45 protein-coding genes (1 of these 45 running past the window's edge) are annotated in these 57671 nt (G+C 63.1%); 14 read left to right on the top strand and 31 right to left on the bottom strand.

Annotation, left to right across the window (positions count from 1 at the left end; all coding sequences use genetic code 11):
* The 4 genes from rnc to pdxJ form a co-directional block, all read left to right on the top strand.
* Positions 1-40 carry the 3' portion of a ribonuclease III gene (gene rnc, locus RR51_RS12830; RefSeq protein WP_003258487.1) on the top strand. It extends 650 nt beyond the left edge of the window, so 40 of the gene's 690 nt are visible here — the last part of the coding sequence; its start codon lies off the left edge, out of view; the stop codon is at positions 38-40.
* Positions 33-935 (top strand): GTPase Era, encoded by a 903-nt coding sequence (era, locus tag RR51_RS12825; RefSeq protein ID WP_015271595.1) that lies wholly within the window; start codon positions 33-35, stop codon positions 933-935. The genes rnc and era overlap by 8 nt, the downstream gene beginning before the upstream one ends.
* A 124-nt stretch (positions 936-1059) precedes the next feature.
* Positions 1060-1743 carry a DNA repair protein RecO gene (gene recO / locus RR51_RS12820; RefSeq protein WP_039613732.1) on the top strand — a complete coding sequence of 228 codons (684 nt, stop codon included), beginning with the start codon at positions 1060-1062 and terminating at the stop codon, positions 1741-1743.
* A 61-nt stretch (positions 1744-1804) separates the two neighbouring features.
* Positions 1805-2527 carry a pyridoxine 5'-phosphate synthase gene (gene pdxJ / locus RR51_RS12815; protein WP_153670549.1) on the top strand — a complete coding sequence of 241 codons (723 nt, stop codon included), beginning with the start codon at positions 1805-1807 and terminating at the stop codon, positions 2525-2527.
* 127 nt (positions 2528-2654) lie between these two features.
* Here the strand turns inward: pdxJ and RR51_RS12810 are convergent, their stop codons facing one another.
* A complete protein-coding gene (locus RR51_RS12810; RefSeq protein WP_039613731.1) occupies positions 2655-4037 on the bottom strand; it encodes a heavy metal sensor histidine kinase in 1383 nt (460 codons plus the stop codon).
* On the bottom strand, positions 4034-4708 hold the full coding sequence (locus RR51_RS12805) for a heavy metal response regulator transcription factor (protein WP_039613730.1): 675 nt from the start codon (positions 4706-4708) through the stop codon (positions 4034-4036). The genes RR51_RS12810 and RR51_RS12805 overlap by 4 nt, the downstream gene beginning before the upstream one ends.
* Positions 4709-4968: 260 nt before the next feature.
* On the opposite strand from RR51_RS12805, the gene RR51_RS12800 reads away from it, so the two are divergent.
* Positions 4969-5172: a hypothetical protein gene (locus tag RR51_RS12800; RefSeq protein ID WP_039613729.1), complete on the top strand. Its 204-nt coding sequence runs from the start codon at positions 4969-4971 to the stop codon at positions 5170-5172.
* A gap of 69 nt (positions 5173-5241) precedes the next feature.
* Here the strand turns inward: RR51_RS12800 and cmoB are convergent, their stop codons facing one another.
* The 7 genes from cmoB to RR51_RS12765 all read right to left on the bottom strand — a co-directional run bounded on the left by cmoB (position 5242) and on the right by RR51_RS12765 (position 16404).
* On the bottom strand, positions 5242-6198 hold the full coding sequence (gene cmoB / locus RR51_RS12795) for a tRNA 5-methoxyuridine(34)/uridine 5-oxyacetic acid(34) synthase CmoB (protein WP_013973989.1): 957 nt from the start codon (positions 6196-6198) through the stop codon (positions 5242-5244).
* Positions 6195-6938 carry a carboxy-S-adenosyl-L-methionine synthase CmoA gene (gene cmoA, locus RR51_RS12790; RefSeq protein ID WP_015271589.1) on the bottom strand — a complete coding sequence of 248 codons (744 nt, stop codon included), beginning with the start codon at positions 6936-6938 and terminating at the stop codon, positions 6195-6197. The genes cmoB and cmoA overlap by 4 nt, the downstream gene beginning before the upstream one ends.
* Positions 6939-7085: 147 nt before the next feature.
* Positions 7086-7478, bottom strand: coding sequence for a protease inhibitor I42 family protein (locus RR51_RS12785; RefSeq protein ID WP_013973987.1), 393 nt, complete (start codon positions 7476-7478; stop codon positions 7086-7088).
* A gap of 170 nt (positions 7479-7648) precedes the next feature.
* Positions 7649-10069 (bottom strand): endopeptidase La, encoded by a 2421-nt coding sequence (lon, locus tag RR51_RS12780; protein ID WP_039613728.1) that lies wholly within the window; start codon positions 10067-10069, stop codon positions 7649-7651.
* A gap of 217 nt (positions 10070-10286) precedes the next feature.
* Positions 10287-12698, bottom strand: a complete 2412-nt coding sequence (locus tag RR51_RS12775; RefSeq protein WP_039613727.1) for a glucose/quinate/shikimate family membrane-bound PQQ-dependent dehydrogenase — start codon at positions 12696-12698, stop codon at positions 10287-10289.
* Positions 12699-12728: 30 nt separating this feature from the next.
* Positions 12729-14063 (bottom strand): carbohydrate porin, encoded by a 1335-nt coding sequence (locus RR51_RS12770; RefSeq protein WP_013973984.1) that lies wholly within the window; start codon positions 14061-14063, stop codon positions 12729-12731.
* 301 nt (positions 14064-14364) lie between these two features.
* A complete protein-coding gene (locus RR51_RS12765) occupies positions 14365-16404 on the bottom strand; it encodes a TonB-dependent receptor (protein WP_039613726.1) in 2040 nt (679 codons plus the stop codon).
* A gap of 165 nt (positions 16405-16569) precedes the next feature.
* Here RR51_RS12765 and RR51_RS12760 point away from each other — a divergent pair, with 165 nt between their 5' ends.
* The gene (locus RR51_RS12760) at positions 16570-16791 is read left to right on the top strand and encodes a VF530 family DNA-binding protein (RefSeq protein WP_003252112.1); all 222 of its coding nucleotides are present in this window, start codon (positions 16570-16572) and stop codon (positions 16789-16791) included.
* A gap of 1 nt (position 16792) precedes the next feature.
* Entirely contained in the window at positions 16793-17428 is a 636-nt protein-coding gene (locus RR51_RS12755; protein WP_039613725.1) for a Pr6Pr family membrane protein, read from the top strand.
* Positions 17429-17710: 282 nt separating this feature from the next.
* Here the strand turns inward: RR51_RS12755 and RR51_RS12750 are convergent, their stop codons facing one another.
* The 3 genes from RR51_RS12750 to RR51_RS12740 form a co-directional block, all read right to left on the bottom strand.
* On the bottom strand, positions 17711-18472 hold the full coding sequence (locus tag RR51_RS12750; protein WP_039613724.1) for a siderophore-interacting protein: 762 nt from the start codon (positions 18470-18472) through the stop codon (positions 17711-17713).
* Complete coding sequence (locus RR51_RS12745) at positions 18465-19010, bottom strand: PadR family transcriptional regulator (RefSeq protein ID WP_039613723.1); 546 nt, start codon at positions 19008-19010, stop codon at positions 18465-18467. The genes RR51_RS12750 and RR51_RS12745 overlap by 8 nt, the downstream gene beginning before the upstream one ends.
* A gap of 89 nt (positions 19011-19099) precedes the next feature.
* Positions 19100-22249, bottom strand: coding sequence for a transglycosylase domain-containing protein (locus RR51_RS12740; RefSeq protein ID WP_039613722.1), 3150 nt, complete (start codon positions 22247-22249; stop codon positions 19100-19102).
* Between the two features lie 476 nt (positions 22250-22725).
* On the opposite strand from RR51_RS12740, the gene RR51_RS12735 reads away from it, so the two are divergent.
* On the top strand, positions 22726-24144 hold the full coding sequence (locus tag RR51_RS12735; RefSeq protein WP_013973978.1) for an amino acid permease: 1419 nt from the start codon (positions 22726-22728) through the stop codon (positions 24142-24144).
* 142 nt (positions 24145-24286) lie between these two features.
* Here RR51_RS12735 and RR51_RS12730 read toward each other — a convergent pair whose 3' ends face one another.
* On the bottom strand, positions 24287-25906 hold the full coding sequence (locus tag RR51_RS12730) for an FMN-binding glutamate synthase family protein (protein ID WP_039613721.1): 1620 nt from the start codon (positions 25904-25906) through the stop codon (positions 24287-24289).
* A 278-nt stretch (positions 25907-26184) separates the two neighbouring features.
* Positions 26185-30453 carry a DEAD/DEAH box helicase gene (locus RR51_RS12725; RefSeq protein ID WP_039613720.1) on the bottom strand — a complete coding sequence of 1423 codons (4269 nt, stop codon included), beginning with the start codon at positions 30451-30453 and terminating at the stop codon, positions 26185-26187.
* A gap of 244 nt (positions 30454-30697) precedes the next feature.
* On the opposite strand from RR51_RS12725, the gene RR51_RS12720 reads away from it, so the two are divergent.
* Complete coding sequence (locus RR51_RS12720) at positions 30698-31111, top strand: NUDIX hydrolase (protein ID WP_039613719.1); 414 nt, start codon at positions 30698-30700, stop codon at positions 31109-31111.
* On the opposite strand, the gene metR is transcribed toward RR51_RS12720, so the two are convergent.
* On the bottom strand, positions 31095-32012 hold the full coding sequence (gene metR, locus RR51_RS12715) for a transcriptional regulator MetR (protein ID WP_003258025.1): 918 nt from the start codon (positions 32010-32012) through the stop codon (positions 31095-31097). The genes RR51_RS12720 and metR overlap by 17 nt on opposite strands.
* A 196-nt stretch (positions 32013-32208) precedes the next feature.
* Between metR and RR51_RS12710 the strand changes: the two genes are divergently transcribed.
* Positions 32209-33204 (top strand): alpha/beta fold hydrolase, encoded by a 996-nt coding sequence (locus RR51_RS12710; RefSeq protein WP_039613718.1) that lies wholly within the window; start codon positions 32209-32211, stop codon positions 33202-33204.
* Between the two features lie 117 nt (positions 33205-33321).
* On the opposite strand, the gene RR51_RS12705 is transcribed toward RR51_RS12710, so the two are convergent.
* The 12 genes from RR51_RS12705 to RR51_RS12650 all read right to left on the bottom strand — a co-directional run bounded on the left by RR51_RS12705 (position 33322) and on the right by RR51_RS12650 (position 50004).
* Positions 33322-33657 carry a GlpM family protein gene (locus RR51_RS12705; protein WP_039613717.1) on the bottom strand — a complete coding sequence of 112 codons (336 nt, stop codon included), beginning with the start codon at positions 33655-33657 and terminating at the stop codon, positions 33322-33324.
* 25 nt (positions 33658-33682) lie between these two features.
* Positions 33683-35011 carry a sigma-54-dependent transcriptional regulator gene (locus tag RR51_RS12700; protein ID WP_013973972.1) on the bottom strand — a complete coding sequence of 443 codons (1329 nt, stop codon included), beginning with the start codon at positions 35009-35011 and terminating at the stop codon, positions 33683-33685.
* Positions 35008-36912, bottom strand: coding sequence for a sensor histidine kinase (locus RR51_RS12695; RefSeq protein ID WP_039613716.1), 1905 nt, complete (start codon positions 36910-36912; stop codon positions 35008-35010). Before RR51_RS12695 ends, RR51_RS12700 begins: the two co-directional genes overlap by 4 nt.
* Positions 36913-36985: 73 nt before the next feature.
* Positions 36986-37720 (bottom strand): amino acid ABC transporter ATP-binding protein, encoded by a 735-nt coding sequence (locus RR51_RS12690; RefSeq protein WP_003258023.1) that lies wholly within the window; start codon positions 37718-37720, stop codon positions 36986-36988.
* A complete protein-coding gene (locus tag RR51_RS12685) occupies positions 37717-38388 on the bottom strand; it encodes an amino acid ABC transporter permease (RefSeq protein WP_013973970.1) in 672 nt (223 codons plus the stop codon). Before RR51_RS12685 ends, RR51_RS12690 begins: the two co-directional genes overlap by 4 nt.
* A complete protein-coding gene (locus RR51_RS12680) occupies positions 38389-39135 on the bottom strand; it encodes an amino acid ABC transporter permease (RefSeq protein WP_015271574.1) in 747 nt (248 codons plus the stop codon).
* Positions 39136-39276: 141 nt separating this feature from the next.
* On the bottom strand, positions 39277-40194 hold the full coding sequence (locus RR51_RS12675) for a glutamate/aspartate ABC transporter substrate-binding protein (protein ID WP_015271573.1): 918 nt from the start codon (positions 40192-40194) through the stop codon (positions 39277-39279).
* A 322-nt stretch (positions 40195-40516) separates the two neighbouring features.
* On the bottom strand, positions 40517-44665 hold the full coding sequence (locus RR51_RS12670; protein ID WP_039613715.1) for an NEL-type E3 ubiquitin ligase domain-containing protein: 4149 nt from the start codon (positions 44663-44665) through the stop codon (positions 40517-40519).
* A 119-nt stretch (positions 44666-44784) separates the two neighbouring features.
* Positions 44785-46317 carry a glycerol-3-phosphate dehydrogenase gene (gene glpD / locus RR51_RS12665; protein WP_024087667.1) on the bottom strand — a complete coding sequence of 511 codons (1533 nt, stop codon included), beginning with the start codon at positions 46315-46317 and terminating at the stop codon, positions 44785-44787.
* Between the two features lie 252 nt (positions 46318-46569).
* Positions 46570-47325 (bottom strand): DNA-binding transcriptional repressor GlpR, encoded by a 756-nt coding sequence (glpR, locus tag RR51_RS12660; RefSeq protein WP_013973965.1) that lies wholly within the window; start codon positions 47323-47325, stop codon positions 46570-46572.
* Between the two features lie 276 nt (positions 47326-47601).
* On the bottom strand, positions 47602-49101 hold the full coding sequence (glpK, locus tag RR51_RS12655; protein WP_015271569.1) for a glycerol kinase GlpK: 1500 nt from the start codon (positions 49099-49101) through the stop codon (positions 47602-47604).
* A 51-nt stretch (positions 49102-49152) separates the two neighbouring features.
* Positions 49153-50004, bottom strand: a complete 852-nt coding sequence (locus RR51_RS12650) for an MIP/aquaporin family protein (protein ID WP_039613714.1) — start codon at positions 50002-50004, stop codon at positions 49153-49155.
* 302 nt (positions 50005-50306) lie between these two features.
* Here RR51_RS12650 and ybaK point away from each other — a divergent pair, with 302 nt between their 5' ends.
* Positions 50307-50777 (top strand): Cys-tRNA(Pro) deacylase, encoded by a 471-nt coding sequence (gene ybaK, locus RR51_RS12645; RefSeq protein WP_013973962.1) that lies wholly within the window; start codon positions 50307-50309, stop codon positions 50775-50777.
* A 121-nt stretch (positions 50778-50898) separates the two neighbouring features.
* On the opposite strand, the gene RR51_RS12640 is transcribed toward ybaK, so the two are convergent.
* A complete protein-coding gene (locus tag RR51_RS12640; RefSeq protein ID WP_023661843.1) occupies positions 50899-52008 on the bottom strand; it encodes an ABC transporter ATP-binding protein in 1110 nt (369 codons plus the stop codon).
* Positions 52005-52925 (bottom strand): ornithine carbamoyltransferase, encoded by a 921-nt coding sequence (argF, locus tag RR51_RS12635; RefSeq protein ID WP_013973960.1) that lies wholly within the window; start codon positions 52923-52925, stop codon positions 52005-52007. Before argF ends, RR51_RS12640 begins: the two co-directional genes overlap by 4 nt.
* Before the next feature lie 397 nt (positions 52926-53322).
* On the opposite strand from argF, the gene RR51_RS12630 reads away from it, so the two are divergent.
* Entirely contained in the window at positions 53323-55431 is a 2109-nt protein-coding gene (locus RR51_RS12630; RefSeq protein WP_039613790.1) for a molybdopterin oxidoreductase family protein, read from the top strand.
* A 91-nt stretch (positions 55432-55522) separates the two neighbouring features.
* A complete protein-coding gene (gene grxD, locus RR51_RS12625) occupies positions 55523-55858 on the top strand; it encodes a Grx4 family monothiol glutaredoxin (protein ID WP_003254949.1) in 336 nt (111 codons plus the stop codon).
* A gap of 57 nt (positions 55859-55915) precedes the next feature.
* Here grxD and bfr read toward each other — a convergent pair whose 3' ends face one another.
* On the bottom strand, positions 55916-56389 hold the full coding sequence (gene bfr / locus RR51_RS12620; RefSeq protein WP_003258014.1) for a bacterioferritin: 474 nt from the start codon (positions 56387-56389) through the stop codon (positions 55916-55918).
* A 201-nt stretch (positions 56390-56590) separates the two neighbouring features.
* Positions 56591-56809 (bottom strand): bacterioferritin-associated ferredoxin, encoded by a 219-nt coding sequence (locus RR51_RS12615; RefSeq protein ID WP_003254947.1) that lies wholly within the window; start codon positions 56807-56809, stop codon positions 56591-56593.
* Between the two features lie 224 nt (positions 56810-57033).
* Here RR51_RS12615 and RR51_RS12610 point away from each other — a divergent pair, with 224 nt between their 5' ends.
* The gene (locus RR51_RS12610) at positions 57034-57636 is read left to right on the top strand and encodes a peroxiredoxin (protein ID WP_003254945.1); all 603 of its coding nucleotides are present in this window, start codon (positions 57034-57036) and stop codon (positions 57634-57636) included.
* Positions 57637-57671 lie beyond the last annotated feature (35 nt).

The following is a 57671-nucleotide window of genomic DNA, read 5'->3' as shown; positions in this document are numbered from 1 at the left end:
TGCACTGATCGCCCTGGGCGTGGAGAATGGCAATGACTGATAGCAACCCGACCCGCTGCGGCTATGTGGCCATTGTCGGCCGCCCGAACGTGGGCAAGTCGACCCTGCTCAACCACATCCTCGGCCAGAAGCTGGCGATCACCTCGCGCAAGCCGCAGACCACCCGTCACAACATGCTCGGCATCAAGACCGAGGGTGACGTGCAGGCGATCTACGTCGATACCCCCGGTATGCACAAGGCCAATGACAAGGCCTTGAACCGCTACATGAACCGCAATGCCTCGGCGGCCCTGAAGGACGTCGACGTGGTGATCTTCGTGGTCGACCGCACCAAATGGACCGACGAGGACCAACTGGTGCTGGAGCGCGTGCAGTACGTGACGGGCCCACTGATCATCGCGGTCAACAAGACCGACCGCATGGAAGAGAAGGCCGAACTGATCCCGCACCTGCAATGGCTCCAGGAGCAGTTGCCGAACGCCGAAGTGATGCCTATCTCCGCGCAGCAGGGGCACAACCTGCAGGCGCTGGAAGCACAGATCGCCAAGCACCTGCCCGAGAACGAGCACTTCTTCCCCGAAGATCAGATCACCGACCGCAGCAGCCGCTTCCTGGCCGCCGAACTGGTGCGCGAAAAGATCATGCGCCAGCTGGGTGCGGAATTGCCGTACCAGATCACCGTGGAAATTGAAGAATTCAAGCAGCAGGGCCACGTGCTGCACATCCACGCGCTGATCCTGGTCGAGCGCGATGGCCAGAAGAAGATCATCATTGGCGACAAGGGCGAGCGCATCAAGCGCATCGGCTCCGAGGCGCGCAAGGACATGGAGGTGCTGTTCGACTCCAAGGTCATGCTCAACCTGTGGGTCAAGGTGAAAGGCGGCTGGTCCGATGACGAGCGCGCCCTGCGTTCGCTGGGCTACGGCGACCTGTAAATTCGCCTGACGGCTCAGGTTACTCTGTGGGAGCGGGTTTACCCGCGAATGCGTCAGTGGGTTCACCATCGCATTCGCGGGTAAACCCGCTCCCACAGTTGTCTGGGGCATTTAGAGAACGTTTATGGAACAACCTGTCGGCCAGCCAGCCTACGTGCTGCACAGCCGCGCCTACAAGGAAACCAGCGCGCTGGTGGACTTCTTCACCCCGCAGGGCCGCATGCGTGCCGTGCTGCGCCGTGCGCGTGGCAAGGGTGGCAGCCTGGTGCGGCCGTTCGTGCCGTTGGAACTGGAGCTGCGCGGGCGTGGCGAGCTGAAGAATGTCGGGCGCATGGACAGTGCCGGCATCGCCGCCTGGCTGCATGGCGATGCCCTGTTCAGCGGGTTGTACCTCAACGAACTGCTCATGCGCCTGCTGCCCGCCGAAGCGCCTTTCCCGGCGCTGTTCGAGCACTACACGCTGACCTTGCAGGCTTTGGCCGCCGGTCGCCCGCTGGAGCCGCTGCTGCGCTCCTTCGAATGGCGGCTGCTGGACGAGCTCGGTTACGCGTTTTCGTTGCACCACGACGTCAATGACCAGCCGATCGCGGGTGAAGGCCTGTACCGCTTGCGTGTGGATGCCGGCCTGGAGCGGGTCGAGCTGGTGCAACCTGGGCTGTTCCGCGGCACCGAACTACAGGCCCTGGCTGAAGCCGACTGGGACGCCCCAGGTGCCTTGCTCGCCGCCAAGCGCCTGATGCGCCAGGCACTGGCGGTTCACCTGGGGGCAAAACCACTGGTCAGCCGGGAACTGTTTCGCAAGCGCTGATCACGACGTATGCTGTGGGGCTCAATCTTCAGGAGAGCCTTTCGTGACTCACAGCAACCGCATGCTTCTCGGCGTAAACATCGACCACGTGGCGACCCTGCGCCAGGCCCGGGGCACGCGTTACCCCGATCCGGTCAAGGCTGCCCTGGATGCCGAGGAAGCGGGCGCCGATGGCATCACCGTGCATCTGCGTGAAGACCGCCGGCACATCCAGGAGCGAGATGTGGTGCTGCTGAAGGACGTGCTGCAGACGCGCATGAACTTCGAGATGGGCGTCACCGAAGAGATGATGGCCTTTGCCGAGAAGATCCGCCCGGCGCACATCTGCCTGGTACCCGAAACCCGTCAGGAACTGACCACCGAAGGCGGCCTTGACGTGGCGGGCCAGGAGGCACGAATCAAGGCTGCGGTTGAGCGGCTGTCGCGTACCGGTGCCGAAGTGTCGCTGTTCATCGATGCCGACGAGCGGCAGATCGAGGCGTCGCGTCGCGTTGGTGCGCCTGCCATCGAACTGCACACCGGGCGTTACGCCGATGCCGAAACCCCGACCGAAGTGGCCGAGGAGCTCAAGCGTATCGTCGATGGCGTGGCGTTTGGCGTGGGGCAGGGGTTGATCGTCAATGCTGGCCACGGGCTGCACTACCACAACGTGGAGGCGGTGGCGGCGATCAAGGGCATCAATGAGCTGAACATCGGTCATGCGCTGGTGGCGCATGCGCTGTTCGTTGGCTTCAAGGCCGCTGTGGCCGAGATGAAGGCGCTGATCGTGGCGGCTTCGCGCTAATCGTTGGTCGCCTGTACCGGCCTCTTCGCGGGCTTGCCCGCTCCCACAGGTACCCCACAGGCCTCGAAGCTTGTGCAATCCCTGTGGGAGCAAGTTTACCCGCGAAGAGGCCGGCACAAGCGATGTATTACTCGGCAGGAAACACAAGGGTAAACCGGGTAGGCCCCAAGGGGCTGCTGCTGACCTCGACCCGCCCGCCATGCAACTGCATGATCGATTTCACGATCGCTAGCCCCAACCCGGTCCCTCCCTCCAGCCGTGAGCGCCCCGAGCCCACCCGGTAAAATCGCTCGAACAAGCGCGATTGGTGTTCTTCAGCAATACCAGGCCCCTGGTTTTCCACCGAAAGCCGAACTTCGCTGCCCACGCGCTCCATACGTAGTTCCACAGGCTTGTCATCGGGGCAGTGCCGAATGGCATTGCTCAACAGGTTCGACAGTGCCCGCTGAAACATCAGCCGATCACCCTGCGCCGTCCCCCAGCCTTGCACACGCAACTCAACCCCTTTCAGCTCGGCACTGAAGGCAAACAGCTCGACAACCCGCGCCGTCTCGTCGGCCAATGCCATGGGCTTGAGCGCGACCTGGGCCTGGGGTTGGCTGACCTGGGCGAGAAACAGCATGTCATTGATGATGCGGTTGAGCCGGGTCAGTTCTTCGATGCTGTCTTCCAGCACTCCGCGGTAATTCGCGTTGTCCCGTTCGCGGGCCAGCGTCACTTGCGCCTTGCCCATCAGGTTGCTCAACGGTGTGCGCAGTTCATGGGCCAGATCATCGGAAAACTGCGACAGCTGGCTGACGCCCTGATCGAGGCGGTCGAGCATCACGTTGATGCTGCTGGCCAGCTCTGCCAGTTCCAGCGGCAGGCCGGTAGCGGGAAGGCGATGTTGCAGGTCCTGGGCCGACACCCGCCCGGCGATGCGCCGGAAGTGCCGCAGTGGCCTCAGGCCGCGCTGCATCAGCCACCAGGCACCGGCCCCGATCAGCAACAGCAGCAACGGCAGCGCGAGCAAGGTGGAGTGCAGATAGGCCTGCAGCAGGGCGTTGTCGTCGGCGCGGTTGAGCGACATCATCACCTTGACCGGGGTGTCGTCGCGCAGGCGCATCAGCTGGGTCACGGTGAGTATCTGGTTGCCATTGCTGTCGCGCCACGCATGAAAGGCCAGACGGGCATCGGTGCGCAGATCGCCTACCTGTGATTCCAGCGCTGGCCCCAGGCTGAGCAGGTGCGGATGGCGGCCTTCGAGGGCCAGCACGCTGAGGCTGAGGTTGTCATGCCCCATCACCAGGTCGAGCAAGGGATGGGCGCGGCTGCCCAGGTCTTCGCTACGCAGGTCGACGCGCAGGTTGTGCTCGACCTGCAGCATCTTGCGCGCCAGGTCCTTGCGTGCGCGGCTGTCCAGTTCGTGATCGAGGGCGAACACGGCCAGGCAGGCCAGCAGCAGTACCAGTGCGGCGCCCATCAGCGTCACGCTCAGGCCCAGTCGCAGTGACAGGCTGGCGTTTTTCAAAAGCGTGCCTCGAGCACGTAGCCGACGCCACGCAGGGTATGGATCAGCTTGTTGTCGAACGGGTCGTCGATCTTGGCCCGCAGGCGCCGGATCGAAACCTCGACCACATTGGTGTCGCAGTCGAAATTCATGTCCCACACCAGCGAGATGATCTGGGTGCGCGACAGCACCTCGCCGGTATGACGCATCAGCAGGTGCAGCAGGGCGAATTCCTTGGCGGTCAGGTCGATACGCTGCCCGGCGCGGTAGGCGCGGTGGCGGCCGGGGTCCAGCTCCAGATCGGCAACGCGCAGGGTGCTGGGCTGCAGTTGCTGGTCGTTGCGGCGCAGCAGGCTGCGGATACGGGCGAGCAGTTCCGGAAACTCGAAGGGCTTGAGCAGGTAATCGTCGGCACCCAGGTCCAGGCCCTTGACCCGGTCGGCCAGGCGGCCATGGGCGGTCAGCATCATGATGCGCGTGGCCGATTCGGCGCGCAGCCGCTGCAGCACGGTCCAGCCATCGAGCTCGGGCAGGTTGACGTCGAGGATGACCAGGTCGTAGGGCTGCTGCCGGGCCAGGTGCAGGCCATCGGTGCCGGTGTGGGCGCAGTCGACCACGTAGCCGTTCTCGCGCAGGCCCTGCTGCAGGTAGTCGGCGGTGCGCAGTTCGTCCTCGATGATCAGTAGACGCATGGGTGGGCTCGGTGTGATGAAAGGGGGCGATTCTCGACCCTGTAGTGGCATCAGGGTCAAGGCGTTGGATGTTACGGCATGAGTAAGGGCGCGCGGCGCAGATAACGGATTTGTAATGCTGCTGTTATCTGGCTGTCTGTTCGGCCCTATCGCCGGCAAAACAAGGCCACATTGCAAGACTGTAATCCCCGCCTCACCTTGCCGTTAGCTAGCCCTCGCTAGGATGGCCGCATCTGATTGGTTATCACGAGGCAACCACGATGAACCTGACCAAATTCCTGCTGTTGGCCACCCTTGCCCTGGGCAGCGCCAGTGTTTACGCCGAGGGCGGTGCGGAACGTTCGAAACAATTCTGGCAAGCGTTCCGCGAAGACCAGCAGCGCCTGTACGGCGACAAGCAACAGGCCGTCGCAGAGCGTGAGCGCAAGGCAAAGGAGAAGGCCCGCGAGTTGGCCAAGGATTGAGGTAGCACCACCTGCGCCGCGACAGCTCCTCGGCGCAGGTATATTCAGGCGCCCAACCGGGCGCCTTTTTCATTTGCGTGCCAGCAGGGTGGCGCGGCGTGGAGCTGGCAGGCCTTCGATGGTCTTGCTGTGGTCGTTCGGGTCAAGGAAGTCGCCCAACGACTGGTAGCGCATCCACTCGGTGCTGCGCTGTTCCTCGACGCTGGTCACGCTCACGTCGACGCATCGCACATCGCTGAAACCGGCGCGGCGCAACCAGCGCTCCAAGGCCGGTACCGACGGCAGGTACCAGACGTTGCGCATCTGTGCATAGCGGTCCTCAGGTACCAGCACCTGGTTTTCGTCACCCTCGATCACCAGGGTTTCCAGCACCAGTTCCCCGCCTTTTACCAGGCAGTCCTTGAGCGCCAGCAGGTGCTCGATGGGCGAGCGGCGGTGATAGAACACCCCCATGGAAAACACCGTGTCGAAACCTTCGAGGTTGGCCGGCAGGTCTTCCAGGGCGAACGGCAGGTGCCAGGCGGGCAGCTCTGGCAGGTATTGCTGGACGGCCTGGAACTGGCAGAAGAACAGCCAGTTGGGATCGACGCCAATCACCATGTCGGCACCGGCACCGAGCATGCGCCACTGGTAGTAGCCGTTGCCGCAGCCCACGTCGAGCACGCGCTTGCCCTTGAGGTCCAGGTGCGGGCCAACCCGCGACCATTTCCAGTCCGAACGCCATTCGGTGTCCACATGCACGCCGAACAGGTCGAAGGGGCCTTTGCGCCAAGGCGACAGGCCCATCAGTGCCTGATGCATCTGCGCGCGGGTCGCGTCGTCGCAATCGCAGTCCAGGCGCAGCCCGTTGACCAGGTCGACTTCGCTCGGCTGCAGGGCGGGCAGGGCTTCCAGCGCACCGCGCCAGCGGTCGAGGTCACCGTGGCCCTTCTCCAGCTTGGCTTCCAGTTGCGCTTGCAGGCCTTGCGACCAGGAAGCCAGGGGCGTGCCCGCCAGGCGGCGGACGAGGGGGGACAGATCGATCATGGCAGGGCAATCAACGAGGCGAAGTTAAGGCATTGGAACCAGGGCACCACCTTCGAGAAACCGGCTGCGCGCAGGCGCGCCTGGTGGGCTTCGAGGGTGTCGGGCTTCATCACGTTCTCGATGGCGCTGCGCTTCTGGGCAATTTCCAGTTCGCTGTAGCCATTGGCACGTTTGAAGTCCAGGTGCAGTTCATTGAGCAGGTCTTGCTGTTCCGCATCGGCGAAGCGCAGTTTTTCCGAGAGGATCAGCGCACCACCGGGCAAAAGCGCCTGGCGGATGCGGCCAAGCAGTTCCAGACGCTGGTCGGGGGCGACGAATTGCAGGGTGAAGTTCATCGCCACCACCGAGGCGGGCTCGAATGGCAGGGCCAGGATGTCGGCTTCCAGCACCTGCACTGGCAGCAGTTCCTGGAACATCGAGTCCTGGGCAGTGAGGTATTGGCGGCAACGCTCGACCATCGCCGCGGAGTTGTCCACGGCAATCACCCGGCAGCCATCACTGCGCACATGGCGGCGCAGCGACTGGGTAACGGCACCCAACGAGGCACCGAGGTCGTACAACGCGGTGTGCGGCTGGGCGAAGCGCGCGGCCAGCACGCCGAGGTTCTCGACGATGGTCGGGTAGCCTGGCACCGAGCGCTTGATCATGTCCGGGAACACGCGCACCACATCCTCGTTGAAGGCGAAGTCGGGCACTTGCTCCAGGGGCTGGGCGAAAAGGCGGTCGGGTTGTTTGCTCACGGGAGGGCTCGATACAGGGTGAAACGGAGACGCATTTTAGCCAAAGGCCGCGATTCTTGCCATGGCAGCGCTTCAGGGGCGGGGCGCCGAGGGGCCTCTGCCCCTAACAAGTGGCCGTTCAGGTTGCCCGGGACGGAGCTGCGGCCTTTAGCGGACGATGATCTTGCAGTCGAAGGTTTGTACGGGCGCAATATCTGCGGCCCACGGCTGCTGGTACACAAGCACCAACTGGCCATCGCCGGTTCCACTGGCCTGGTAGCGCCAGGTGGAGACACCGGCATTGCCGACCAGGTCTTCCTCCTCGGGAGCGCTGTACACCTCCGGGCCAAGGCTGCGCAGTACATTGGCGGCGGGGTTTTCGACGCGCCAGCGATAGCCGGTGGATGGGTTGCTGGGCAGGGTCAGTGTCAGCACCTGGCCAACCTGCAGGCGTGTCGGACATTCGCTTTCTGCGTCCAGTTCGACGGGTTGCGTAGGCTGTTGAGCGCAGGCGGAAATCAGGGCGAAGCTCAGGGGAACGAGCAGACGAGGGGCGGTCATGTTGGCTCCGGAGGCTGGCGATGGCCTGAGGATAACCGATGATCGAGGAGATTTGTGTTGCCTGTGCCGGCCCTTTCGCGGGTAAACCCGCTCCCACAGTGATCTCACTGGGCTCAAGCCCAACGCTATCCCTGTGGGAGCGGGTTTACCCGCGAAGAGGCCAGTGCTGGCTAGAACAGCACTTTGGCTACATCGGCGAAGCGCTTGGCGAAATGCACGGTCAGGCCTTCGCGCAGGTAGTCCGGCAGTTCCTCATAGTCCCCACGGTTAGGCTCCGGCAAGATCAGCTCGAAGATCTTCTGCCGCCGTGCTGCAATCACCTTCTCGCGCACACCGCCAATCGGCAGTACCTGCCCGGTCAGGGTCAGCTCGCCAGTCATGGCCACCCCTTTCTTCGGCGCCTGGTCACGGGCCAGCGACAGCAGGGCGCTGGCCATGGTGATACCGGCACTCGGGCCGTCCTTGGGCGTGGCGCCTTCGGGCACGTGCAGGTGAATGAACGCTTCGTTGAAGAAACCAGGGTCACCACCAAACTGCTTGAGGTTGGAGCTGACGTAGCTATAGGCGATTTCGGCCGACTCTTTCATCACCTCACCCAGCTTGCCGGTCAGCTTGAAGCCGCGGTTGAGGCTGTGGATGCGGGTGGCTTCGATCGGCAGCGTGGCGCCGCCCATGCTGGTCCAGGCCAGGCCGGTGATCACGCCTTTGCCGGCCAGCACCTGCTCGCTGCGGAACACGGGCATGCCGAGCGCAGCTTCCAGGTCCTTGGTGCCGATCTTCAGCTTGGCTTCGGGGTTGTCCAGCAACTTGACCACTGCCTTGCGCACCAGCTTGCCCAGTTGTTTCTCCAATTGGCGTACCCCGGCTTCGCGGGCATAGCCTTCGATCACCGCGCGCAGGGCGCTGTCGCTGATGCCGAGGCTGGTCTTGGCCACGCCAGCCTTTTCCAGCTGCTTGGGCCACAGGTGGCGCTTGGCGATGGCCAGTTTCTCTTCGGTGATATAGCCGGACAGGCGGATCACTTCCATGCGGTCGAGCAACGGCCCGGGGATCGAGTCCAGGGTGTTGGCGGTGCACACGAACAGCACCTTGGACAGGTCCAGGCGCAGGTCGAGGTAGTGGTCGAGGAAGTCGACGTTCTGCTCCGGGTCCAGGGTTTCCAGCAGCGCTGAAGCCGGGTCGCCCTGATAGCTCTGGCCCATCTTGTCGATCTCGTCGAGCATGATCACCGGGTTCATTACTTCGACGTCCTTCAGGGCCTGCACCAGCTTGCCGGGCTGGGCGCCGATGTAGGTGCGGCGATGGCCCTTGATCTCGGCCTCGTCACGCATGCCGCCGACACTGAAGCGGTAGAACGGCCGGCCGAGCGATTCGGCGATGGATTTGCCGATGCTGGTCTTGCCTACCCCAGGCGGGCCCACCAGCAGCACGATCGAGCCGCTGATCTCGCCTTTCCAGGCGCCCACGGCAAGGAACTCGAGAATGCGCTCCTTGATGTCATCGAGGCCGGCGTGGTGCTGGTCGAGGACCTTGCGCGCGTGGTTGAGGTCGAGCTTGTCCTTGCCGTACATACCCCAGGGCAGGGCGGTTGCCCAGTCCAGGTAGTTGCGGGTGACGGCGTATTCGGGCGAGCCGGTTTCGAGGATGGCCAGCTTGCCCATCTCTTCGTCGATGCGCTTGCGCGCCTGGTCCGGCAAGGTCTTGCCCTCGAGGCGCTGCTCGAACTGCTCCAGGTCGGCGCTGCGGTCGTCCTTGGTCAGGCCCAGCTCCTGCTGGATGACCTTGAGCTGTTCCTTGAGGAAGAACTCGCGCTGGTGCTCGCCGATCTGCCGGTTGACTTCGGCCGAGATCTCGTTCTGCAGGCGCGCGACCTCGACCTCTTTGCGCAGCATCGGCAGGACCTTTTCCATGCGCTTGAGCATGGGGACGCAGTCGAGCACTTCCTGCAACTGGTTGCCGGTGGCCGAGGTGAGGGCGGCGGCGAAGTCGGTGAGCGGCGAGGGGTCGTTGGGGCTGAAGCGGTTGAGGTAGTTTTTCAGCTCTTCGCTGTACAGCGGGTTGAGTGGCAGCAGTTCCTTGATCGCGTTGATCAGCGCCATGCCATAGGCCTTGACCTCGTCGGTCGGCTCGGCGGGCTGGCGCGGGTATTCGACCTCTACAAGATACGGCGGGCGGTGGTGCTTGAGCCAGTTACGGATGCGTACCCGGGTCAGGCCCTGGGCGACGAACTGCAGCTTGCCGTTTTCGCGGCTGGCGTGGTGCACCTTTACCAGCGTGCCGTACTGCGGCAGCGCCGAGGTATCGAAGTGGCGGTGGTCTTCTGGCGGGGTATCCATGAAGAACAGGGCCAGGCTGTGGTCTGGCGACTTGGCTACCAAGTCCAGGGTTTCTGCCCAAGGGTCTTCATTGACGATGACCGGCAGCACCTGGGCCGGGAAGAACGGACGGTTGTGGATCGGGATCACGTAGACCTCGTCCGGCAGCTGCTGGCCGGGCAGGGCGAGGGCGTGGCCGGTTTCGGCCTGGGGTGTGGTGTGTTCGACTTCGCTGTGTTCGTCGGGATGTTCCGGGAAATCCTGCTGGTCGCTCATGGGGCACCTGCGTGAATGACTATGGTGCTTAGATGGGGCGCGGGGGGATGGGTTTCAATGGTAGTTGAAGGGTGCAGAGAGGAGTGATGCCTGTACCGGCCTTTTCGCGGGTAAACCCGCTCCCACAGGTACGGCGCCGAACTTGGGGGCAGCGCCGTACCTGTGGGAGCGGGTTTACCCGCGAATGCGGCAGCAGGTTCACTGCCGCATCTCTGGATTACTCAGCCAGTTTGTAAGCGATGATGTAGTCGCCCATTCTGGTGCCCAGCGAGCCATGCCCGCCGGCAGTCACCAGCACGTACTGCTTGCCATCCTTGCCGGTGTAGGTCATCGGCGTGGCCTGGCCACCCGCGGGCAGGCGGGCTTTCCACAGTTCCTTGCCGTTGTTCACGTCATAGGCGCGCAGGTACTGGTCCAGGGTACCGCTGAGGAAGCCGACGCCACCAGCGGTGACGATCGAACCGCCCATGCTCGGCACGCCAACCGGCAGGCCGATCGGCACCGGGGTGCTGTCGCGGGTGGTGCCGTTCTTGTGCTTCCACACCACCTTGTTGGTGAACAGGTCGATGGCGGCGACATAGCCCCAGGCCGGGGCCTGGCACGGTACGCCCAGGGGCGACATGAACGGGTGCATGGTCACTGCGTACGGTGCGCCGGTGTTCGGCTGCACGCCGCTGGTCTCGCTTTCGCGCTTGCTGCCCTCGGCCACCTGCTCACGCGGGATCATCTTCGACACGAAGGCCATGTAGTTGGGCGAGGTGAACAGCAGTTGGCGCACCGGGTCGACCGACACGCTACCCCAGTTGAACACACCGACGTTGCCCGGGTAGACCAGCGAGCCTTGCTCGGACGGTGGAGTGTATTGGCCTTCGTAACGCAGTTCGCGGAACTGGATGCGGCACAGCATCTGGTCGAACGGCGTGGCGCCCCACATGGCCTGTTCGGTCAGCTCAGGGCCGAGCAGGTTGAGGTCGGAGCGGGCCTGGGTTGGCGAGGTGTGGTCACCCTTCACCGCACCTTGAGGGGTGGGGATCTCGCGGATCGGCACGATCGGCGTACCGTCGCGGCGGTCGAGCACGTACAGGCTGCCTTGCTTGGTCGGCACGATGATTGCCGGCTTCACGCCATCGTCGGTCTTCAGGTGGACCAGGGTCGGCTGGCTGCCGACGTCCATGTCCCACAGGTCGTGGTGGGTGAACTGATAGTTCCAGCGAGCCTTGCCGGTGGCCAGGTCGAGTGCGACCACGCCGGCGCTGTACTTCTCGGCGCCCGGGGTGCGGTCGGCGCCCCACTGGTCCGGGGTCTGGTTGCCCAGTGGCAGGTAGATCATGCCGAGGTCTTCATCGACGCTGGCGATCGACCACATGTTGGCCGAGTTGCGGCTGTACATCTTGCCGGGGGCCAGTGGCTGGGTGTCGTCCGGGTTGTTGCTGTCCCAGTTCCACACCAGGTGACCATCGTGTACATCGTAGGCGCGGATCACGCCGGATGGCTCGTTGGTCGACTCGTTGTCGGTGACGTGGCCACCGATGATCACCAGGTCACGGGTGATTGCGGCTGGCGAGGTGGAGTAGTAGCCGCCAGCGGTGAACGGGCCGATGCCGGTGGTGAGGTCGATCACGCCCTGGTTGGCGAAGCCTTCGCAGACCTTGCCGTTGTCGGCATTGATGGCGATCAGGCGGGCGTCCGCAGTCGGCAGGTAGAGGCGGCGAGGGCAGGCCTGGGCCACGGCTTGGCCGGCGTCGGTAATTTTCGGTGCCGGGCTGCCGTCGCGGCTGACGTAACGGTTTTCGTCATAGTACGAAACGCCACGGCAGGTCATGTGGGCAAAGCCTTTGAAGGTGCCGACGGGGCTCTTGACCTGTGGATCAAAGCGCCAGATTTCCGCGCCGGTGTCCGGGTCCAGGGCCAGCAAGCGGCTATGCGCGGTGCAGGCATAGAGCATGCCGTTGACCTTCAGTGGGGTGTTCTGGTTGGTCAGCTCCACAGGGTCGTTTTCGGTCGGCAGGTCACCGGTGCGGATGCGCCAGGCCTCTTCCAGGCGGTAAGCGTTCTGCGGGGTGATCTGGCGCAGTGGCGAATAGCGGTCGCCGTGCTCGGTGCGGCCGTAGGCCTGCCATTCACCGTCGGGCATGGCCGGGGCGGCGCTGGCCATTTCGCTGCTGTCGCGGCCCAGTTCGCCGAACACTTCACCGGGGTGGGTGAACTGGCTGCCCAGGGCACAAGCGCCAGATGCTACCACTGCAACGCCGAGCAGCGCAGTGTTGGCCTTGCTGGCCGGGCCGACCAGCGGACGACGCGACCAAGGCAGCAGCAGGACCACGCCGATGGCAAACCAGATGGCCAGGCGTGGCACCAGTTGCCACCAGTCCAGGCCCACTTCGAACAGGGCCCATGCGGTGCTGCCCAGCAGTACCAGGCCGTACAGGCCCAGGGCGATGCGGCGTTGCGCCAGCAGCAGGATACCCGACAGGGCAAAGCCGATTCCGGCGATCAGGTAGTACAGCGATCCGCCCAGCTGGCTCAGCTTGATGCCGCCAGCCAGCAGGGCCAGGCCCATCAGCAACAGCAGCGCGCCGATCAGGCGCGGTAGCCAGCGGCTTCCATTGTTGGCACCTTCAGTGCTCATCGTAGGTTCTCCGTCAGGTCAAGAAAGGGGTTAGAAACTGCTCTGGATCTTCAGGCCGCCGATCAGGGCGCCATCGACTTGCGACACCCCGCCCGGGTGGCGGATGTACTGCAGGTTGGGGCGTACCGTGAGCCAGTCGGCCAAGTGGATGCCGTAATACAGCTCGGCGCTGTACTCGGTGTCCTGTACCGGCAGGAAACCGGGGTTGTCATAGTCGTCGATGCCGGCGGCCTGGTTGACCAGACGCGCGTTCTTGCGATAGGCAGGGTTGACGTGCACGCGGGCGAGGGCGAAACCGATGTCGTCCTTGGCGCGGGCGTCGAATGGCCCTTTGTATACCAGTCCTGCCTGAACATAGTTGTCGATGGCATTGGTCTTCTTGTCGTGCACCGTGGCGTTGGCGAACAGGCTCAGGCCACGCGACTGGTCGGACGCCAGCGAAGTCACCTGCTGCTGGGCGCCGAGCCACAAGCCGTGCTTGCTCGAACTGCTGCGGTAGGCGGCGCCGCTGAGGGCTGCCGGCTGGCCATTGCTGTCCTTGAGAACATCCTGTGCCTTGGCATTACTGTAGTAGTAGCCGGCGCGATATTCCCCTTTCAGGCCATTGACCTGTGGGCTCCATACCAGTTCGATCGGCATTACCGCGCCTTGGGTGCCGCTGCCGCTGAGCTTGAAGCCGTTGCCCGACTCCAGGTTGGAGGGGTTCTGCTCGTACACGCCGACCTGGGCGTAGAGCGCATCGCTGAGGTTGTAGCGGACGCGCAGGGCCCACTGGCTGACCGGCCAGTTGTACCAGATGCCACCTACCCAGTTGCCTACCTGCGAGCCGCAGAAGGCCAGGTTCTGGAAGTCGCAGGGGAAGCTGTTGAAGTCTTCGCCTTCGCCGAAACGGCCGAATTTCACATCCAGTGCGCCATCGAAGTACTTCTGCTTGATCCACATCTGCGTCAGCCGCCAGGTTTCGCCACGGCCCCAGACCTCCTGGGCCGAGGTGAAGCCGCCGACACGCGGGTCGTTGATACGGTCGTTGCTGATGTTGTCGCCGTGTCGCTCGGTAATGGTCAGCTGGAATTCGGTGTCGTTCCAGCCGAGGATCTTCTCCAGGTCCAGGTGGCTGCCGAAGGTGAACTGGTCGCTGTAGCGCGCGGTGCGGTCGTGATCGTAGCCACCGTGCAGGTTGCTGCCCATCTCGCCGGTGTAGCCGAGGGTGAAGTCGTAGCCTTTTTCCAGCAGTTCGCTGCGGGTGCCACCCCAGTCGCCGAGCATCCATGGCGAATCGCTGGCGAACATCTCGCTGGCGCTGCTGGGAGCCGCCAGGGCGCTGAGGGCAAGGCCGATGTAACAGGTTTTGGGCAGTTGGAGCATGAGATAGCGCTATCTTTTGATTATTGAATAAACGGCAGGCGCATCGAAGGGCGGGCCCCTCAATGAATATGGCGACAAGATGGTTTCGATGAAGCGATTCAGCTTGCGGCGGGGAGGATATAGGGGAAGTTGTAAGAAAAAAAGACAAATTGTCGCAGTGGATTGTTGCTGATATGGCAACAGTCCAGAGCTTGCGAGCTCTTTGTGGGAGCGGGCGCGCCCGCGAACACCGGCGGAGCCGGTCATCCACCGCGTCGGTTTCTTCGCGGGCATGCCCGCTCCCACAGATACTGATTTGCAATCAGAAGGTGGTACGCAGACCCACTTCCACACTACGCCCCGGCGCCGGGGCGATGTCGCGCAGGATCGAACTGGCATAGCGCACGGTCTGGTCCGTCAGGTTTTCGCCGCGCACAAACGCCATCCACTGGCTCTGGCCAACTTCGAAGCGGTAACCAACGCTGGCCCCTAGCGTGGTATAGCCATCAGTGCTGGTTTCGTTGGCCGGTTTGCGATGCTGAGACGCAGCGTGTTGCACGTCGACCCGCGCCTGCCAGCGGTCCAGCTCCCAGACCAGGCCGCTGTTCAGGCGCAGCGGGGCGATGCGGGGCAGCGGCTCGCCACTGTCCAGGTTCTTGGCCCGGGTGTAGTCACCAGACACTTCCAACGCGAAGCTGCCGTAACGGTTCTCGGCCAGCTGCCAGCGATCCTGGGCCTCGATGCCATAGAATCGCGCCCGCACGCCCTGATACTGGTACTCCGGGAAACCGCCGTGGTCATGATCGTGATCATCCTCATCATGATCGTGGTCATGCCCCTCGCGGATGGTGCCGGTGCTGATCAGGCCGATGTAGTTGCGGAAGTGGCTGTAGAACACCCCGACACTGCCCTTGTGGGTGCCGTTGTCGAAACGCAGGGCCAGGTCGGCGGAAACGGCTTTTTCCTTGTTCAGGCTGGCATCGCCGACTTCAAAGGCTCCGGTGGCCACGTGGGCACCATTGGCATACAGCTCGTAGAAGGTCGGGGCGCGCTCGGTGTAGCCGAGGTTGGCGGCCAGCGACCAGACCGGGTCGAGCTGGTACACCGCCCCGGAAGACAGACTGAAGGCGTTGAAACTGCTGGCGCTGTCGGCGTTGGCGAAGTTCTCGTTGCCTTTGGCATCCGGATCGACCCGGGTGTGCTCCATGCGTGCACCCAGGCTCAGGTTGAGGCGCTCGGTGGCTTGCCACTGCTCCAGCATGAACAGCGCCAGGCTGTCGGTGTCGGTGTGCGGGACGAAGGCTTCCTCGCCCAACGCGGAGAATTCGTTGCGGCTGACCTGGGCACCGATCACGCCTTCTACCGGCCCGAGCGGTTGGTGGCGAGCTTCGATACGTGCTTCATAGCCCTTGTTCCTGAAGGTGGTGTGGACCTCGCCTTCTTCGATTTCACGATGCTCGTAGTCGGTGTAGCCGGCATCGACCTTGATCGAAGTGAGCGGGCCGTCCAGGTCGCGCAGCTCGGAGGCGAAGGCGTAATGGTCCTGCTTCATGTCCAGGCGCACACCTGGCTCGGCCACCGAGCCATAGTTACTTTCGTAGCGGCTGTACGACAGGCCGGCGTAACCGTGGTCCCAATGGTAGGCGCCACCCAGGGCGCCACCGTCCTGGCGGCCATCGCTGTTTTCCAGGCGGTGCTTGCTGCCGGGTTCGTCGGCATCGCGCACCTTGGAACTGCGCGCGTAACCGGGGATGCGCAGGTCGTTGAACTGGCGGCTGTTGGCATCCAGGTGCAGGGCGAAGGCACCGTTGCCGGCCTCCAGCTTGCCAGCGCTGCTACGAGTGGTATCGGCGCCGCCGTAGCGCAGTTCACCGGCACCGTGGATGCCCTCGATGGGGGTATCCGGGATGCGGTTGTCGAAGGTATTGACCACGCCGCCGATGGCGTTGCCGCCGTAGAGCAGGGCGGCCGGGCCACGGACGATCTCGACACGGTCGACGGTCACCGGGTCCAGCGGCACGGCGTGGTCGTAGGACAGTGATGAAGCGTCGAGGGCGCCGACGCCATTGCGCAGGATGCGAATTCGGTCGCCATCCAGGCCACGAATTACCGGGCGACTGGCGCCAGGGCCGAACCAGGTGGAGGCGACTCCGGGCTGCTTGTTCAGGGTTTCACCGAGGCTGCCGTGCTGCTGTTGCAGCAGGTTGTCGCCTTCGAGCACGGTGCTGGGGGCGGCCAGCTGGCTGTTACCCAAAGGGTTGGCGGTGATGACCTGGGGTTCAAGCTCCACCGCTTGGCTGGGTGGTGCGGCAAGCCAGAGCGCGACGGCGAGGGGAGAGAGGCGAAGCGGTGTGTACAGCATGGGGATGGGGCGTTCCTTGGCAGATGCTTTTGTATTGTTACAATATAACATCTCTATTTCAGCACAGAGGTTTTGCGCCTGGCCAGCGGTTTTTCTGTTGACTCACCTGATCCCACCCACCACTACACTCGTGTAAGGTGCGCATCTTTCCTACGGAGCACTGGCATGAGCACGGCCCAACACAACGCGCTGCACGGCAAGACCCTCGAACAGATCCTCACCGAGCTGGTGGCGCACTACCAATGGCAGGGCCTGGCCGAGCGCATCGATGTGCGCTGCTTCAAAAGCAACCCGACCATCAAGTCGAGCCTGACCTTCCTGCGCAAGACGCCGTGGGCACGGGAAAAGGTCGAGCAGCTGTACGTGAAGCTGCAGCGTCAGGCCTGACATGCCGCGTCGCCCCTGGCTGACCGGCATGGCCGTGCTGGGCTGGTTCGGCCTGACCGTGCAGGTGTATCTGGTGCTGCTGGCGCGCTGGCAGGAACAGGCCAGTCTGGTGGGTGGCCTGATCAATGTGTTCGGGTATTTCACCGTGTTGACCAACACCCTGGTGGCAACGGTGCTCAGTTATGCGGCGTTTGGCCGGGAAGGCCGTGCCAAACGCTTTTTCCTGTCGCCTTCGGTGAGTTCCGCAGTGGCTGCCAGCATCGTGCTGGTGGCATTGGCCTACAGCGTGCTTTTGCGTCACTTGTGGCAACCGCAGGGCTGGCAATGGCTGGCGGACGAGTTGCTGCACGATGTGATGCCCGTGCTATATGCCTTGTACTGGTGGTGCAAGGTGCCCAAAGGTAGGTTGCGGCTATGGCATCTGCTGGTCTGGGCGGTTTATCCGGCGACGTATTTTGCCTACGCGCTTTGGCGTGGGAGCGAGATTGGCGTGTATGCCTACCCGTTCATCGACGTGGCGAGCCTGGGGTATGGGCAGGTAGTGCTCAATGCCCTGGGGGTGTTGGCGGGGTTCTGGGGGATTGGGCTGGTGTTGCTGGGGCTGGATCGGTGGCGGGGGCTGCACAGATTGGCTTGACCTGCACTGGCCCTATCGCCGGCAAGCCAGCTCTCATAGAACAACACATGACTCATTGGTTCGGCGAGGTTCTGTAGGAGCAGCCTTGTGCTGCGAAGAGGCCGGTGCTGACAAAGCCTGTCTATTGGCTGTACCGGCCTCTTCGCAGCACAAGGCTGCTCCTACAAAGGACGCGTCAGACGTGCGATATTGGTTCTCTGCACGACAGCGCAGCCCTTGAGCGCTGCGGGTACCTGTGGGAGCCGGCTTGCCGGCGATAGGGCCAGTGCAGGCGATAAACAATCATTCGTCGTCCGCAGTCCCGTCGGCACGCCAGTAGGCCACAGCCTTGAGCGCATCCTCAGGCAAGCCTTTCTCCAGCAACAGTGCCTTGGCCTGCCGGCTCAGGGCTTTTTCCAGTGCCACCCAGCCGTACAACCGGCCCTGCGGCAAGGTCAGGTTCTTCACCAGCGCCAGCAAGTCTTCCTGTTGGCGACGTACCCAGATCACTTCCACCTTTGCCTTGCTTGGCAGTGGCTGGCGTTCCTGCTCGTCTTCGATCTGGATAACCGCCAGTACCTGCCGGCCCGCTGGCAATTCCTCCAGGCGGCGGCCAATGGCCGGAATGGCGGTTTCGTCGCCGATCAGCAGGTAGCTGTCGAAGATGTCCGGCACCACCATCGAAGCTCGCGGCCCGGCGATGTCCAGGGTTTGCCCGGGTGCCGCCTGGGCGGCCCAGGTGGATGCGGGGCCATCGCCGTGCAGCACGAAGTCGATGTCCAGTTCATTGGCCACCAGGTCGATGCGCCGTGGCGTGTATTCACGCATGGTAGGCCGTGCGCCACCTTCTCGGCCCAGGTTGCGAGCCTCGATGGCTTGCTGTTGCTCCGGCGTTTCGGCGAACAGCAGCTTGATATGGTCGTCGCTGCCCACGCTGGTGAAACCTTGCAGCTCGGCACCCCCGAGAGTGATGCGGCGCATGCGCGGGGTCAGTTCGGTGACCCGCAGCACCTGCAGGTGGCGTTGGCGGATTTCGTGGTTGACGCGGTGAATGGTGTCACTCATGGGGTGTCTCCGGGACAGGTTCGGCCGGCCCGGAGGCGATGGCCTTGGCGGTGTGGTTGAGCAGGTCGCGGACCCGCTCGATTTCTTCCGGTGTCCAGCGGCCGCTGTGCATGTGTAGTGCGTGGCGCAGGTTGCCGACCGCTTCATGAATCTCTGGTGGGCGGTCGTGGCCGCGCAGGGCGCGCTTGCTGACTTCGATGCGCATGCGCACGCCGTCCAGTGCGACGGCCTGTTCGGCCAGGGCGGTGCGGCCGGCTTCGGTGATGACATAGAGGCGTTTGCTGCCCTGCACCTGGCCGCTGATCAGTTCGGCCTCCTCGAGGAAGTTGAGGGTGGGGTAGATCACTCCGGGGCTTGGGCTGTAGCTACCGTCGAACAGGTTTTCGATCTGGCGGATCAGGTCGTAGCCGTGGCCTGGCTGCTCGGCGAGCAGGGCCAGCATCAGCAGCTTGAGGTCGCCGGGAGCGAAGACGCGCGGGCCGCGTTCGCCACGACCTGGGCGCCGCTCGAAGGGATCATGGGGGGTATGTTCGCGCATGGGGGCAGGGCTCCGTCGTTTGCGATATATCGTAAGATATTACTCAAGATATATCTAAAGACAAGCCCTCAATTGCAGATGATTATCATCTATTTGTTCGATGTATCCCCTTGCGGTGTGGCTGTATGCACGGCAACCTGCGGCGGCTTGCACTCGTTCGGATTACCCGGTTGCAGGTAAGGCATGAGAATCGGAGCCATGCCCTTGAGCACCTGCACCGGCAGCGCCGAGGTGAACTTGAAGGCCTCTGCCGAGCGCCCCGGCACGAATGCGGTCAAGGTGCCGAAATGGTTGTCGCCCAGGAAGAACACGAAGGTAGCGGTACGGTTCAGTGAGCGCGAGCCGATCAGCCGGCCGCCAGCACCAAAGCTTTCGATGCGGTTGTCACCGGTACCGGTCTTGCCGCCCATCACCAATGGCGTGCCGTCCTGCAGCTTGAAACTGCCGGAAATACGCCGTGCGGTGCCCGCATCCACCACCTGCGACATGGCGCCTTTGAGGGCGCGCGCCACTTCGACCGGCAGAATACGGACACCTCGGTCCGGGTCGGTGACCAGCTTGGTCTCGTACGGCGTGTTGGCTGCGAAGTGCAGGGTGTCGATCCGCAAGGTCGGCAGGCGCACACCGTCGTTCTGAATGATGCCGACCAGCTCGGAAAGGGCGGCGGGGCGGTCGCCCGAGCTGCCAATGGCGGTGGCCAGTGAGGGTACCAGGTGGTCGAATGGATAGCCCACGCGCTTCCAGCGCTGGTGAATGTCGAGGAACGCTTCGATTTCGACCATGGTGCGAATGCGGCTGTCACGGGCGCCCTGATGGCGGCTCTTGAACAGCCAACCGTATACCTCCTGGCGCTCGAAGCGGCTGGCATTGACCATTTCGGTCAAGGTCGAACCGGGGTTCTTCAGCAGGTAACCCAGCAGCCACAAGTCCAGTGGGTGGACCTTGGCGATATAGCCCTGGTCGGGCAGGTCGTACTTGCCCGGGCCATAGGCGTCGTACATCTCCGACAGGCGGCCATCGGTCAGTTTGCCCAGGACGATCTTGTCACCCTTGAGGTGGGCGCGGACGAAGGCGTTGAAGGTTTCCTGGCCAGCCTCGGGGAACAGATAGCGGTGCACGGCCGCCAACCGTTGCGGGGTCACGCGCATGCTGTCGAGGAAGGTGTCCAGGCGCTGCTGCGAGGTCTTGCGCTGGTATTTCTTCCAGAAGCGCATCAGGTAGTTGGTGCCTTCCTTGTCGGCGAAACGGGCCAGGTATTCCTGGCGGCGCGGGTCGGAGTCGTCCTTGAGCAGCGGCACGCGGTTGTACGGCTGCTGGTAGGTCACGTAGCGCACCAGGTCGCGCATCAGGCGGATGAACGGCAGGTTGATCGATTCGCGCAATGCATCCTTGAGGGTTGGGTTGCGGCTGTTGTCTTCCTTGCGGAAGTTGTTGAACACATGCATGCCGCCGCCGGTGAAGAAGGCTTCGCCGGTGTTGGCCGAATACTTGCGTTCCAGCGCGGCATCGAGCATGGCGTCCAGGCTCTGGTTCTTGCTGTTCTGCGCCAGCCATTCCAGCGACCACTGGCTGATGCGGTCTAGCTCGGCGACTTCGACTTTCTTCAACTCGGCGGCTGGCTTGCCGGCGTATTTGTCGTGCAGTTCGGCGATGATCTCCAGATAGGTGGTGAGCACCCGCAACTTGGCGGTTGAACCCAGCTCCAGCTTGCTGCCTTCGTTGATGTCGAATGGCTGGTCGGTGCTGTCGGTCTGCACCCGCACCCGCGAGCCGTCGGCGGTGCGCTCGAACAAGGTGAAGCTGTAGCTCACCTGATCGGTGGTCTTGGCGGTGAGCAGGCGTTCGCCGATCAGCCCGATCTGCGCCGCGAATTCAGGGTCGGCAAGGTTTTTCAGGTACTGGCTGACCTGCAGCTGCAGGTCGGACTGCAGGGTGCTGGTGGCCGACACATCCAGCCGGTCGAGATCGTACAGCGGGCGGTTGAGCATGGCTGCCAGGCGGTTGCGTGCCAGGCTGATGCCCTTGTTGGTGACGATCGGCACGATGGTCGGTTGCGCCACCCAGTCGCGGTATACCGCCTTGCTGGCCAGTGCAGCGTCGGCCAGTGGCTGCTCGATGACCTTGTTGGCGGCCAGCACGCGGATGTGCGCGTCGGTCAGTTCGGCCAGTTCGAGCCGCCCCTTGGACAGGTAGTGCGACGGCCGGCGCTGGGCAATCATCAACGACAGCACCTGGCGCAGGGCCAGGCCGCGTGCGGCCATGCTCTCAGGGTCGCTGGCGGTGGAACTCAGGGCCTGGTTGACCTGGTCGAAATCGGCGCCGTACCACACCCGCAGGCCTTCGGCCATGCCATGCACTTCGCCATGCCCAGGTACTGCCGACAGCGGCACGCTGTTGAGGTAGTCCCGCACGATGCGCTGGCGCGCCTCGGTTGTATCAGGGCCGCCCTGATAGGCACGCACGCTGGCGGAAATCATCTGGCGGATCTTCTCGGCGCCGGAAACGGTCAGGCCGTCCGGTGAATGGCGGTACTTTTCAAGCTGCGTGGCCAGGGTGCTACCGCCAGCGGACTGGCCGGGCAGGGCCAGGTACTTGGCCACCTGGCTGTAGGCGGCCTTGGCGAAGCGCGGCCAGTCCACGGCCGGGTTGTTGCGCGGGTCCTTGGTGTCGAGCAGGTCGCGGTTCTCGATGAACAGCAGGCTGTTGACGATAACCGGCGGGATCGCCGCAAAGTCCGGGTACAAGTGTTGCGGGTAGTTGTACTGGTACAGCATGTCGCCACGGCAGTCGGTGATCGACAGGCCAGCCTGGATTTTCTCGATATAGGGGGCGAACAGCCCATGATCGACGTAGTTCATCAGCGCCGGCGAGAACTTCACCTGCTCGCTGATCAGGTAGTCGCGCTTGAGTAGCCGCGGCAGGAATTCGCCCAGGGCGCTGTAGCCCAGGCGTTTGTCGAACGGCCCTTCGCCGGGGTAGACGATGGCATCGCTGGGGCCTGGTTGCAGCGAATAGGTGAGGGTGCTCGCCAGCTTGCTGAATTCCCGCGACTGCAGGTTGGAGGTGCGGAATTCGTCATATGCAGCGAAGCCGATGGCAACCAGCGCCACCAGCAGGATGAGGATGATCAGCCGCCACCATAGCCGACGCTGACGGGGGGACTTTGGTTGTGGCGTCTCGGCCGGAGGTATCTCGGGTGCTTCCGTTCTGCTTGGTTCCGATTGCCACAGTGCGCCCATAGTCTTCTATCCGGCCAGGTATTTTCGTCTTGCTTGTCTGAAGCTTAGACGTTGAGCGGGTCAGGTGAAAAATTTGTAAGAGACAGAGAAGGGTGGCGTAGGGCTATGCGGCTTTGGTGTGGGTTTCTTCATACGGCGATGTTGCTATGGTGGCCGGGCGATTTTGGGCCGCTTCGCGCCCCATTCGCAGCACAAGGCTGCTCCTACAGGGGAATGCGTATCCATTGTAGGAGCAGCCTTGTGCTGCGAATGGGGTGCGAAGCGGCCCCAGAGATCTAGCTGAATATTCCTGTTTATACAGCGAAAAAACCTGCAAGGGTCTTCCTATACTGCTCGCCCCCTTCGCCTCGCCGGGCGCTCTATTCCGGCACTCGGGCCGGCCCACAAGGCCAGTTCGGCAAGCCAATGCCACGCCTATCGGCCTGGCTGGTGCTGCACGAAGGTCAAATCCAATAACAAAATGAGGTTGTATTGCTATGCCAGTCGGCAACCACTCTGCCCACGGCCAGGCCGCTGAAGGCGGCCCGCTCAAGCGTGAACTGGGCGAACGGCACATCCGCCTGATGGCGCTGGGCGCCTGTATCGGTGTCGGTCTTTTCCTCGGTTCGGCCAAGGCCATCGAAATGGCCGGCCCCGCCATCATGTTGTCCTATATCATCGGCGGCCTGGCCATCCTGGTGATCATGCGCGCCCTTGGCGAAATGGCCGTGCACAACCCTGTCGCCGGCTCGTTCAGCCGTTATGCCCAGGACTATCTAGGCCCGCTGGCGGGCTTCCTTACCGGCTGGAACTACTGGTTCCTGTGGCTGGTGACCTGCGTTGCCGAAATCACCGCGGTGGCCATCTACATGGGCATCTGGTTCCCCGACGTACCACGCTGGATCTGGGCCCTGGCGGCGCTGGGCAGCATGGGGGCGGTCAACCTGGTGGCCGTCAAGGCCTTTGGTGAATTCGAGTTCTGGTTCGCCCTGATCAAGATCGTCACCATCATCGCCATGGTCCTTGGCGGCATCGGCATCATTGCCTTTGGCTTCGGCAATGACGGCGTGGCAGTGGGTATTTCCAACCTTTGGAGCAACGGCGGCTTCATGCCCAATGGCGTGACCGGCGTGCTGATGTCGCTGCAAATGGTCATGTTCGCTTACCTGGGCGTGGAAATGATCGGCCTGACCGCCGGTGAAGCACGCAACCCGCAAAAGACCATCCCGCAGGCCATCGGCTCGGTGTTCTGGCGCATTCTGCTGTTCTATGTCGGTGCGCTGTTCGTGATCCTGTCGATCTACCCTTGGAGCGAAATCGGCAGTCAGGGCAGCCCGTTCGTCATGACCTTCGAGCGCCTGGGCATCAAGACCGCCGCCGGCATCATCAACTTCGTGGTGATCACTGCAGCGCTGTCGTCGTGCAACGGCGGCATCTTCAGCACCGGGCGCATGCTCTACAGCCTGGCGCAGAACGGCCAGGCCCCGGCGGCCTTCGCCCGTACGTCGAAGAACGGCGTGCCGCGCAACGCGCTGCTGCTGTCGATCGGTGCGCTGCTGCTGGGCGTGCTGGCCAACTACCTGGTGCCGGAGAAGGTCTTCGTCTGGGTGACTTCGATCGCCACCTTCGGCGCGATCTGGACCTGGGTGATGATCCTGCTGGCGCAACTGAAGTTCCGCGCCGGCCTGAGCTCCACTGAACGCAAGGCGCTGAAATACCGCATGTGGCTGTGGCCGTTGAGCTCGTATCTGGCGCTGGCCTTCCTGGTGCTGGTGGTCGGCCTGATGGCGTACTTCGAGGATACCCGCGTGGCGCTGTACATCGGCCCGGCGTTCCTGGTGCTGCTGACGGTGCTGTACTACGCATTCCGCCTGGCGCCGAAAGATGCGCAGGGTGTGGCCAGTACTGCCTCCTGATCTGAAATGGCTGGGGCCGCCTTGCGGCCCTTTCGCGACACAAGGCCGCTCCTACAGGCGACCGCGACCCATGCAGCTGGCGCGGTCGCCTGTAGGAGCGGCCTTGTGTCGCGATGGGCTGCGTAGCAGCCCCAGGGTTCTATCAGGCCGCCACTTCGCTGTTCGGTTCAAAGCTGTCCGCCCGCGCCAATTGCCACATGCGCGAATAGAACTGCCCGTTCACCTCGCCAGTCAGCAGTTCACCCGGCTTCAAGAACACATGCATCTGCGAGAACAGTTTGATCTCGGTGGCCGAGATGCGCCGTACCAGGTGCTTGGCTTCCAGTTGCGCCGGGTGCTCCAGGCCCGCTGCCGCAAGCATTTCGGCCAGGGCACGCAAGGTATTGTGGTGGAAGTTCAACACCCGCTGGGCTTTGTCCGGCACCACCAGCGCACGCTGGCGCAGAGGGTCTTGCGTGGCCACACCGGTCGGGCACTTGTTGGTGTGGCAGCTCTGCGACTGAATGCAGCCGATGGCGAACATGAAGCCGCGCGCCGAGTTGGCCCAATCAGCGCCAATGGCCAGCACGCTGGCAATGTCGAACGCGCTGACGATCTTGCCGCTGGCGCCCAGCTTGATCTTGTCGCGCAGGTTCAGGCCAACCAAGGTGTTGTGCACGAACAGCAACCCTTCGCGCAGCGGTACGCCAATGTGGTCGGTGAACTCCACCGGCGCCGCGCCGGTGCCGCCTTCCTTGCCGTCGATGACGATGAAGTCGGGCAGGATGCCGGTTTCCAGCATGGCCTTGGCGATGCCCATGAACTCCCACGGGTGGCCCAGGCAGAACTTGAAACCTACCGGTTTGCCGCCAGATAGCTCGCGCAACTGGGCGATGAACTGCATCATCTCGATGGGGGTGGAGAAGGCGCTGTGGCGCGACGGCGATATGCAGTCTTCGCCCATCAGCACACCACGGGTTTCGGCGATTTCCCGGGTCACCTTGTGCTTGGGCAGGATGCCGCCATGGCCGGGCTTGGCGCCTTGGCTCATCTTGATTTCGATCATCCGCACCTGCGGGCTGCGTGCCTGGGCGGCAAAGCGTTCGGGGTCGAAGCGCCCGTCTGGCGTGCGGCACCCGAAGTAGCCGCTGCCCAGTTCCCAGACCAGGTCGCCGCCATGCTCGCGGTGATAGGGGCTGATGCTGCCTTCGCCGGTGTCATGGTGGAAGTTGCCCAGCTTGGCGCCCTGGTTGAGGGCGCGGATGGCGTTGGCGCTGAGCGAGCCAAAGCTCATCGCCGATATGTTGAAGATCGACGCTGAGTATGGCTGGCTGCATTGCGGCCCGCCGACGATGACCCGGAAGCTTGCCGGGTCGGCCAATGGCGCCGGGCGCATGGAGTGGCCGATGAATTCGAAGCCGGACTCGTACACGTCGATCAGGGTGCCGAAGGGTTTGTCCGAGGCTTCGTTCTTCGCCCTTGCGTAAACCAGCGAGCGCTGGGCGCGGGAGAACGGCAGGGCGTCGCTGTCCGCCTCCAGCAGGTACTGGCGAATTTCCGGGCGAATGGCCTCGACCAGATAGCGGATGTTGCCCAGGATCGGATAGTTGCGGCGTACTGCGTGGCGTTGCTGCAACAGGTCGAACAGACCGATGAGGCTGAGGATGCCGGTGCTCAGGGTGAACGGCCACAGCCATTCGTGGTGGGTGAACGGCAGGCTCGCCAGGGTGAACAGCACACAGGCGGCGAAGAAGGCATAGCGACTGAGAAGTGACAGGCTCATACAGGGTCCTTGCGATGGCGCGGTCAGGCTCAGGGCCTGGGGCAAACCCCGACCATAGCCAAGTTGCTCGGCTGTGCAAATTAAAATCGGGGTAGCGAAAATCATTCTCGCAGAGCCTGGCGATAGTCTTCAGGCCAACACGGGCTTTTGTAGGAGCAGCCTTGTGCTGCGAAGAGGCCAATTGGGGAAACAGATTGTCTTCGGCAATAATGGCCTCTTCGCAGCACAAGGCTGCTCCTACAGGTGCTGTGCATGCCCTGAAGTCAGCAACAAGGGATTCAGATAGTGTCGCGCAGCAGCTTCTGCCGCCAGCTTTCCTGCTCTTGTGCCGGCGCTTCGACCAGGTACGAATAGTGCCCTGCCACCCGCATCGCCACTGGCACCCCGTCGCGGTACAGCAGGCGGTTGCCGCTCACCGCCGGCACTTTTGCCCCCGGCAGCAAAGACCCGACCAGGTTCAGTGGGTCACTGGCACTCACCACCACCAATGCCCCGTCCAATTCACGCCGCCGCACCTGCCGTAGCAGCCCCACCGCCTCCGGCAAGGCGAACTGTTCGCCGGCCAGCCCGGCAATGAAGCGCCCGCCACGAATCTCGCCACGCGCTTCCAGCCGGTGATAGCAGCGCAGCAGTTCGCGCCAGGGCGGCAGCACATCGCTTTCGCGCTCCAGCAGGCGCCAGCACACCACGCCATAGCGCCGAAGCAGGGCCCGGGCGATGTGCTCCAGGCGCTGGCTGTCGTCTACAGTGCCCCTGCGCAGCAAGGCCCAGCGCCCGGCATGGGACATGCTGCTGGACAGCGGCGGGTGGCCGCGTCGGCTGTTGCGCGATGTGCGTTTCGCCGCCCGGGTGATCAGGCTGCGCAGGCCGGTGAAGCTGTCGGCCCCCACCAGGCCTGCGCCTACCAGCTCTTGCAAGGCCGTCTCCAGTTCGCTGGGCAGCAGGTGGGCGTCGTGTGCCAGCTCGTCGAAGAACAGCGCGCCATGTGCGTTCAGCACCTCGTGGACGCGTTGCGCTCGTGCGCCGAGGCTATCCAGGGCGGGTACGGGGGCAAGGCTGCGCCACAACCCAAGATGCTCGCGCGGCAGCAGAACCAGCGGTGTGCTCGACAAGGTGTTGCTCGACACGGTCGCCGCCAGCCGGCTCCAGGCAAACTGCCCGCTACGGCAGGCATCGTCGAGCCAGTGCGGGCTGTAGTCCTTGATACGTGCCGGCAGCAGTTCGGCCTCCCAGGCTCCGGCTGCACTGGGGAACCCTTGCAACTGGCCAAGTACCTCGGCCACGGCTTGCGGGCCGCGCAGGCGCGTGTCGTCAGCCAGATGCTGCCAGTCGAACAGAAAGCGCATGAAGTCCTGCAGGCTGACCGGCTCGATCTCCCGGCGCAGGCGTTTGACCGTGTAGCGGTGGATGCGCGCAAGCAGATGGCGCTCGCACCACTGCAGTTCGCTTGCGCCGGGGCTGAAATGCCCACGCAGCACATAGCCTTCGGTCTCCAGGTGGGCCAGGGCCTGTTCGATGGCTTGCGGCGGTTTGCCAAGTGCTAACGCAATCTGCGCACGGGTCAGCGGGCCATGGCCGCTCAGGCGGGCTCGCAACAGTTCAATCAGCGCAATGTCCGGCTCGATGGCCTGATCGAAGCCTGGCAGTACATGCAACGCAGGTTCCAGCCGGGAGCCGGGATACAGCACCTGCAGCAGACTCAACCGCTCGCGTGCCAGCCACAGTTTTTCATCCACCAGGCGCAAGGCCCGGCCAGCCCTGGCCAATTGTCTGAGCAGCAGCTCCCAGCCGGCATTGCCCTGCACTTCGTCCTGGCTGATGACACCCAGGCCCATCAACGCTTCATGCATTTCGTCGGCGTTGCCCGGCTGCGGCCAGGCCTCGGCCGCCACGGCGGCAATCGCATCGGCGTCCAGCGCGCCCAGGTCGTCGCCGTTCTGCACCTCGTTCCAGCGCCGGTTGAGCACTGCCTGCGTGCGACGCTCTTCCAGGGGCGCGTCATCCAGGAAGGCATATGGCCGTGCATTGAGGATGGCCGCCGCCAACGGCGAAGGGGCGGGCAGATCGCGGCACAGCAGGCGTACCGTGCCGCTTTCCATGCGCCGCAAAAGTGCTAGCCAGCCTTCGCTGTCCATCGCCTCGTGCAGGCAGTCGTCGAGGGTTTGCTCGACCAGCGGGTGATCGGGAATCTGCCGCTCGCCGACGATGTTCTCCAGGCAGGCGATCTGGTCGGGGAACACGGCGGCAATCAGGTCTTCACTCTTCATCCGCTGGATCTGTGGCGCCACCTTGCGACCGCCGACAAAGCGCGGCAAGGCCATGGTCACGCTGGCGTTCCAGCGCCAGCGCACGCCGAACAGCGGCGCATCGAGCAGTGCCTGGACAAGGATCGACTCGGCGTTGCGGCTATTCAGGTAACGCCACACGTCGTCCAGTTCGAAGCTGTGGCTGGAGGACAGCGACAGCACGATGGCGTCCTCGCTGGCCGCCGCCTGCAACTCGAAGTTGAAGGTGCGGCAGAAGCGCTTGCGCAGGGCCAGGCCCCAGGCGCGGTTGATGCGGCTGCCGTAGGGCGAATGGATGATCAACTGGGTACCGCCGGACTCATCGAAGAAGCGCTCCATCACCAGCGTGTCCTGCGAGGGCAGGGCACCAAGCACTTCGCGGGTGCGGGCCAGGTAGTCGAGCAACTGGCCGGCGGCGTCTTCACCTAGTTCGAAGGTGGCCTGCAACCATGTCAGCACCTCGGCCTGGTTGTTGTCAGCCAGCTGTTGGTCGATCTGCGCCTGCAGCCGGGCCACCGCGGCGGACAGCTCGTCGCTGCGCCCCGGCGCTTCGCCCAGCCAGAATGGAATGGTCGGTGGAAGGCCATGGGCATCCTCCACCCGCACCCGGCCCGGCTCGACCCGCAGGATGCGATAGGAGGCATTGCCAAGCTGGAAGATGTCGCCGGCGATGCTTTCCACGGCGAAGTCTTCGTTGACGCTGCCGATGTTCAGCGCCTGCGGTTCGAGCAGCACGGCGTAGTCGGCGTTGTCGGGGATGGTGCCGCCGCTGGTCAGGGCGGTCAGCTGGCTGCCGCGGCGGCCACGCAGGGTGCCGCTCACCGCATCGCGGTGCAGATAGGCACTGCGCACGCCCTGGCGGCCGTTGTAGCCCTCGGCGAGCATGCGCAACAGGGCCTGGTAATGTTGCTGGTCGAGTTCGGAATAGGGCGTGGCCTGGCGCAGGCAGTCGAACAGGGCTTGTTCGTGCCAGGGCTGGTTGCTGGCTTCGGCGACGATCTGCTGGGCCAGCACGTCCAGCGGCGCCCGTGGAATGTGCAGCTCGTCCAGCTCGCCCCGGCGTATGCAGTCGAGCAGGGCCACGCATTCGATCAGGTCATCGCGCGAGGTCGGGAACAAGCGGCCCTTTGGCACGCCATCGACCTGGTGGCCGGCGCGGCCGACCCGCTGCAGAAAGGCCGCTATCGAACCTGGTGAAGCGATCTGGCAGACCAGATCGATGTCGCCGATATCGATACCCAGCTCCAGCGATGCAGTGGCCACCAGCACCTGCAACTGGCCATTCTTCAGGCGTTGTTCGGCATCCAGGCGTAGTTCCTTGGCCAGGCTGCCGTGGTGCGCGGCAACCGCCTCCTTGCCCAGCCGGTCGCTGAGGTGGCGGGTGATGCGCTCGGCCAGTCGCCGGGTGTTGACGAACACCAGAGTGGTGCGGTGTTCGCGCGCCAGGGTGGCCAGGCGGTCATAGACCAGGCCCCAGACATCGGTGGCCATCACTGCACCCAGCGGCACTGGCGGCACCTCGATGGCCAGGTCGCGCTGCCGAGCATGGCCGACATCGACGATTGCGCAGGGGCGGCCGTTGCCGACCAGAAATTGCGCCACCCGTTCGACCGGGCGTTGCGTGGCCGACAGGCCGATGCGCCGCAACGGCCGGTTGCACAGGGCCTGCAGGCGCTCCAGGGTCAGTGCCAGGTGGGCGCCGCGCTTGTTGCCTGCCAGGGCATGGATTTCGTCGACGATTACCGTGTGCACGCTGGCCAGGCCTTTACGGCCAGAAGCCGAGCCCATCAGCACGTAGAGCGATTCGGGGGTGGTGACCAGGATGTGCGGCGCCAGCTTGCGCATGGCGGCACGCTCCTTCTGCGGAGTGTCGCCGCTGCGCACGGCCGTGGTGATGCGCGGGGCGTTCAGGCCCTGGTCCGCGATGGCCTGGCTGATGCCTTCGAGCGGGGCTTGCAGGTTCAGGCGGATATCGTTGGACAGTGCCTTGAGTGGCGAAACGTAGACCACCTGGGTTTGCGCTGGTAGCTCGCCCTGGTGCTCAAGGCCTTGGCGGAACAGTTCGTCGAGTACGGCGAGGAAGGCGCTGAGGGTCTTGCCCGAGCCGGTCGGCGCGGCCAGCAGCATCGACTGGCCCGCATGGATCAACGGCCAGGCCTGGGCCTGGGCATCGGTCACCGTGGCGAAGTGGCGACGGAACCAGGTGCGCACGGCGGGGTGGAACAGCTCGAGCACCGGGTGGTGTTTGGCGGGCAGGTTCATGTGTTGGTTATGGAGGGTGTAGGGCGGGTTGGCAAGGGGCCGTTCGTCTGCCGGATCGGCTATGACCTGTGCCGGCCTCTTCGCGGGTAAACCCGCTCCCACAGGTACTGCGCCGCTCTCTGACATTGTGGTGCACCTGTGGGAGCGGGTTTACCCGCGAAGAGGCCGGCACAGGAGACACTGGCCTTGTCAGGGCAATGACCCCCATGGGATCCTCCCCGGCCATTGTTTCAGGTGAGCCCCCATGCCCAACACCATCCGCATCGCCGCGGCCATGCTGATCGACCCCCAAGGCCGAACCCTGCTGGTACGCAAACGCGGCACCCAGGCTTTCATGCAGCCCGGCGGCAAGATCGATGCTGGCGAAACACCCGTGCAGGCGCTGGTGCGCGAGCTGCATGAGGAACTGGGCCTGCACATCGATCCGGCCCAGGCCGTGCACCTGGGCCAGTTCAGCGCCCCGGCCGCCAACGAGCCGGGCTTCAAGGTACAGGCCGAACTGTTCCGTGTCGACAGCGCCGCAGCCGTGCTGCCGGCCGCGGAGATCGAGGAGGTGGTGTGGCTGGCCGCAGACCAGGTACCCGCCATGCAGCTGGCACCCCTGACCCGCGACCTGATCCTGCCGCTATACCGCCAGGCCGTCAGCGCACCGCGCTGACGCCATCGAGGGTGGCGAACGAGGTGTCCTTCGCCGTCAGCAGGAAGTCGCGCATGTATGGCGCATCGAGCATGTCGGTGCGCACGGCGGCATAAAGCGTGGCGAACAGGCCTTTTTCACCCAGGCGCTTGCCCTTCACATATCCGCGCGAGCTGTACTCGTGCAGCGCCCAGTGCGGCATGCCGCACACGCCACGGCCACTGGCCACCAGTTGCATCATCATCACCGTCAGCTCCGATGTGCGCACGGCGGCGGGCTCGATGTCGGCTGGCTCCAGGAAGCGGGTGAAGATGTCCAGGCGGTCGCGCTCCACCGGGTAGGTGATGAGGGTCTGGTCGAGCAGGTCCTGCGGCACGATGTAGGGCTTGCTGGCCAACGGATGCTGGTTGGCCACCGCCAGCATCGCCTCGTAGGTGAACAGCGGCACGTAGGTGATGCCCGCCAGGTCCAGCGGGTCGGAGGTCACCACCAGGTCGAGGTCGCCGCGGGCCAGGGCCGGCAGTGGGGCGAAGGCAAAGCCGGAGGCCAGGTCCAGCTCCACCTCCGGCCAGGCGTCACGGAACTGGTCGATGGTCGGCATCAGCCACTGGAAGCAGCTGTGGCATTCGATGGCCATGTGCAGACGACCGGCGGTGCCGCCGGCCAGGCGCGCGATGTCACGTTCGGCGCCGCGCAGCAGCGGCAGGGTGGCATCGGCCAGTTGCAGCAGACGCAATCCGGCGCTGGTGAAGCGGATCGGCTTGGTCTTGCGCACGAACAGCGGCAGGCCCAGGCGCTCTTCCAGCTCCTTGAACTGGTGCGACAGCGCCGACTGGGTCAGGTGCAGGCGCTCGGCGGCCTCCACCAGGCTGTCGGCCTCGCGCAGGGCATGAAGGGTTTTCAGGTGACGGATCTCCAGCACAGCTGACTCCGGTGTGTGGACTTGAGGAAACAGGGAATGAGTTGAGTTTCCCTCATGTTGCCGCGCCTGTCGACTGGGCGTACCGCCGCACCGCCTGGCGGGAGTCATCAAACTGTCACTGAACTGTGGCAGCGCGCCCGAACAGAATTCATCAGACTCGCGCTCTACTGGGGATCTGCATTCTGGTGTTTCTTTCATGCGGGCTTTTTGGCTTTTTCTTTTCTTTGTATTCGGCGTACCTGCAAGTTTCGCTGAACAGCGTTGTGACGCCCACGCGCCGGTGCAGCGGGCCGAGCTGGGCGCGGTCAGCCTTGTCTACCAGAGCGTCGGTGCGCCACGCGACCCGGCCTTGCTGCTGGTGATGGGCCTTGGCGGGCAGCTGATCCACTGGCCGGACGACGTGGTCGAAGCGTTGTGCCGCCAGGGCTTTCGGGTGATCCGCTATGACAACCGCGATGTCGGCCTGTCACGCTGGAACCAGTTGCCACCGACGGCCAACCTGACGGTCGAACTGCTGCGCTACAAGCTGGGCCTGTCGGTGGCTGCGCCCTATACGCTGACCGACATGGCGGACGATGGCCTGCGCTTGATGGATGCGTTGGGCGTGCGCCAGTTTCATGTGCTGGGGGTTAGCATGGGCGGCATGATTGCCCAGCACCTGGCGGCCATGGCGCCCGAGCGCGTGCGCAGCCTGACGCTGGTCATGTCCAGTTCAGGGGCGGCGGGGTTGCCGGCGCCGGATCCGGCGCTGGTGCAGTTGCTGGCCCGGCGCAGCGCGCCGAACCGCGAAGTGGCCATCGAGCAGCAGGCTGATCTGCTGGCGGCGCTGGGTAGCCCCGAGGTGCGTGACGACCGTGCGGCCTTGCTGCAGCAAGCGGCCGTGGCCTACGACCGGGCGTTCAACCCTGAAGGGGCCAAGCGCCAGATCATGGCGATACTGGCCGAGCCGAGCAGGGTCGAGTTGCTTAACCAGTTGCGGGTGCCGACCCTGGTAGTGCATGGCACGGCCGATCCGTTGCTGCCGGTGATGCATGGCGTGCACCTGGCAGCACATATCCAGGGCAGCCAGCTGCGCTTGATACCGGGGTTGGCGCACCGCTTCCAGGAGCCGTTCAAGGCGCCGTTGCTGGGGGCGGTATTGCCTTACCTGCAGGCACATCGGCAGGATGTCACGCATATCGCAGGGCTCTGAATCGGCGTTGGCCTCTTCGCGGGCACGCCCGCTCCCACGGGGAATGCACCCGCTTTCAATCATGTGCAATACCTGTGGGAGCGGGCGTGCCCGCGAAGAAGTTTACGCCGATGCAACTCAGTGCATCCGCACCCACAGGGTCACCAACACGGTTGCCCCCATCAGCCAGGCCACCGTGGCCAACGCCAGCGATGCCTCCAGGCGCATGCGGTCGACCAGTACATACAAGGTCGCCAGGTACACGAAGTACGGAATGATCGACCACATGCCGAACAGGATGGTGGTCTTCAGGTCGGCAATGCTGCGCCCCTTGCCGACAATGTAGTGGGCAATCAGGGCGAAGGTGGGGAACAGTGGCACCAGCCCGGCGATGTAGTAATTGCGCGTCTTCGACAGCACCGCCAGCAGCACCACCACACCAGCACCCAGGGCAGCTTTGAATACCAGGTCCACGTTGTCTTTCCAGGTTGGGTTGAGGTCAGCCGAGGCCGTATTTCTTCACTTTGTCGAACAGCGTGGTCTTGGCCATGCCCAGCTCCTGGCTGGCCTGGCTCAGGTTGCCACCAGTACGTTGCAGGGCATCGCTGAGCAGGTTGCGCTCGAACGCTTCCACCGCCTCGGCAAAGCCCAAGCCTTGGCTGGCACCACCGCTGGGGCCTTTCTTGAACGCAGGCAGGCCGAGGGCATAGCGTTCGGCGACGTTGCGCAGCTCACGCACGTTGCCCGGCCAGTCGTGGGCCATCAGGCGCGACAGGGTCTGGCTGTCCAGCGCAGGTGTTTCACGGTCGAAGCGCAGGGCCGACTGCTGCAGGAAGTGTTCGAACAGCTGCAGGATATCTTCGCGGCGCTCGCGCAGCGGCGGCAGCTCCAGTGTCACCACGTTCAGCCGGTAATACAGGTCGCTGCGGAACTGGCCACTCTGGCCCATGGCATCCAGGTCAGACTTGGTGGCGGCGATCACCCGGCAGTCCACCGGAATGCTCTGGTTCGAGCCCAGCCGCTCCAGGGTGCGCTCCTGCAGCACACGCAACAGCTTGATCTGCAGGTTGATCGGCATGCTCTCCACTTCGTCGAGGAACAGCGTGCCGCCATTGGCATGTTCGATCTTGCCGATGCGGCGTTTGCCGGCACCGGTGAAGGCGTTGGCCTCGTGGCCGAAAATCTCGCTTTCGAACAGGTTTTCCGGCAGGCCGCCACAGTTCAGTGCCACGAACGGCTGGCCCTGGCGGCGGCTGAAGTCGTGCAGGCAGCGGGCGACCAGTTCCTTGCCGGTACCGGTTTCGCCTTCGATCAGCACGTTGGCCGAGGTATCGGCGACGTTGGCGATGAGCTCGCGCAGGTGCTCCATGGCCGGCGAACGGCCAATGATGCGCCCCTCCAGGCTGCTTTGCTCCGCCAACTGGCGGCGCAGGGCCACCACTTCGCGCGACAGCCCGCGCTGTTCGAGGGCGCGGCGCACCACGTCGACCAGGCGCTCCGGGGAGAAGGGTTTTTCCATGAAGTCGTAGGCGCCATTGCGCATGGCGCCCACCGCCATGTCGATATCGCCGTGGCCGGTGATCAGTACCACCGGCAGGCTGCGGTCGCGGGCCTTGAGGCGGTTGAGCAGCTCCAGGCCATCGATGCCCGGCAGGCGTATATCGCTGACGACGATGCCGGCGAAGTCGTCGCCGATGCGCTCCAGCGCCTGCTCGGCGCTGCCCACACCTTCACAGGCGATGTCTTCCAGGGCCAGCGCCTGTTGGCAGCCGAGCAGCACATGCGGGTCGTCTTCGACGATCAGGACGGTAAGAGGCGCTTGGTTCATGGGTGCTCTGCCGATTCGCTAGGGGGTGAGACCAGGGGCAGGGCCAGGACGAAGGCCGTGCCGCCGCTGGCGGGGTGCTCGACGTTGAGGCTGCCCTTGGCGGCGGCGGCAAGGCTCGCCGACAGGGTCAGGCCCAGGCCCAGGCCATGTTCGCCCGGTTTGGTGGTGAAGAAAGGTTCGAACAGGTGCTTGCGCGCCTCGGCGTCGATGCCGTGGCCATTGTCGCGCACCTGCAAACGGTACTTGTCGCCCTGCAGCTCGCCTTCCAGCCACAGTTGCGGCAGCGGCTGGGCGGCCATGGCATCCAGGGCGTTGCCGATCAGGTTGACCAGGATCTGCTCCAGGCGGGTCTGGTCGATGGCCAGCTGCTGGTCCTCGAACTGATTGTGCAGCTGCAGGTGGCAGGCGCTGATGCGGTTGGCCAGCACCTGCAAGGTAGCGTCCACTGCCTTGGCCAGCGAAGCCTGGCCGCTGTCGTCACTGCGTCGGGCGAACGAGCGCAGGCTGGCGGTGATTCGGCCCATGCGGTCGATCAGGTCGTTCATGGTACGCAGGTTGGTGCTGGCGGTTTCCAGCGCCCCGCGTTCGAGGAAGCGCACGGTGTTGCCGGACAACGTACGCAGCGCGGCCAGCGGTTGGTTCAGTTCGTGGGCAATGCTGGTGGACATCTGCCCGATGGCGGCCAGCTTGCCAGCCTGTACCAGTTCATCCTGGGCGTGACGCAGGGTCTGCTCGGCATGCCGGCGCTCGCGAATCTGGCCCTTCAGGCGTTCGTTGCTGGCACGCAGGTCGGCCGTGCGTTCGGTAATCCGTCGTTCCAGCTGGCTGTTGGCTTCCTGCAGGGCCTCGCGGGCTGCCAGGCGGGTGGCGATGACCTTGCGCCGTTCGTTCCAGGCGATGCCGAGGATCGCCAGCAATGCAAAGGCCACGCCTGCCAGGATGCCCTGTACCATGGATTCGCGGCGCAGGTCCTGCAGTGGGGTCAGCAGGGTGAAATGCCAGGGCGTGTCGACCAAGCGCCGTGTCTGGGCCAGGTAGGCCATTTCGCGGGCCTTGCCCTGTGCGGTTTCGCTGTTGGCCGGGAAGGTCAGCTTTTCCACACCATCGGCCAGGGTCTCCCGTGCCAGCGGCTGCAGTTCGTTCAGCGGCCACCAGTAGTACTGCAGGCTGCGAGCCAGGCGCTCCTTGATCTGCGGGGTCAGCGGGCGTACAGATTTCAGGCGCCGGGCTGGGTCGCTGGAGAGGATGATGATGCCGTTCTCGTCGCTGACGAACGCTTCCAGGCGGGCACGCTGCCAGCGCTCCTCGAGGGTGTCCAGGCGCACTTTGATCACCGCCACGCCAATGATCTTGCCGTGTTCCTCCAGGCCGTGGGCCAGGTAATAGCCGGCCTCGCCGGTGGTGCTGCCGATACCGTAGAAACGCCCGGGTTCGCCGCGCACGGCGGTCTGGAAGTAGGCTCGGAACGACAGGTCCTCGCCGAGGAACGAGTCGGCATCGCGCCAGTTGCTGGTGGCCTGGACCCGGCCATTGGTGTCGAGGACGAAGATGGCCCGGCTGCGGCTGCGCCGGTTCAGGCCTTCGAGGTATTCGTTGACGATCTGCCGCGAGCCGCCGTCAGGGTCGGTGAGCAGATGCGAGACGCTGTCTTCCAGCTCCAGCAGGCTCGGCAGGTAGGTGTACTTGCTGATTTCGCTCTCGACCGTGCGCGCGTGCAGCTCCAGCTGGCGCTCGCCGTTTTCGCTGAGGGTGCGGATGCCGCTGCTCTCGCTGATCAGGTAGCCAGCCATTCCCAGGCCGACCATCAGCAGGATGATCAGTGGCGGTAACAGCAATTGGCGGAGCAGGCGGGATTTCACGGCAGGCTTGGCAGGGAGAAGAAGCGAAGGATCGCATTTCATCACAGTGGCCTTGTCACGACCAGCGCCTGCTGCCCGAAAGGGCAGCGGCGCCGACCGCTTCAGTGAAGCAAAATCAGTGTTGCAGGATCTTGCTGAGGAAGTGCTGGGTACGTTCGTGGCGGGCACTCGGGTTGCCGAAGAAGTCTTCCTTCTGGCAATCCTCGATGATGTTGCCCTTGTCCATGAAGATCACGCGGTTGGCCACCTTGCGGGCAAAGCCCATTTCGTGGGTCACGCACATCATTGTCATGCCTTCGTGGGCCAGCTCGACCATCACGTCCAGTACTTCGTTGACCATTTCCGGGTCCAGGGCCGAGGTCGGTTCGTCGAACAGCATGACGATCGGGTCCATCGACAGGGCGCGGGCGATGGCCACGCGCTGCTGCTGGCCGCCGGACAGCTGGCCGGGGTGCTTCTTGGCGTGGGCACCGAGACCGACGCGGTCGAGCAGGGCCAGGCCCTTCTTGGTCGCTTCTGCTTCGCTGCGGCCAAGCACCTTGCGCTGGGCGATGGTCAGGTTCTCGGTGATGGACAGGTGCGGGAACAGCTCGAAGTGCTGGAACACCATGCCAACGCGCGAACGCAGCTTGGGCAGGTTGGTCTTGGGGTCGGCGATCGAGGTGCCGTCGACCACGATGTCACCTTTCTGGAACGGCTCCAGGGCGTTGACGCACTTGATCAGGGTGGACTTGCCCGAGCCCGACGGGCCGCAGACCACCACCACTTCACCCTTCTTGACCTCGGTGCTGCAGTCGGTCAGTACCTGGAAGTCCCCGTACCACTTGTTTACGTTCTTGATGGAAATCATACGGCGATCCTTTTTTGCAGGCGCTTGACCAGCCACGAAGCGGAGAAGCTGATGAGGAAGTACACGACACCGGCGAAGATCAGGAACTCATGGGAGCGCCCGATGATGTCGCCGTTGGAGCGTGCCGAGTTGAGGAAGTCCACCAGGCCCACGGTGTAGACCAGCGAGGTGTCCTGGAACAGGATGATGCTCTGCTGCAAAAGCAGCGGCGTCATCTTGCGGAAGGCCTGGGGTAGGATGATCAGGCGCATGGTCTGGCCGTAGGTCATGCCCAGGGCCTGGGCGGCGCCCATCTGGCCCTTGGAGATCGACTGCACGCCGGCGCGGACGATTTCGCAGAAGTACGCGGCCTCGAACATCATGAATGCCACCACGCAGGAGGTGAAAGCACCTACCGGGGTGTCCTCACCGGTAATCCAGCGCAGCACGAATGGTACCGCCAGGTAGAACCAGGTGATTACCAGCAGCAGCGGGATCGAGCGGAAGTAGTTGACGTAGGCGCCGGCCACGTTCGACAGCAGCTTGCTCGACGACAGGCGCATCAGGGCCAGGATGGTCCCCAGTACAATGCCGCCAACCACGCCCATTATCATCAGCTGCAGGGTCATGACCATGCCTTCCCAAAGGGCAGGCAGGGCCGGGATGATTTCGCTGAAATCCATGTCCATTTATTTGCCCCCTACGGAAATCAGGCCGGGCACCGAGACTTTCTTCTCGACCATGCGCATCAGCAGCATCAGGCCCATGTTCAGGGTGAAGTAGATCAGCGTGGCCAAGGTGAAGGCCTCGAACAGGTTCGCCGAGAACTCAGCGGTCTGCTTGGTTTGTGCCAGCAGTTCCATCAGGCCGATCAGCGACGCCACCGACGAGTTCTTGAACACGTTCAGGAATTCCGAGGTGAGCGGCGGAATGATGATCCGGTAGGCTTGTGGCAGCAGCACGTTGGTGTAGATCTGCGACAGGCTGAAGCCCATGGCGCGGGCGGCGGCTTCCTGGCCGCGGGGCAGCGCCTGGATGCCGGTACGCACCTGCTCGCACACGCGGGCGGCAGTGAACAGGCCCAGGCAGATGACTACGCTGATCAGCGCCGAGGTGGTCGGGTTGAGGTCCTGCTTGAACCATTCCTGCAGGCCTTCTGGCAGCAGGTCTGGCACCAGGAAGTACCAGATGAACAGCTGCACCAGCAGCGGTACGTTGCGGAACAGCTCCACATAGGCGGTGGCGATACCCGATACCAAACGGTTCGGCACGGTGCGCATGACACCGAGGACCGAGCCCAGCAGCAAGGCGATGACCCAGGCGGAGATGGCGATGGCGATGGTCCAGCCCAGGCCGGTGACGTACCAGTCCAGATAGGTTTCGCTGCCCACGCCGGTGGACTTGAAGAACACGCCCCAGTCCCAGTTGTAATTCATCGGGATTTCCCCTCAGACGGTTGTTTCACGGGCACCTTCCAACATCCGAGGGCATAAGCCCTCGGATGAAAGGTTAGACACTAACGGGTGGCCTGCAGGTTTAATTCGCGCTTTGCAGCGCAACAGGCCATGGGCTGGTGGTCAGGACTTTTTCTCGTCCGCAGCCTTGTCGGTCGGCTCGGCGATCAGTTTCTTCAGCTCGTCGCTCATCGGGAACTGCAGGTTCAGGCCCTTTGGCGGGATTGGCTGCTGGAACCACTTGTCGTAGCTCTTGTTGACTTCGCCCGACTTGAAGTAGCCGACGATGGCGTCATCGACCGCTTTCTTGAAGGCCGCGTCATCCTTGCGCACCATGCAGCCGTAGATTTCGTACGATTGCGGGGTACCGGTGATGACCCAGTCCGACGGTTTGCGAGCCTTGGCCATTTCGCCGGCGAGCAGGGCGTCGTCCATCATGAAGGCCACGGCGCGGCCGCTTTCGAGCATGTTGAAGGCTTCACCGTGGTCCTTGGCGGAAATCACGTTCATCTTCATCTGCTTGTCGGCGTTCATCGCCTTGAGGATGCGCTCGGAGGTGGTACCTGCGGTGGTCACCACGTTCTTGCCGGCCAGGTCCGGGAAGTCCTTGTATGCCGGCTGACCGTCCTTGACCTTGGTCAACAGGCGGGTACCGACTTCGAAGATACCGACCGAGAAGCCGACCTGCTGCTGGCGCTCGACGTTGTTGGTGGTGGAGCCGCACTCGAGGTCCACGGTGCCGTTCTGCACCAGCGGGATGCGGGTCTGGGAGGTGACGAGGTTGTAGCGGACCTTGATGTCCGTGCCCAGCTGCTTCTTCAGGGCGTCGACGACAGCCAGCTGGATGTCATGCGAGTAGCCCACGGGCTCGGGCTTGCCGGCCAGGTAGGAAAACGGGATGGAGGAGTCGCGGTGGCCCAGGGTGATGGTGCCCGACTCCTTGATCTTCTTCAGGGTGCCGGTCAGTTCTTCGGCCATGGCCGGCGAAGCGATCACGGCGGCCGCGATGGCGGCGCCCAGCAATTGACGAACGATGCGCATCAAATTTTCCTCGACGTGTTTGTTTTTTTTATGGAGCCGTTGGCGGACTCTTCGTTCAACGAATACAGAAATAAACGATTGCATTCGGCTACCAAGTGTAGAGCATGAGTCGTGCCAAGCTCTGGCATTGATCATAACGCCTCGAATTCATTGGGAATCAACCTTTTGCTTTCATCGTGTGACGGTAAGTTTCATTCGCCATACCGAATGAATAGCGGTTAATCGTTCGGAAATCCGAACGGATTTGCCAGCCCTGCATCGCAATGCACGAGCGATCAGGACCGCTGCCATGCAGCGCCTGATCGCAGCGCTGCCAGCCTGGTCAGTGGGGCATGAGCCGCTCTTTCGGCGTCTGGTTCCAGCGCGCCCAGGCCTCGGTAGTGAGGGTGCGTATCAGCACTGACTCCTCGGCGGCAAGTTCGCGCATCAAAACCCTGGCCTGGTCTTCATAGCCCGCTTCCTGGCCGGCCACGGCCCGTGCCTCGAGCGCTTCCATTCGCTCGTAATAAGGCCTTGCGGTCGCCTCGAAACGGTCAGCATAGGTTTCTCGCAGGTAGTTCTGCCAGTAAGGGCGGCCTGCAAGCGCGTCCAGCATCGACAAGGTGCTGTAGCTTTGCAGTACTTCTATTTCTGCTGCGTTCAGATCCCGCGTTGTCACGTGGGCGAATGATGCGAAGTGCATCTCATCCGGTGGTGCTGGCAAGTCGAGTGGCCCTGTCAGCCGCAGGCGATAGAAAAGCCGAACTTCGATTTCATCTACTCTGCGTCCTGCTTCGCGCATGGCCTGGATGTGCCGGTTGGCAATATCGTCAAGCAGGTCCAGGCGGTGCAGCTGGCCGCCCAGATACAGCAGGTGGCTCTCTCTCATTTCCGCTGGCACCCCTTCGATGCCCTGGAAGGCCAGCACGCCCACTTCCATCTGGTTGAGCAGCAGCAACAGGCGGTCCTCGCAGGTACGCGGCCCGTCGGCCTCGCGAAACAACTGCTCGCGTAACGCTTCATTGTTTTCGCAGGCTTCGAGGATGTGCCAGAGACGGCGTCGATAATGCCGCGGATGGGCCTCGAAGTCTTCGCTCTGGGCAAAGTCGGCCAGGAATCTGAACAGGCCTCCAGAGCCCGGCTCCTCGCTCAGGCGGTCCCAGGCTGCCTCCCGTTCTGCACGGAGGAGCTCGTTTCTGGACGCTACCCAGGTTGCACGGGTTTCCTCATCTATTGGCTCGTGGGCATACGACGCGCTGCCTCGGGCGCCTGTTTCGCTGGCACCCTGTGCTTCGTCCAGATACTCGATGCTGCCTTCGCTCAACGGATTGTCATGCAGGTTCAGCCTTTGCAGGCGCAGGCGCAAGCCGCGCATCTCGCGCTGCAACTCGCTGATTCTGTTGTCGCGCAAGTCGATATGGGCGCGTAGCGCTACGCTCTGGTGGACCAGGCCAATATCCGCCTGGCCCGTTGCTCGCAAGCGCAGGTCCCGCACATGTGGCAAGGCCGAGAGGTCGGGCATGCCGTTGAGGGGGTTGTAATTGAGTATCAGGGTATCCAGCCGCTGCAACTGAGCCAGGCGGCTGCTACCTGCTGCGTCCATCGCAATCAGGTTGTTGCTCAGGTTCAAGCGCCGTAGCTGGCTGAGGCCCTCGATGCCCTCGGGAACCAATGTCAGCCGGTTGCCGCTCAGGTCCAGGTCCACGACGTTGGGGAACAGCCTCAGGAAGCGCGCATCGATCTGCTGCAGGCGCATGTTGCGTAACGTCAGCCGGCGCACGTGTCGGTATTCCACACCCTCCGGCAGGTCTGGCAAGGCATCGATGTGCTCGCCGTCTATGGTCAGTTCATATTGGTCGTTGCCGTCCACCAGTTTGCGCCGCCAACTGCGGCGAAGGGTATCGGCTACCCGGCGTCTGCGAATGGCGTCGATCGGAGATTGCCAACCGGCCTGCCAGACCCGAAGTGTTTCGCGCAGGTCGGCGAGCTGGCGTTGCAGCGTCTGGTAATGGTCCCACAAGCTCTCCCCGCGCTGGCGGACTGCTTCGAGGTAAGCGTCCAGTTGCAGTTCGGAGAGTGTGGGGAATATTTGATGGATCCCTCGGCGAATAGCGCTTTGGCTGCTTTCACCACCGCCGCTGAGTGTATAGGCCAGCCTGCCGTCGGCGAAACGCCGGGGCGGCCTGACAGTTGCGCGGATGCCGGGCAGGTCGAGCAGGCCAGCCGTGGTGTCGCGATCCTGTTCGGCTGCCATGGCCAGTTTGTCGCGCAGTTCCCTGAACTGCAGGTTGCGGTTCCCCAACCGGGTTTTCTGCTCGTCGTCCAGGCACTGCAGGAGCGCTGCCAGCAAGGACTTGCCCTGGGTTTCTTCGCCAGCCAGGGCGTAGCCTTGCTCATTTTTGACAATGGTGCGTACCTTCTGCGCGGTCTCGCTCTGGCTGGCGAATATCTGTAATCCCTCCAGGCCGCCGTGGCGTAATTCGACCCGTACTGAGTCTGGCCACGGGGCTTCCCGCTCGATGAGGCGTAGCGCCAGTATTTCGCTATCGGTGTTGGTCAGGTTCTGTAGGCGCAAGCCGAGACAAGCTCGGTCGATACGGCTGGCATGTTCATACCATCGTGCATGTTGCGCCATGCTCAGTGGTATCCGCCCGGAAGCATGCAACTGTTCTATCTGGGCGCTACTGCAGTGGTCGATGACTTCCTGGGCGCCCCTTGGCGACAGCCCCCGAAAGGCGCCGATCAGCTTGGCCTGGTCGATGGATAGCGGTGTTTGCCATGCCTGAAGTTTCTGCTCGAAGGCCAGCCCTTTCAGGGTCGGATCCTGCTGGTGCAGCTTGATCCGGTCGTGGATGTCTAGCAGCCGCGCGGGTGGTGGAGCGTTCTCCAGGCAAAGTCGGCGCAGCTGGTCCACGGACAGGCCTGTGACCTGCAGAAGCATCCGGCCATGGTCTGACAACGTGTCGGCAAAGTGCTCCCCTTGCAGGCCTTCCAATAATACCGAGACATCTTCCTCGGCAGGCAGGTAGCGGAGGTTTCTGGTCAGCCTTACGCCGCGGCCGGGCAACACAGTTGGCGCAAGCCTGTCGACAAAAGGTGTTCGTCCCAGCGTATGCAGCGCACCTGCAGTCAGGCCTGTGGTCGCCAAACCTTGGGCTACGTTGAACAAGTGGTCCAATGCACCTTGGCGATCACCTAGCTGCCAGTCCTGGTAGCCTTCGTAGACTTCATCGAGCAATTGCGCCGCGCTGACGACCAGCAGCAGGTCTCCCAATACCGGTACGACCAGAGCTGCCAGCCCCAGCAGGTCCAACCCGGCGCTGAGCATGCCCTGCAAGCGCTGATGTCTGCTCAGGCGGTCTTCGACGTCCGTGGGCACAGCCAGGTAGGCTGCATCATCGAACATTCGTCCGAGCAAAAGCGCTCGTACATGAGCGAACACATCCCCCTCTATGGGCAGGTTTCGCCCGTCGAGCTGCAGTTTCTTTGCTCCAGGCGACGCTACCAGCCGTTGTGCAAGTTCCTTGTCGAAAGCGCTTGTGTCCCGCGCCTTGATGAAACGCTTGAAAAACCTGCGGAATGGCTGCTGTTTGAGGCGAGTGGCCAGGTCGCTGTACACATCGTTCCAACTGTCGTAGAAGCACAGGCTTTGCCCGGGGGCATCGGGTATCCAGACGATGATCTCGTCGATGTCGGCAGCCAAGGCAGGGCGCCATTCGAGAGTGATTACCCCCGTCACGCACTTGCCGAGCAGATAGAGTTGGCGAGGTGTCAGCGTGCCTTTGCCATAGGGTGCGAGCGCAGGGGTTTCCAGCATCGACCGCAGCCGAAGCAAATCCCGCTCATCCAGTTGCCGCTTGAACCTGGCCTCGTAAACCGCTGCTTGCATGCGCGTTCGTACGCCGGTTTCAAACAGGTGCCTTATTGTCGTGCGCGCCTGATCGCCCGGCTGGCCCCGCCCAGCCTTGGGTTCGAGCACTGTCTTGAGCAGCACCTGATACTTCCCGCCCAGATCCAGCGAGCGGCACAGGCGAACGAATTGCTCGAAGGTCATGGCCAGCTTTTCGCCTTTCTCGTTTTCCAGATGCGCTTTACGCAACAGCCACGGTTCAGCTTCGTGTGCTTCGAAGTTATGCAGGGCGGCAGCCAGCAGGGTTTGTCGTGTGCTATGGATTACGGTCGGCTTGTAGAAATGCTCTGCGGCCGAAGGTAGTTGGAACTCTTCGCTCACGACCACGTGACCCCGTCGCGCGTCGATATGCCCCACTCTCTGCTCACGCAGCGCGCGTTCGAGCAGGGGCAGGGCGAAGTCTTCGAGGCGAGGGATTCTTTCGAGCAGATGGCGAAGCCTGTCCGCTGCCTGTTGTTGTGCAACCAAGGCCTTGCCGTAGGCTTGCAGGTGCGTTGTGTCGGCGCTGGTCAACCAGTCAGGCAGTTGCTGGGCGATCAGGGCGTCGACTGAATAGGACGGGTTGTATTCGGTGGGTGGCACGTGATGTTCTCCGGGGTTTTAAAGACCCCAGAGCATCACGCCGATAATGTGGTTTGGCGGTAGTTACTGCTACGCCGAATGGCCCGCTTGCGCCTGGCGCGTATGGGCGGGCCAGCGAGTCACGCTGCCTGGGTGCGCGCCTGCTGCTCTCGTTGCAGGTAGTCTGCAAGCACCTGTTGTTCGCCCGCGCTGGTGAACAGGCCCAGCTTGGTGCGGCGCCAGAGAATGTCTTCAGCGCTGCAGGCCCATTCGTTGCTGGCGAGGTAGTCCACCTCTCGAGCGAACAACCCACCACCAATTGCCTGGCCCAGGTCTTCCGGCCCTTGCACGCCCTCCAGCAGCTGCCATACACGGCTGCCATAGGTCAGCACCCAGCGCCTGGCGATATCGACCGGCAACCAGCCACAGCGCGCCAGCACCGCATCTACCAGAGCCTGCACCGTGGTCATTTGCTCACCACCAGGTAGCGGTGCGCCAGCGGTCCAGCTGCCGCGCATCTGTGGGAAGTGCGGCTTGAGCTCGGCCATCGCCGATTCGGCCAGTTTGCGGTAGGTGGTCAGCTTGCCACCGAATACCGACAGCAACGGCGCCTGCCCTTCACTGGCGGACAGCGCCAGGGTGTAGTCGCGGGTGACCGCGGACGGATTGTCCGATTCGTCGTTGCACAGTGGGCGCACGCCGGAATAGGTGTGCACGATGTCGCTGCGGCTGATCTGGTGGTTGAAGTGAGCGTTGACCACCTTGAGCAGATAATCGGTTTCCTGCTCGGTGATCGCGACTTTGGCGGGGTCGCCGCTGTACTCGCGATCGGTGGTGCCGATCAGCGTGAAACGCTCCAGGTACGGGATGCAGAAGACGATACGCTGGTCCTCGTTCTGCAGGATGTAGGCATGTTCGCCTTCGTACATGCGCGGCACGATGATGTGGCTGCCCTGGATCAGGCGGATGCCGTAGGGGGCATCGAGCTTGAGGTCATCCTTGATGAAGCTGGCCACCCACGGCCCGGCGGCATTGACCAGGGCGCGGGCGCGAATGGTCTGCAGGCGGCCGTCAGCGTGCTGCAACTCCACCTGCCACAGGCCATCCACACGCTCCGCACGCAGGCAGCGGGTACGGGTATGGATATGGGCACCTTTTTCCCGTGCGGCCATCGCATTCAGCACTACCAGGCGGGCGTCGTCCACCGCGCAGTCGGCATATTCGAAACCACGGCTGATCGCAGGCTTGAGCGGGTAGCCCGGGCCGAAGCGCAGGCTGCGCGAAGCACCCAGGCGCTTGCGCTTGCCCAGGTGATCGTAGAGGAACAGGCCGGCGCGAATCATCCAGGCAGGGCGCAAGTGCGGGCGGTGCGGCAGCACGAAGCGCATCGGCTTGACGATGTGCGGGGCTTTGGCCAGCAGCACTTCGCGCTCGGCCAGTGCTTCACGCACCAGGCGGAATTCGTAGTGCTCCAGGTAGCGCAGGCCGCCGTGGATCAGTTTGCTGCTGGCCGACGAGGTGTGCTGGGCCAGGTCGTCCTTTTCGCAGAGGAATACCTTGAGGCCACGCCCGGCGGCGTCGGCAGCGATGCCCACGCCATTGATGCCGCCGCCGATCACGGCGAGGTCATAGCAGTCGGCGACTGGGGGCTGGGACGAAACGGGCTGGGACACGGGCAAGGCCTCCTGGTGCTGTTCACATCGAATATGAACATTGATGTTCGTTTTCGAAAATACTAGCGCAACAGAAAGCTGGTCGCCAGTCAGTCTTTATAGAAAAAACTGATCAGATGACAATGAAATGAACATTTACGAAAGTTTTGGATGATCGGTTTGAAAGGTATCGCGCCTGTAAGATTGAGCGCGGCGCGGGCGACGCTCGATCTCACAGGCGCGACAAACCTTGCGGCATGCGCCTGTCAGCCCTCAAACCACCTCAAGCCGGATCTTGTACTGGTTCAGCAGCTGGGTGAGGGCGGCGGTTGGCGCCTGGTCGGTCACCAGGCAGTCGACCAGGCTGATCGAGCCCATGCGCACCATGGCGTTGCGCCCGAACTTGCTGGAGTCGGCGGCAAGGATCACTTGTCGGGCATTGGCGATGATTGCCTGGGATACCCGCACTTCCTGGTAATCGAAATCGAGCAGGCTGCCATCTTCGTCGATGCCGCTGATGCCCACCAGGGCGAAGTCGACCTTGAACTGGTTGATGAAGTCGACACTGGCCTGGCCGACGACGCCGCCATCACGGCGCACCGTGCCACCTGCCACCAGCACTTCGAAATCGTCCTTGGCGGCTAGGATCGCAGCTACGTGCAGGTTGTTGGTGATGACTTTCAGGTGGTTGTGGTTGAGCAGCGCCCGGGCGATGGATTCGGTGGTGGTGCCGATGTTGATGAACAGCGAGGCATGGTCGGGAATCTGCCGGGCCACGGCTTCGGCGATGCGTTGCTTTTCGTCGCGCATCTGGTCGGCGCGCATGGCGTAGGCGGTGTTCTCGATGCTCGAGTCGTAAGCTGCACCGCCGTGGTAACGGCGCAAAAGGTTGAGCTCGGCAAGCTGGTTGATATCTCGGCGGATAGTCTGCGGAGTGACGACGAACAACTGCGCCATTTCTTCGATACTGACGTAACCGCGTTCGCGCACCAGTTCGAGGATTTGTTGTTGGCGAGGGGGCAGATTCATGGGCGGTCCTTTGGGGCTGCCGGACAAATGCTGCAATGATGCCGTAGGACGCGGACTACGACCAGTAGACTATCGGGGCGGCCGCGGGGACAAATGCCCTGCATCGATTCTGTGGCCTGCGCTGGCGCTTTTTTGTAGGAGCGGCCTTGTGTCGCGAAAGGGCCGCGAAGCGGCCCCAGCAACATTTGCAATGACACGAAAATCCTGGGGCCGCTTTGCGGCCCTTTCGCGACACAAGGCCGCTCCTACACGTGGTGTAGCGCCTGTCAGGTAGGATCAGGCCTCGTGATCTTCCCAGTCACGGGTACGATCGACTGCCTTCTTCCAGCCTGCGTACAGCTTCTCTTTCTGCGTTTCATCCAGCTGCGGGCTGAACTCACGCTCGATGATCGCCTTGTCGCGCAGTTCGTCCAGGCCGCTCCAGAAGCCACAGGCCAGGCCTGCCAGGTAGGCCGCTCCCAGCGCCGTGGTTTCGCGCATCTTCGGCCGCTCCACGCAGGTGCCGAGGATGTCGGCCTGGAACTGCATGAGGAAGTTGTTGGCCACTGCACCGCCGTCCACGCGCAGCTCGGACAGGCGCTGGCCGCAATCCTGCTGCATGGCATCAAGCACGTCGCGAGTCTGGTAGGCGATGGATTCCAGCGCGGCGCGGATGATGTGGTCCACCTTCACGCCACGGGTCAGGCCGAACAGTGCGCCACGGGCATACGGGTCCCAGTACGGGGCACCCAGGCCGGTGAAGGCAGGCACCAGGTATACGCCGTTGCTGTCCTTGACCTTGCTGGCGAAGTATTCGGTATCCAGTGCGTCGTTGACGATCTTCAGTTCGTCACGCAGCCACTGCACGGTGGAACCACCATTGAACACTGCGCCCTCCAGCGCATAGGCCACTTCACCACGCGGGCCGCAGGCGATGGTGGTGAGCAGGCCATGGGACGACTTCACCGCCTGGTCACCGGTGTTCATCAGCAGGAAGCAGCCGGTGCCATAGGTGTTCTTGGCCTGGCCCGGTTCCACGCACATCTGGCCGAACAGTGCCGATTGCTGATCACCGGCGATACCGGCAATGGCGATACCGCTCTTGGTATGGCCGTAGACCTCGGAGGAAGGGCGTACCTCGGGCAGCATCTGCCGTGGGATGCCGAGGATTTCCAGGAGCTTGTCGTCCCACTGCAGGCTGTGGATGTTGAACATCAGCGTGCGCGAGGCGTTGGTGTAATCGGTGACATGCACCTTGCCGCCGGAGAACTTCCAGATCAGCCAGGTATCGATGGTGCCGAACAGCAGCTCGCCGCGCTCGGCGCGTTCGCGGGCACCCTCGACATTGTCGAGGATCCACTTCAGTTTGGTGCCGGAGAAGTATGGGTCGGTGACCAGGCCGGTGGTTTCGCGAATGTAGTCTTCATGGCCGTCGCGCTTGAGCTGGGCGCAGATCTCGGTGCTGCGGCGGCACTGCCAGACGATGGCGTTGTACACCGGGCGGCCGGTTTCCTTGTCCCACACCACGGTGGTTTCACGTTGGTTGGTGATACCCAGTGCGGCGACCTGGGCGTGGCTGATGCCCGCCTGGGCCAAGGCCTCGACCATGGTCGCGCTCTGCGTGGCAAAGATTTCCATCGGGTCGTGCTCGACCCAGCCCGCCTGCGGGTAGTGCTGGGCGAACTCGCGCTGGGAGGTCCCCACCACATTGGCGTCGCGGTCGAAAATAATGGCCCGCGAACTGGTGGTGCCCTGGTCCAGGGCGATGATGTAGTTCTTATCCTGGGTGTCTGTCATGGTCGTAGGCCTTGCGAAAATAGGGGGTCAGGGCTGGGCGTGATGCCGGCGTCAGTTGACTTGAGTATCGCGCTGGCGATTGTCATTTGTCTCAGGGTTCACGGCGGCTGCCATTGGCAGGTTGCGTGCGATCAGGCCGCGATAGGTCGCGGCACCCAGGCAGGCGCCAAGGATCGGTGCGAACACCGGAACCAGGAAATAAGGCATGTCCCGACCGCCAGTGAAGGCGATTTCGCCCCAACCGGCCAGGAAGGTCATGAGTTTTGGCCCGAAATCGCGGGCCGGGTTCATGGCAAAGCCGGTCAACGGGCCCATGGCGCTGCCGATAACCGCGATCAGCAGGCCGATCAGCAGCGGGGCCATGGCACCGCGCGGCAGGCCGTTGTTGTCGTCGGTCAGGGCCATGATCACGGCCATCAGGATGGCGGTGATGATCACCTCGACCAGAAACGCCTGGCCGGTGGACAGCGATGGGTGCGGATAGGTGGAGAAGACCGAGGCCAGTTCCAGGCTGGCTTCGCTACCGCGCAACATGGCGTGGGCCTGTTCGAAATCGAAGAACAGGTTGCTGTACAGGGTGTAGACCAACGCTGCGCCACAGAACGCGCCGCATACCTGGGCCAGCATGTAGAAGGGCAGCTTGCGCTTGTCGAAGCCGGCGAACAGGGTGAGGGCGATGCTCACCGCGGGGTTCAGGTGCGCGCCGGAAATACCGGCGGTGAGGTAGATCGCCATGCTGACGCCCACGCCCCAGATGATACTGATTTCCCAAAGGCCGAAGCTTGCGCCCGCGACTTTGAGCGCGGCGACGCAGCCGGTACCGAAAAAGATGAGCAGTGCAGTGCCCAGGAACTCGGCCAGGCATTGGCTGGAAAGCGTGGGTTGGCGTAGAGCAGTCGTCATGTATGACCTCGTTTTTTTTGTTGTGAGGCGCGTGGCGCTCGACAGCAAAGCCCGGAGTCTATCCCCGTTGACCCGGGCAGGTGTTGGAAATGCACCTTAAAAGTGCACCATTTTATTCAGAAACGAAAAAATATAGACAAGAAACGCTGATGTCAAAGGTCGAAAGTGAACGGTCGGTCACGATCTGGATGCTGATTTCAGATGCGGATCCGCGTACTAGAGCCGCGCAATTGCGGTGCGCTGGCTGCGGTGTGGGAATTGTCCTAAAGTAGCCGCCGAGCTGTCCCGACCGGAGCCCCCGCATGACCCCCGCCCTAGACCTGTTGAAGAAACACCGTGCCGAGCATCGTGTGCACAGTTACGAACATGATCCCAAATCGGCGTCATATGGCCTGGAAGCGGCGGAGAAACTCGGTCTCGACCCGCAGCAGGTATTCAAGACCTTGCTGGCGAGCAGCGAGAAAGGTGAGTTGCTGGTAGCAGTGGTGCCTGTGGTGGGTACGCTCGACCTCAAGGCCCTGGCCCAGGCTGCCGGGGTGAAAAAGTGCGAGATGGCCGACCCGGCGTCGGCGCAGCGAGCCACGGGGTACCTGGTGGGCGGGATCAGCCCGCTGGGGCAGAAGAAGCGCCTGCGCACCTTCATCGATGACTCGGCGCAGAACTTTGCAACCATCCATGTCAGCGCCGGGCGGCGTGGGCTGGAGGTGGAGTTGGCGGCGGTGGTGCTGGCTGAGCACACTCAGGGCAAGTTCGCCGGGATTGGTCGGGGCTGAGATTTCTGGGGCTGCTTTGCAGCCCATCGCGGCACAAGGCCGCTCCTACAGGGGGAATACGTACCCTTGTAGGAGCGGCCTTGTGCCGCGATGGGCCGCAGAGCGGCCCCAAAATTTCGAATCAGGTCGCCGAGCTGTACCGGCGAACGCCGTTGTCCTGCCGCGGCAACTGCGCCGCCACGCTGCCCGGCACCGGGAACAGCACCAGGTGATCGGCCTTGACCGCAATCCCCACATCCTCACCGACCTGACGGTCGTCATGGCTAGGGAAGATCGCCTCAAGCTGGCTGCCGGTCGGCAATTGCAGGCGGTACAGGGTCGATGCCCCAAGGAAGCTCTTGCCGACGATGTTCGCCTGCAGCGCACTGCCCGGTGCGTGGACGATATCGTCAGGGCGCAGCAGCACATCCACCGAGCTGCCCGGCGCCATGATGTAGGCACGGTTGCCGCGTAATTCACCCAGCTCGGTATTGACCGCCTCGTGGCTGATCATCTGCCCACGGATGAAATACCCCTGGCCAATGAAGCTGGCCACGAACGGCGTCTGCGGCTCGTGGTAAAGGTTGTAGGGCGTGTCCCACTGCTCCAGGCGGCCTTCCTTGAACACGCCAACCTGGTCGCTGACGGCAAAGGCTTCTTCCTGGTCATGGGTCACCAGAATGGCACTGGTGCCGCGGCTCTTGAGAATGTCGCGAACCTCATGGCTCAGGCGTCGGCGCAGCTCTACGTCGAGGTTGGAAAATGGCTCGTCGAGCAGCAGCAGTTGCGGCTCCGGTGCCAGTGCACGGGCCAGGGCGACCCGTTGCTGCTGGCCGCCGGACAGTTCATGCGGATAGCGCCCGCCCAGACCGCCCAGCTTGACCAGCTCGAGCATCTCTTCGATGACCTCGGCCTGGCGGGGGTGCTTGGCGATGCCGAAGGCAACGTTCTGCGCCACGGTCAGGTGCGGGAACAGCGCGTAATCCTGGAACACCATGCCGATGCGGCGTTTTTCCGGGGCCAGTGTGAAACCGGCCCGGGAAATGACTTCGCCAGCCAACTGGATCTCGCCATCGTGCACGGGTTCGAAACCGGCGATGGCGCGCAGGGTGGTGGTCTTGCCGCAACCGGATGAACCCAGCAGGCAACCGATGTCGCCTGCGTTCAGGTGCAGATTGAGGTTCTGAACGATGCGCTGGTCGCCATAGCCGCAGGCGAGGTTGCGCAGGTTGAGCAGTAGGGGTTGACTCATGCGTGGTGGTAAGCCGGTTCTACAAGGAATTCGAGAAGGGCCTTCTGTGCATGCAGGCGGTTTTCAGCCTGGTCCCAGGCGACCGAACGTGGGTCGTCGAGCAGGTCATGGCTGATTTCCTCACCACGGTGGGCTGGCAGGCAGTGCATGAACAGGGCGTCGGGTGCCGCCAGGTCGAGCAGTTCGCGGGTGACCTGGTAAGGCGCGAAATGCGCCAGGCGCCGTGCAGTTTCCTCCTCCTGGCCCATGGAAGTCCAGACATCCGTGGTTACCAGATGGGCGCCGCGCACGGCTTCCTTCGGGTCACGCACGATCTGCACGTGGTCACCACCAATGGCCATGAAGCGTGGGTCCGGCTCGTAGCCTTCCGGGCAGGCAATGCGCAGCTGGAAGTCGAACTGCCTGGCTGCCTCGATGTACGAGTTGCACATGTTGAAGCCATCGCCGATCCAGGCCACGGTCTTGCCCTGGATCGAGCCGCGATGTTCGAGGAAGGTCTGCATGTCGGCCAGCAGCTGGCACGGGTGCGACTCGTCGGACAGCGCGTTGATCACCGGCACACGCGAGTTGGCGGCGAATTCGGTCAGGGTGCTGTGGGCGTGGGTACGGATCATCACCACGTCGAGCATGCTCGACAGCACGATGGCGCTATCGCCGATCGGCTCGCCACGGCCCAGCTGGGTGTCGCGTGGGGACAGGAAGATGGCCTGGCCGCCGAGCTGGATCATGCCGGCCTCGAACGACACGCGGGTACGGGTCGAGGATTTTTCGAAGATCATGCCCAGCACGCGGTTCTTCAGGGGCTCGAACAGCACGCCTCGCTTGCGCAGGTCCTTCAGCTCGATGCCGCGGCGGATCACACCGAGCAATTCGTCGGTGGTGAAGTCCAGCAGGGAGAGAAAGTGCCTAGCGCTCATGATTGACTACCTTATCTGCAACGGTATGCAGGTCGACCGTATGGTTTTTTTTGACAACGGGAGTGACCTGCGGCGTAAGCCGCACGGGGGCGGACGAAATAGGGAAAGGCGCAATACTATAAGTAAATGTCGCCTGAAGCCAAGAGGGGAAACAGCTGCCCAGTACCAAAGGGTGTTGCAAAGGGTGTCTTTTCCCGACGGGCAGTGCTGTTTTTTATTTGCTACAGAGGGTTGTACACGGCTTGCCGGCAATTTGGCAAATGGCTGTCGCAAATCGTGTGCCTGATGTCGGTGGATTCACGCCGCGAAGGGCGCTGGCCGGTGGCGGGGGCTGGGCGCATAGTCGATGTTCGACAACCTTCTACACATCCTCCACAACAACAAGGCAGAGGCGGCCATGACCAAGACCCTGCATCACCGTGCCTGTCACCTGTGCGAAGCGATCTGTGGGCTGAACATTGAAGTCAGCCATGACGACGATGGGCGGGCGCTGATCAGTTCGATCAAGGGCGACCCCCAGGACCCGTTCAGCCGCGGCCATGTCTGCCCAAAGGCCGTGGCCCTGCAGGACATCCAGAACGACCCCGACCGCCTGCGCCAACCGCACAGGCGGGTGGGCGAGCACTGGCATGCCATCGGCTGGGACGAGGCCTTTGCCCTGGCCGCCGACAGGCTGTGGGCGATCCAGCAGGCTCATGGGCGCAATGCCGTGGCGGTGTACCAAGGCAACCCGAGCGTGCACAACTACGGCCTGATGACCCACAGCAACTACTTCCTGGGCCTGCTGAAAACCCGCAACCGCTTCTCTGCCACCTCGGTGGACCAGTTGCCGCAGCACCTGGTCAGCCACCTGATGTACGGCCATGGCCTGCTGCTGCCGATCCCGGACATCGACCAGACCGGTTTCATGCTGATCCTCGGCGGCAACCCGCTGGCCTCCAACGGCAGCATCATGACCGTGCCGGACGTGGAAAAACGCCTGAAAGCCCTGCAGGCCCGTGGTGGGCGCCTGGTGGTGGTGGACCCGCGGCGCAGCGAAACGGCGGCGATGGCCGACAGTCACCTGTTCATACGCCCCGGAGGGGATGCCGCCTTGTTGTGTGGCTTGCTCAATACCCTGTTCGCTGAAGGCCTGGCGCGCGGCTCGCACTTGCCGGTCGTCGGCCTGCAGCAGGTGCGCGAAGCGATCGCGCCGTTCAGCGCGGAGGCCATGAGCGCGCACTGTGGCATTGCCGCGACAGACATTCGCCAGCTGGCAAGGGACTTTGCCGCGGCCGACAGGGCGGTGTGCTACGGCCGCATGGGGGTTTCGACCCAAGCCTACGGCACCCTTTGCCACTGGCTGGTGCAACTGATCAACCTGGTGACCGGCAACCTTGACCGTGAAGGCGGCGCGTTGTGCACCGAGCCTGCCGTCGACCTGGTGGCGACCACCTCGGGTGGCCATTTCAACGCCTGGCAGAGCCGGGTGTCGGGCTTGCCCGAGTACGGCGGCGAACTGCCCGTGGCGGCCTTGGCCGAGGAAATGCTGACACCCGGCGAAGGGCAGGTGCGCGCGCTGGTGACGGTGGCTGGCAACCCCGTGCTCTCAACGCCCAATGGCCGCCAGCTGGATGTGGCGCTGGACGGGTTGGAGTTCATGCTCAGCATTGACCTGTACATCAACGAAACCACCCGCCATGCCGACCTGATCCTGCCCTCTACCTCGGCGCTGGAAAACGACCATTACGACAGCACATTCAACTTGCTGGCTGTGCGCAACGTGACCCGCTTCAACCGGGCGATCCTGGCCAAGCCCGAAGGGGCATTGCATGACTGGGAAATTTTTGTCGGACTGGCACAAGCGTTCGCCAAACGCGCCGAGCTGGAATTGAAGCCGACCTTGGCACCAGCGAAGATGATCGACCTGGCCCTGCGCAAGGGGCGTTATGGTGACGCGACACCCTGGCAGCTGTCGCTGGCAGTGCTGGACGAGCACCCGCATGGCCTCGACCTGGGGCCATTGCGCGCCAACCTCGCTGCGCGCCTGACGACTGCCAGCAAGGCCGTTGAAGCGGCGCCCCAGGTGCTGCTGGATGACTTGGGGCGACTGGCGCAACAGGCCCCTCCGGTGCCGGGCGAACTGCTGCTGATCGGCCGTCGCCATGTACGCAGCAACAATTCATGGATGCACAACTTTCATCGACTGGTGAAAGGCAAACCGCGCCATCAGTTGTTGATGCATCCGCAGGACCTGCAGCATCGTCAGTTGCAGGACGGCCAGCGAGTTCGTATCCGCTCGCGTACCGGGGATCTTGAAGTCGAGGTTCAGGCCTGCGATGACATGATGCCCGGTGTAGTCAGCCTGCCCCATGGCTTCGGTCACTCTCGTCAAGGCGTGCACATGCAGACCGCCCAGGCGCAACCTGGCGTAAGCGCCAACGACCTCACCGATGAGCGCCTGCGTGATCAGGTTTCCGGCAACGCCGCCCTCAATGGCGTACCCGTGCAGGTAGAGGCCGCGTAAGGAACGGTAAGGCCGAGCATGCTGCTCGGCTTTCCGTTACAATGCGTCACCGTGCCGACGACCGCGTCGGAAAGTTCAGCCGAGGTGCTACATGGATATCATCGAAACGATCAAAGAGCAGATTGCCAACAACACCATTCTGCTTTACATGAAAGGCTCGCCGAATGCCCCGCAGTGTGGCTTCTCTGCGCGTGCATCGCAGGCCGTGATGGGTTGTGGCGAGAAGTTCGCCTACGTCGACATCCTGCAGAACCCGGAAATCCGTGCGAACCTGCCAAAATACGCCAACTGGCCGACCTTCCCGCAGCTGTGGGTAGCCGGTGAACTGGTCGGCGGCAGCGATATCATGCTGGAAATGTTCGAGAAGGGTGAGCTGCAGACCCTGATCAAGGAAGCGGCTGCCAAGGCCAAGGCTTCCGAGGCCTGATTTTTCGGCAAGCATGAAAAAACCCGCTGATCGCGGGTTTTTTCATGGGGCGAATATTTATTCTTCGCCCATCTGCGACTGCAGGTAGTTCTCGATACCAATCTTGTCGATCAGCCCCAGCTGGGTTTCCAGCCAGTCGATGTGCTCTTCCTCGGACTCGAGGATATCTTCGAGCATGTCACGCGAGCCAAAGTCGCCAGCGGTTTCGCAATGGGCGATGGCCGCTTTCAGGTCGACCAGGCCTTTCTGTTCGATCTTCAGGTCGCATTCGAGCATCTCTTTGGTGTGCTCGCCAATCAGCAGCTTGCCCAGGTCCTGAACGTTGGGGATGCCTTCGAGGAAGAGAATACGCTTGATCAGTTTGTCAGCGTGCTTCATCTCGTCGATGGATTCCTTGTACTCGTGCTTGCCGAGTTTGTTCAGGCCCCAATCTTCGTACATGCGTGCGTGCAGGAAGTACTGGTTGATCGCGACCAGCTCGTTTCCGAGGATCTTGTTGAGATGCTGGATGACGCTTACGTCGCCTTTCATGTCGGGTTCCTGCCCTGTAGAAGTGTGCCAATACAGTGAAGTTTGAGCCCGATACTTAGGTGTGTCAAACCTAAGTTCTTGAATAATAAGTGAAAATTAATGGAAATAAGAATGTTTGTGAACCGCGTTGGAGCGCTAACTTGTTGAATTGCGGGCATAAAAAAACCGGACACAAGGTCCGGTTCTTCGAATTCTTTGTTTTCAGGCTGCGGTAAATTCCACGGGGTAGGGCAGGGCTGCCTGGCTGACCTGGAGCTCGGTCAGGGTCTCGCGGACCACCTGCTTGGCCACGCAGGCACATTTGCCGCACTGGCTGGCGACGTTGGTGGCGGCTCGCACTTCCTTGTAGCTGCAGCATCCTTCATAGATCGCATCGCGGATCTGTCCGTCGGTAACGCCGACACAAAGACACACATACATAAAGGCTGACCATCGTTGGTGGGCTCGATGGGGTGGAGCTTAATGTTAATGAGAATGCTTGTCAAAGGAGTTTCTGAAAGGGCCGTGCTTGAGCGACCGGCGGTTGCTTCGTCGTTGGAGTCGGCCTGTCACCAGAAGCCGTGTATGATGGACGGCCTTTGTTGGATGTCGGGCAAGCCCGTCTGGCCCGGCAAACGGTTTTTCACCCTCATCAGGAGATTACAATGAGCGTACTCGTTGGTAAGAAAGCCCCCGATTTCACCGTTCCGGCCGTGCTGGGCAATGGCGAGATCGTCGACAGCTTCAACCTGGCTTCGGCCATCAAGGGCAAGTACGGCCTGGTGTTCTTCTACCCGCTGGACTTCACCTTCGTCTGCCCGTCCGAGCTGATCGCCCTGGACAACCGCATCCCTGACTTCCAGGCGCGCAACGTGGAAGTGATCGGCGTGTCGATCGACTCGCACTTCACCCACAACGCCTGGCGTAACACCCCGGTCAACAACGGCGGTATCGGCCAGGTCAAGTACACCCTGGCTGCCGACATGACCCACGAAATCTGCAAGGCCTACGACGTCGAGTCCGAAGGCGGCGTAGCCTTCCGTGGCGCCTTCCTGATCGACACCAACGGTGTTGTTCGTTCGCAGATCGTCAACGACCTGCCACTGGGCCGCAACATGGACGAGCTGCTGCGCCTGGTCGACGCCCTGCAGTTCCACGAAGAGCACGGCGAAGTCTGCCCTGCCAACTGGAAAAAAGGCGACAAAGGCATGAACGCTTCGCCGGAAGGCGTTGCTGCCTACCTGAGCGAGAACGCTGGCAAGCTGTAATTGCCGCGTGCATGAAAAAACCGGCCCTTGTGGCT

The sequence above is a fragment of the Pseudomonas sp. C5pp genome (assembly GCF_000814065.1).
GTDB lineage: Bacteria > Pseudomonadota > Gammaproteobacteria > Pseudomonadales > Pseudomonadaceae > Aquipseudomonas > Aquipseudomonas asiatica.
The sequence above is the reverse complement of the archived record's forward strand: the minus strand, read 5'-3'. Positions and strand labels throughout refer to the sequence as shown.

What these genes read in the sequence shown, in the direction of transcription:
- RR51_RS12685 (WP_013973970.1), bottom strand. Translation starts at nt 38,388, where the DNA reads ATGGACATGGATTTCAGCGAAATCATCCCGGCCCTGCCTGCCCTTTGG.
- RR51_RS12750 (WP_039613724.1), bottom strand. Translation starts at nt 18,472, where the DNA reads ATGAGTGACACCATTCACCGCGTCAACCACGAAATCCGCCAACGCCAC.
- RR51_RS12675 (WP_015271573.1), bottom strand. Translation starts at nt 40,194, where the DNA reads ATGCGCATCGTTCGTCAATTGCTGGGCGCCGCCATCGCGGCCGCCGTG.
- RR51_RS12610 (WP_003254945.1), top strand. Translation starts at nt 57,034, where the DNA reads ATGAGCGTACTCGTTGGTAAGAAAGCCCCCGATTTCACCGTTCCGGCC.
- RR51_RS12725 (WP_039613720.1), bottom strand. Translation starts at nt 30,453, where the DNA reads ATGAACCTGCCCGCCAAACACCACCCGGTGCTCGAGCTGTTCCACCCC.
- RR51_RS12650 (WP_039613714.1), bottom strand. Translation starts at nt 50,004, where the DNA reads ATGACGACTGCTCTACGCCAACCCACGCTTTCCAGCCAATGCCTGGCC.
- RR51_RS12695 (WP_039613716.1), bottom strand. Translation starts at nt 36,912, where the DNA reads ATGAAATGCGATCCTTCGCTTCTTCTCCCTGCCAAGCCTGCCGTGAAA.
- RR51_RS12630 (WP_039613790.1), top strand. Translation starts at nt 53,323, where the DNA reads ATGACCAAGACCCTGCATCACCGTGCCTGTCACCTGTGCGAAGCGATC.
- RR51_RS12785 (WP_013973987.1), bottom strand. Translation starts at nt 7,478, where the DNA reads ATGACCGCCCCTCGTCTGCTCGTTCCCCTGAGCTTCGCCCTGATTTCC.
- recO (WP_039613732.1), top strand. Translation starts at nt 1,060, where the DNA reads ATGGAACAACCTGTCGGCCAGCCAGCCTACGTGCTGCACAGCCGCGCC.
- RR51_RS12615 (WP_003254947.1), bottom strand. Translation starts at nt 56,809, where the DNA reads ATGTATGTGTGTCTTTGTGTCGGCGTTACCGACGGACAGATCCGCGAT.
- RR51_RS12710 (WP_039613718.1), top strand. Translation starts at nt 32,209, where the DNA reads ATGCGGGCTTTTTGGCTTTTTCTTTTCTTTGTATTCGGCGTACCTGCA.
- RR51_RS12755 (WP_039613725.1), top strand. Translation starts at nt 16,793, where the DNA reads ATGCCGCGTCGCCCCTGGCTGACCGGCATGGCCGTGCTGGGCTGGTTC.
- bfr (WP_003258014.1), bottom strand. Translation starts at nt 56,389, where the DNA reads ATGAAAGGCGACGTAAGCGTCATCCAGCATCTCAACAAGATCCTCGGA.
- RR51_RS12805 (WP_039613730.1), bottom strand. Translation starts at nt 4,708, where the DNA reads ATGCGTCTACTGATCATCGAGGACGAACTGCGCACCGCCGACTACCTG.
- RR51_RS12770 (WP_013973984.1), bottom strand. Translation starts at nt 14,063, where the DNA reads ATGCTCCAACTGCCCAAAACCTGTTACATCGGCCTTGCCCTCAGCGCC.
- glpK (WP_015271569.1), bottom strand. Translation starts at nt 49,101, where the DNA reads ATGACAGACACCCAGGATAAGAACTACATCATCGCCCTGGACCAGGGC.
- RR51_RS12800 (WP_039613729.1), top strand. Translation starts at nt 4,969, where the DNA reads ATGAACCTGACCAAATTCCTGCTGTTGGCCACCCTTGCCCTGGGCAGC.
- pdxJ (WP_153670549.1), top strand. Translation starts at nt 1,805, where the DNA reads ATGCTTCTCGGCGTAAACATCGACCACGTGGCGACCCTGCGCCAGGCC.
- ybaK (WP_013973962.1), top strand. Translation starts at nt 50,307, where the DNA reads ATGACCCCCGCCCTAGACCTGTTGAAGAAACACCGTGCCGAGCATCGT.
- cmoB (WP_013973989.1), bottom strand. Translation starts at nt 6,198, where the DNA reads ATGATCGATCTGTCCCCCCTCGTCCGCCGCCTGGCGGGCACGCCCCTG.
- grxD (WP_003254949.1), top strand. Translation starts at nt 55,523, where the DNA reads ATGGATATCATCGAAACGATCAAAGAGCAGATTGCCAACAACACCATT.
- era (WP_015271595.1), top strand. Translation starts at nt 33, where the DNA reads ATGACTGATAGCAACCCGACCCGCTGCGGCTATGTGGCCATTGTCGGC.
- RR51_RS12730 (WP_039613721.1), bottom strand. Translation starts at nt 25,906, where the DNA reads ATGAGCCTGTCACTTCTCAGTCGCTATGCCTTCTTCGCCGCCTGTGTG.
- RR51_RS12740 (WP_039613722.1), bottom strand. Translation starts at nt 22,249, where the DNA reads ATGGGCGCACTGTGGCAATCGGAACCAAGCAGAACGGAAGCACCCGAG.
- argF (WP_013973960.1), bottom strand. Translation starts at nt 52,925, where the DNA reads ATGAGCGCTAGGCACTTTCTCTCCCTGCTGGACTTCACCACCGACGAA.
- RR51_RS12775 (WP_039613727.1), bottom strand. Translation starts at nt 12,698, where the DNA reads ATGAGCACTGAAGGTGCCAACAATGGAAGCCGCTGGCTACCGCGCCTG.
- RR51_RS12690 (WP_003258023.1), bottom strand. Translation starts at nt 37,720, where the DNA reads ATGATTTCCATCAAGAACGTAAACAAGTGGTACGGGGACTTCCAGGTA.
- RR51_RS12735 (WP_013973978.1), top strand. Translation starts at nt 22,726, where the DNA reads ATGCCAGTCGGCAACCACTCTGCCCACGGCCAGGCCGCTGAAGGCGGC.
- lon (WP_039613728.1), bottom strand. Translation starts at nt 10,069, where the DNA reads ATGAGCGACCAGCAGGATTTCCCGGAACATCCCGACGAACACAGCGAA.
- RR51_RS12700 (WP_013973972.1), bottom strand. Translation starts at nt 35,011, where the DNA reads ATGAACCAAGCGCCTCTTACCGTCCTGATCGTCGAAGACGACCCGCAT.
- RR51_RS12745 (WP_039613723.1), bottom strand. Translation starts at nt 19,010, where the DNA reads ATGCGCGAACATACCCCCCATGATCCCTTCGAGCGGCGCCCAGGTCGT.
- RR51_RS12720 (WP_039613719.1), top strand. Translation starts at nt 30,698, where the DNA reads ATGCCCAACACCATCCGCATCGCCGCGGCCATGCTGATCGACCCCCAA.
- RR51_RS12765 (WP_039613726.1), bottom strand. Translation starts at nt 16,404, where the DNA reads ATGCTGTACACACCGCTTCGCCTCTCTCCCCTCGCCGTCGCGCTCTGG.
- glpR (WP_013973965.1), bottom strand. Translation starts at nt 47,325, where the DNA reads ATGAATCTGCCCCCTCGCCAACAACAAATCCTCGAACTGGTGCGCGAA.
- RR51_RS12640 (WP_023661843.1), bottom strand. Translation starts at nt 52,008, where the DNA reads ATGAGTCAACCCCTACTGCTCAACCTGCGCAACCTCGCCTGCGGCTAT.
- RR51_RS12680 (WP_015271574.1), bottom strand. Translation starts at nt 39,135, where the DNA reads ATGAATTACAACTGGGACTGGGGCGTGTTCTTCAAGTCCACCGGCGTG.
- RR51_RS12760 (WP_003252112.1), top strand. Translation starts at nt 16,570, where the DNA reads ATGAGCACGGCCCAACACAACGCGCTGCACGGCAAGACCCTCGAACAG.